56 protein-coding genes and 1 other annotated feature (1 of these 57 running past the window's edge) are annotated in these 57,671 nt (G+C 40.7%); of the genes, 43 read left to right on the top strand and 13 right to left on the bottom strand.

All coding sequences use genetic code 11. The annotated features are described in order from the left end of the window. Positions 1-79: 79 nt before the first annotated feature. A complete protein-coding gene (pepV, locus tag WD019_RS03770) occupies positions 80-1,483 on the top strand; it encodes a dipeptidase PepV (protein ID WP_425710702.1) in 1,404 nt (467 codons plus the stop codon). Positions 1,484-1,527: 44 nt separating this feature from the next. Here pepV and coaA read toward each other — a convergent pair whose 3' ends face one another. Then, the gene (gene coaA, locus WD019_RS03775; protein ID WP_026676635.1) at positions 1,528-2,490 is read right to left on the bottom strand and encodes a type I pantothenate kinase; all 963 of its coding nucleotides are present in this window, start codon (positions 2,488-2,490) and stop codon (positions 1,528-1,530) included. A 157-nt stretch (positions 2,491-2,647) separates the two neighbouring features. On the opposite strand from coaA, the gene thpR reads away from it, so the two are divergent. The 4 genes from thpR (at position 2,648) to WD019_RS03795 (ending at position 7,277) form a co-directional block, all read left to right on the top strand. Beyond that, positions 2,648-3,214 (top strand): RNA 2',3'-cyclic phosphodiesterase, encoded by a 567-nt coding sequence (gene thpR, locus WD019_RS03780; RefSeq protein ID WP_026676634.1) that lies wholly within the window; start codon positions 2,648-2,650, stop codon positions 3,212-3,214. 28 nt (positions 3,215-3,242) lie between these two features. Beyond that, a complete protein-coding gene (locus WD019_RS03785) occupies positions 3,243-3,980 on the top strand; it encodes a hypothetical protein (RefSeq protein ID WP_425710703.1) in 738 nt (245 codons plus the stop codon). A 210-nt stretch (positions 3,981-4,190) separates the two neighbouring features. Beyond that, positions 4,191-6,338 carry a type I pullulanase gene (pulA, locus tag WD019_RS03790; RefSeq protein ID WP_425710704.1) on the top strand — a complete coding sequence of 716 codons (2,148 nt, stop codon included), beginning with the start codon at positions 4,191-4,193 and terminating at the stop codon, positions 6,336-6,338. A gap of 120 nt (positions 6,339-6,458) precedes the next feature. Continuing rightward, positions 6,459-7,277: a phosphotransferase family protein gene (locus WD019_RS03795; protein WP_026676631.1), complete on the top strand. Its 819-nt coding sequence runs from the start codon at positions 6,459-6,461 to the stop codon at positions 7,275-7,277. Positions 7,278-7,287: 10 nt separating this feature from the next. Here WD019_RS03795 and WD019_RS03800 read toward each other — a convergent pair whose 3' ends face one another. Further along, a complete protein-coding gene (locus WD019_RS03800; RefSeq protein ID WP_425710705.1) occupies positions 7,288-7,572 on the bottom strand; it encodes a YtzH-like family protein in 285 nt (94 codons plus the stop codon). A 153-nt stretch (positions 7,573-7,725) separates the two neighbouring features. On the opposite strand from WD019_RS03800, the gene trmB reads away from it, so the two are divergent. The 3 genes from trmB (at position 7,726) to WD019_RS03815 (ending at position 10,010) form a co-directional block, all read left to right on the top strand. Then, positions 7,726-8,373 (top strand): tRNA (guanosine(46)-N7)-methyltransferase TrmB, encoded by a 648-nt coding sequence (gene trmB / locus WD019_RS03805; protein ID WP_026676629.1) that lies wholly within the window; start codon positions 7,726-7,728, stop codon positions 8,371-8,373. A gap of 110 nt (positions 8,374-8,483) precedes the next feature. Next, on the top strand, positions 8,484-9,314 hold the full coding sequence (locus WD019_RS03810; protein WP_425710800.1) for a YtnP family quorum-quenching lactonase: 831 nt from the start codon (positions 8,484-8,486) through the stop codon (positions 9,312-9,314). Between the two features lie 159 nt (positions 9,315-9,473). Continuing rightward, complete coding sequence (locus tag WD019_RS03815; RefSeq protein ID WP_026676627.1) at positions 9,474-10,010, top strand: hypothetical protein; 537 nt, start codon at positions 9,474-9,476, stop codon at positions 10,008-10,010. A 39-nt stretch (positions 10,011-10,049) separates the two neighbouring features. Here the strand turns inward: WD019_RS03815 and WD019_RS03820 are convergent, their stop codons facing one another. Next, positions 10,050-10,358: a PepSY domain-containing protein gene (locus WD019_RS03820; RefSeq protein WP_026676626.1), complete on the bottom strand. Its 309-nt coding sequence runs from the start codon at positions 10,356-10,358 to the stop codon at positions 10,050-10,052. Positions 10,359-10,504: 146 nt separating this feature from the next. On the opposite strand from WD019_RS03820, the gene WD019_RS03825 reads away from it, so the two are divergent. Both WD019_RS03825 and WD019_RS03830 read left to right on the top strand, forming a co-directional pair. Further along, on the top strand, positions 10,505-11,569 hold the full coding sequence (locus WD019_RS03825) for a M42 family metallopeptidase (protein WP_425710706.1): 1,065 nt from the start codon (positions 10,505-10,507) through the stop codon (positions 11,567-11,569). 45 nt (positions 11,570-11,614) lie between these two features. Continuing rightward, a complete protein-coding gene (locus tag WD019_RS03830; RefSeq protein ID WP_425710707.1) occupies positions 11,615-12,109 on the top strand; it encodes a DUF84 family protein in 495 nt (164 codons plus the stop codon). A 25-nt stretch (positions 12,110-12,134) separates the two neighbouring features. On the opposite strand, the gene WD019_RS03835 is transcribed toward WD019_RS03830, so the two are convergent. Beyond that, on the bottom strand, positions 12,135-14,228 hold the full coding sequence (locus WD019_RS03835) for a methyl-accepting chemotaxis protein (RefSeq protein ID WP_425710708.1): 2,094 nt from the start codon (positions 14,226-14,228) through the stop codon (positions 12,135-12,137). 145 nt (positions 14,229-14,373) lie between these two features. Between WD019_RS03835 and WD019_RS03840 the strand changes: the two genes are divergently transcribed. The 6 genes from WD019_RS03840 (at position 14,374) to murC (ending at position 21,593) form a co-directional block, all read left to right on the top strand. Next, the gene (locus WD019_RS03840) at positions 14,374-14,703 is read left to right on the top strand and encodes a thioredoxin family protein (RefSeq protein WP_026676622.1); all 330 of its coding nucleotides are present in this window, start codon (positions 14,374-14,376) and stop codon (positions 14,701-14,703) included. Positions 14,704-14,797: 94 nt separating this feature from the next. Continuing rightward, positions 14,798-15,616 carry a DUF1444 domain-containing protein gene (locus WD019_RS03845; protein ID WP_026676621.1) on the top strand — a complete coding sequence of 273 codons (819 nt, stop codon included), beginning with the start codon at positions 14,798-14,800 and terminating at the stop codon, positions 15,614-15,616. Then, a complete protein-coding gene (ytpR, locus tag WD019_RS03850) occupies positions 15,613-16,230 on the top strand; it encodes a YtpR family tRNA-binding protein (RefSeq protein ID WP_026676620.1) in 618 nt (205 codons plus the stop codon). The genes WD019_RS03845 and ytpR overlap by 4 nt, the downstream gene beginning before the upstream one ends. 73 nt (positions 16,231-16,303) lie before the next feature. After that, positions 16,304-18,808: a DNA translocase FtsK gene (locus WD019_RS03855; protein WP_425710709.1), complete on the top strand. Its 2,505-nt coding sequence runs from the start codon at positions 16,304-16,306 to the stop codon at positions 18,806-18,808. A 127-nt stretch (positions 18,809-18,935) separates the two neighbouring features. Further along, the gene (locus WD019_RS03860) at positions 18,936-20,033 is read left to right on the top strand and encodes a nicotinate phosphoribosyltransferase (RefSeq protein WP_026676618.1); all 1,098 of its coding nucleotides are present in this window, start codon (positions 18,936-18,938) and stop codon (positions 20,031-20,033) included. A 261-nt stretch (positions 20,034-20,294) separates the two neighbouring features. Beyond that, positions 20,295-21,593: a UDP-N-acetylmuramate--L-alanine ligase gene (gene murC / locus WD019_RS03865; RefSeq protein ID WP_425710710.1), complete on the top strand. Its 1,299-nt coding sequence runs from the start codon at positions 20,295-20,297 to the stop codon at positions 21,591-21,593. Positions 21,594-21,642: 49 nt separating this feature from the next. Here murC and WD019_RS03870 read toward each other — a convergent pair whose 3' ends face one another. Then, positions 21,643-22,758 carry an aminopeptidase gene (locus tag WD019_RS03870; RefSeq protein ID WP_425710711.1) on the bottom strand — a complete coding sequence of 372 codons (1,116 nt, stop codon included), beginning with the start codon at positions 22,756-22,758 and terminating at the stop codon, positions 21,643-21,645. Between the two features lie 241 nt (positions 22,759-22,999). Between WD019_RS03870 and WD019_RS03875 the strand changes: the two genes are divergently transcribed. The 5 genes from WD019_RS03875 to WD019_RS03895 all read left to right on the top strand — a co-directional run bounded on the left by WD019_RS03875 (position 23,000) and on the right by WD019_RS03895 (position 26,188). Next, positions 23,000-23,422, top strand: a complete 423-nt coding sequence (locus WD019_RS03875; protein WP_026676615.1) for a DUF948 domain-containing protein — start codon at positions 23,000-23,002, stop codon at positions 23,420-23,422. Between the two features lie 13 nt (positions 23,423-23,435). Then, positions 23,436-23,846, top strand: a complete 411-nt coding sequence (locus WD019_RS03880; protein WP_425710712.1) for a YtxH domain-containing protein — start codon at positions 23,436-23,438, stop codon at positions 23,844-23,846. A 95-nt stretch (positions 23,847-23,941) separates the two neighbouring features. Next, positions 23,942-24,280, top strand: a complete 339-nt coding sequence (gene ytxJ, locus WD019_RS03885; protein WP_425710713.1) for a bacillithiol system redox-active protein YtxJ — start codon at positions 23,942-23,944, stop codon at positions 24,278-24,280. A 172-nt stretch (positions 24,281-24,452) separates the two neighbouring features. Next, entirely contained in the window at positions 24,453-25,466 is a 1,014-nt protein-coding gene (ccpA, locus tag WD019_RS03890; protein ID WP_425710714.1) for a catabolite control protein A, read from the top strand. Positions 25,467-25,486: 20 nt separating this feature from the next. Further along, positions 25,487-26,188, top strand: coding sequence for a 5'-methylthioadenosine/adenosylhomocysteine nucleosidase (locus tag WD019_RS03895; protein ID WP_425710715.1), 702 nt, complete (start codon positions 25,487-25,489; stop codon positions 26,186-26,188). Between the two features lie 16 nt (positions 26,189-26,204). Here the strand turns inward: WD019_RS03895 and WD019_RS03900 are convergent, their stop codons facing one another. The 3 genes from WD019_RS03900 to WD019_RS03910 are packed head-to-tail and all read right to left on the bottom strand — an operon-like array spanning position 26,205 to position 28,668. Next, the gene (locus WD019_RS03900) at positions 26,205-27,362 is read right to left on the bottom strand and encodes an acetoin utilization protein AcuC (protein WP_425710716.1); all 1,158 of its coding nucleotides are present in this window, start codon (positions 27,360-27,362) and stop codon (positions 26,205-26,207) included. Further along, positions 27,359-28,003 (bottom strand): acetoin utilization AcuB family protein, encoded by a 645-nt coding sequence (locus tag WD019_RS03905; protein ID WP_026676609.1) that lies wholly within the window; start codon positions 28,001-28,003, stop codon positions 27,359-27,361. Before WD019_RS03905 ends, WD019_RS03900 begins: the two co-directional genes overlap by 4 nt. A 32-nt stretch (positions 28,004-28,035) precedes the next feature. After that, the gene (locus tag WD019_RS03910; RefSeq protein WP_026676608.1) at positions 28,036-28,668 is read right to left on the bottom strand and encodes a GNAT family N-acetyltransferase; all 633 of its coding nucleotides are present in this window, start codon (positions 28,666-28,668) and stop codon (positions 28,036-28,038) included. A 165-nt stretch (positions 28,669-28,833) separates the two neighbouring features. On the opposite strand from WD019_RS03910, the gene acsA reads away from it, so the two are divergent. Further along, positions 28,834-30,549 carry an acetate--CoA ligase gene (gene acsA / locus WD019_RS03915; protein WP_026676607.1) on the top strand — a complete coding sequence of 572 codons (1,716 nt, stop codon included), beginning with the start codon at positions 28,834-28,836 and terminating at the stop codon, positions 30,547-30,549. Between the two features lie 45 nt (positions 30,550-30,594). Here the strand turns inward: acsA and WD019_RS03920 are convergent, their stop codons facing one another. After that, positions 30,595-33,150 carry a transglycosylase domain-containing protein gene (locus tag WD019_RS03920; protein WP_425710717.1) on the bottom strand — a complete coding sequence of 852 codons (2,556 nt, stop codon included), beginning with the start codon at positions 33,148-33,150 and terminating at the stop codon, positions 30,595-30,597. A 122-nt stretch (positions 33,151-33,272) separates the two neighbouring features. Next, positions 33,273-33,514, top strand: a binding site (T-box leader). Between the two features lie 52 nt (positions 33,515-33,566). Between WD019_RS03920 and tyrS the strand changes: the two genes are divergently transcribed. Then, the gene (gene tyrS / locus WD019_RS03925) at positions 33,567-34,826 is read left to right on the top strand and encodes a tyrosine--tRNA ligase (protein ID WP_425710718.1); all 1,260 of its coding nucleotides are present in this window, start codon (positions 33,567-33,569) and stop codon (positions 34,824-34,826) included. Positions 34,827-34,905: 79 nt separating this feature from the next. Here tyrS and rpsD read toward each other — a convergent pair whose 3' ends face one another. Then, on the bottom strand, positions 34,906-35,508 hold the full coding sequence (gene rpsD, locus WD019_RS03930; RefSeq protein WP_026676605.1) for a 30S ribosomal protein S4: 603 nt from the start codon (positions 35,506-35,508) through the stop codon (positions 34,906-34,908). Between the two features lie 352 nt (positions 35,509-35,860). Here rpsD and megL point away from each other — a divergent pair, with 352 nt between their 5' ends. Next, the gene (gene megL / locus WD019_RS03935; protein WP_425710719.1) at positions 35,861-37,057 is read left to right on the top strand and encodes a methionine gamma-lyase; all 1,197 of its coding nucleotides are present in this window, start codon (positions 35,861-35,863) and stop codon (positions 37,055-37,057) included. Positions 37,058-37,098: 41 nt separating this feature from the next. On the opposite strand, the gene WD019_RS03940 is transcribed toward megL, so the two are convergent. Next, positions 37,099-37,584, bottom strand: a complete 486-nt coding sequence (locus WD019_RS03940; RefSeq protein WP_425710720.1) for a GAF domain-containing protein — start codon at positions 37,582-37,584, stop codon at positions 37,099-37,101. 158 nt (positions 37,585-37,742) lie between these two features. On the opposite strand from WD019_RS03940, the gene refZ reads away from it, so the two are divergent. Next, positions 37,743-38,429: a forespore capture DNA-binding protein RefZ gene (gene refZ / locus WD019_RS03945; protein ID WP_081412573.1), complete on the top strand. Its 687-nt coding sequence runs from the start codon at positions 37,743-37,745 to the stop codon at positions 38,427-38,429. On the opposite strand, the gene hisJ is transcribed toward refZ, so the two are convergent. Continuing rightward, the gene (gene hisJ / locus WD019_RS03950) at positions 38,397-39,230 is read right to left on the bottom strand and encodes a histidinol-phosphatase HisJ (protein ID WP_425710721.1); all 834 of its coding nucleotides are present in this window, start codon (positions 39,228-39,230) and stop codon (positions 38,397-38,399) included. The genes refZ and hisJ overlap by 33 nt on opposite strands. Before the next feature lie 230 nt (positions 39,231-39,460). On the opposite strand from hisJ, the gene ezrA reads away from it, so the two are divergent. The 16 genes from ezrA to WD019_RS04030 all read left to right on the top strand — a co-directional run bounded on the left by ezrA (position 39,461) and on the right by WD019_RS04030 (position 54,882). Continuing rightward, entirely contained in the window at positions 39,461-41,158 is a 1,698-nt protein-coding gene (ezrA, locus tag WD019_RS03955) for a septation ring formation regulator EzrA (RefSeq protein WP_026676601.1), read from the top strand. 103 nt (positions 41,159-41,261) lie between these two features. Continuing rightward, the gene (locus tag WD019_RS03960) at positions 41,262-42,404 is read left to right on the top strand and encodes a cysteine desulfurase family protein (protein ID WP_425710722.1); all 1,143 of its coding nucleotides are present in this window, start codon (positions 41,262-41,264) and stop codon (positions 42,402-42,404) included. A 5-nt stretch (positions 42,405-42,409) separates the two neighbouring features. After that, positions 42,410-43,621 carry a tRNA uracil 4-sulfurtransferase ThiI gene (gene thiI / locus WD019_RS03965; RefSeq protein ID WP_425710723.1) on the top strand — a complete coding sequence of 404 codons (1,212 nt, stop codon included), beginning with the start codon at positions 42,410-42,412 and terminating at the stop codon, positions 43,619-43,621. Between the two features lie 104 nt (positions 43,622-43,725). Next, on the top strand, positions 43,726-43,929 hold the full coding sequence (locus WD019_RS03970; RefSeq protein ID WP_425710724.1) for a small, acid-soluble spore protein, alpha/beta type: 204 nt from the start codon (positions 43,726-43,728) through the stop codon (positions 43,927-43,929). A 122-nt stretch (positions 43,930-44,051) separates the two neighbouring features. Further along, the gene (gene mbcS / locus WD019_RS03975) at positions 44,052-45,638 is read left to right on the top strand and encodes an acyl-CoA synthetase MbcS (RefSeq protein ID WP_425710725.1); all 1,587 of its coding nucleotides are present in this window, start codon (positions 44,052-44,054) and stop codon (positions 45,636-45,638) included. Between the two features lie 65 nt (positions 45,639-45,703). Continuing rightward, positions 45,704-47,299: an amidohydrolase gene (locus tag WD019_RS03980; RefSeq protein WP_425710726.1), complete on the top strand. Its 1,596-nt coding sequence runs from the start codon at positions 45,704-45,706 to the stop codon at positions 47,297-47,299. Positions 47,300-47,389: 90 nt separating this feature from the next. Beyond that, positions 47,390-48,394 (top strand): signal peptide peptidase SppA, encoded by a 1,005-nt coding sequence (gene sppA / locus WD019_RS03985; protein ID WP_425710727.1) that lies wholly within the window; start codon positions 47,390-47,392, stop codon positions 48,392-48,394. A gap of 10 nt (positions 48,395-48,404) precedes the next feature. Beyond that, positions 48,405-48,887, top strand: a complete 483-nt coding sequence (locus tag WD019_RS03990; RefSeq protein WP_035350054.1) for an RDD family protein — start codon at positions 48,405-48,407, stop codon at positions 48,885-48,887. A 179-nt stretch (positions 48,888-49,066) separates the two neighbouring features. Continuing rightward, the gene (locus WD019_RS03995; RefSeq protein WP_026676594.1) at positions 49,067-49,741 is read left to right on the top strand and encodes a DUF2953 domain-containing protein; all 675 of its coding nucleotides are present in this window, start codon (positions 49,067-49,069) and stop codon (positions 49,739-49,741) included. 1 nt (position 49,742) lies between these two features. Beyond that, positions 49,743-50,213: a GerW family sporulation protein gene (gene ytfJ, locus WD019_RS04000; protein ID WP_026676593.1), complete on the top strand. Its 471-nt coding sequence runs from the start codon at positions 49,743-49,745 to the stop codon at positions 50,211-50,213. A gap of 106 nt (positions 50,214-50,319) precedes the next feature. Next, positions 50,320-50,817, top strand: coding sequence for a thiol peroxidase (gene tpx / locus WD019_RS04005; protein WP_026676592.1), 498 nt, complete (start codon positions 50,320-50,322; stop codon positions 50,815-50,817). 80 nt (positions 50,818-50,897) lie between these two features. Further along, positions 50,898-51,893 carry a class I SAM-dependent methyltransferase gene (locus WD019_RS04010; protein ID WP_026676591.1) on the top strand — a complete coding sequence of 332 codons (996 nt, stop codon included), beginning with the start codon at positions 50,898-50,900 and terminating at the stop codon, positions 51,891-51,893. A 145-nt stretch (positions 51,894-52,038) separates the two neighbouring features. Then, positions 52,039-53,232, top strand: a complete 1,194-nt coding sequence (locus tag WD019_RS04015; protein WP_026676590.1) for an acetate kinase — start codon at positions 52,039-52,041, stop codon at positions 53,230-53,232. Positions 53,233-53,320: 88 nt separating this feature from the next. After that, a complete protein-coding gene (locus tag WD019_RS04020) occupies positions 53,321-54,154 on the top strand; it encodes an EcsC family protein (protein WP_425710728.1) in 834 nt (277 codons plus the stop codon). Between the two features lie 4 nt (positions 54,155-54,158). After that, positions 54,159-54,665 (top strand): MogA/MoaB family molybdenum cofactor biosynthesis protein, encoded by a 507-nt coding sequence (locus WD019_RS04025; RefSeq protein ID WP_026676588.1) that lies wholly within the window; start codon positions 54,159-54,161, stop codon positions 54,663-54,665. A gap of 28 nt (positions 54,666-54,693) precedes the next feature. After that, entirely contained in the window at positions 54,694-54,882 is a 189-nt protein-coding gene (locus tag WD019_RS04030) for a hypothetical protein (protein ID WP_425710729.1), read from the top strand. Positions 54,883-54,904: 22 nt separating this feature from the next. Here WD019_RS04030 and WD019_RS04035 read toward each other — a convergent pair whose 3' ends face one another. Then, positions 54,905-55,219: a hypothetical protein gene (locus WD019_RS04035; protein WP_026676586.1), complete on the bottom strand. Its 315-nt coding sequence runs from the start codon at positions 55,217-55,219 to the stop codon at positions 54,905-54,907. Positions 55,220-55,459: 240 nt separating this feature from the next. Between WD019_RS04035 and WD019_RS04040 the strand changes: the two genes are divergently transcribed. Beyond that, the gene (locus tag WD019_RS04040; protein WP_026676585.1) at positions 55,460-56,665 is read left to right on the top strand and encodes an argininosuccinate synthase; all 1,206 of its coding nucleotides are present in this window, start codon (positions 55,460-55,462) and stop codon (positions 56,663-56,665) included. After that, positions 56,662-57,671, top strand: partial view of an argininosuccinate lyase gene (argH, locus tag WD019_RS04045; RefSeq protein WP_425710730.1) — the 5' portion only. Its footprint extends 361 nt past the window's final position; 1,010 of the gene's 1,371 nt are visible here — the first part of the coding sequence; the start codon lies at positions 56,662-56,664; its stop codon lies off the right edge, out of view. Before WD019_RS04040 ends, argH begins: the two co-directional genes overlap by 4 nt.

Genomic DNA, 57,671 nt, shown 5'->3' on the forward strand with positions numbered 1-57,671 from the left:
CAAAAACATTTGAAATGAGGTAAAATAAACTAGAAATTGATGATTTTCGTTACAACACTATAAAGAAAGGAAGAGATCAATGGGGAAAATCAACTGGCGCGATGAAGTCGAGCAACGAAAAGGACAATTATTAAAAGATTTGCAGGGGCTTCTTCAAATTAAAAGTGTGCTGGATGAGGAAAATGCAAGTGAAGGAGCACCGTTTGGACCAGATATTAAAAAAGCGATGGATTATCTTTTATCCCTTGGTGAACGAGCGGGAATGGGTTCCAAAAATGTAGATGGGTATGCCGCACATTTAGAAATCGGACAAGGTGAAGACTTAATAGGCATCCTTTGTCACCTTGATGTCGTTCCAGAAGGGGATGGCTGGTCTGTTGACCCTTATAAGGGAGTAATAAAAGACGGGAAGATCATCGCACGGGGAGCAAGTGATGATAAAGGTCCAACAATGGCCGCCTTCTATGGAATGAAAATTATTCAAGAGCTTAATCTTCCATTATCCAAGCGGGTTCGCATGATTATTGGCGGCGATGAAGAAAGTAAATGGCGCTGTGTTGATCATTATTTTAAACATGAAGAAATGCCGTCTATGGGTTTTGCCCCTGATGCCGATTTCCCAATTATTCATGCGGAAAAAGGAATATGCAATGCTCAAATTACATTAAAAGCCACTAAAGAAATTCAATCGGAAACACCTGCATTATTATCATTTTTATCCGGCCGCCGCTTAAACATGGTACCGGATTTAGCGAAAGCCGTACTTTCCGACATTTCAGGAATCGAAGAAAAGTATCAAGAATTTCTTACTCAAGAAAACGTAAAAGGAACCGCCTTTCGTGAGAACGGAAACCTCGTCCTTCACCTTGAAGGAACTTCCGCCCACGGTAGCACGCCGGAATGTGGTGTCAATGCAGGTGTTATGCTAGCAAAATTTTTATCTAATATTACGCTTGATCAAACGGGAACAGCCTATTTGAAATTTATAACAGATTCCTTTTTAGATGACCATTACGGAAAAAAGTTAAATGTAGCAGCTGAGGATGAGGTAAGCGGCAAGTTGACTGTCAATCCGGGTGTATTTTCGTATACGCGGGGAGATGGCGGGCATGTTTCGATTAATATTCGCTATCCTGTCAAGCATCGCAGTGATGTCTTGATTAGCCAATTGGACAAGGCGGCGAAAGAAAAAGGATGGAGCTGTGAGATCTTGAGTAACAGCAAGCCACATTATGTAAGTGAGGATCATGTTCTTGTACAAACGTTGAAACGGGTTTATGAAGAACAAACAGGTGAGGATGGCAAGCCTATCGCCATCGGTGGTGGTACATATGCACGGTCACTTGATGCGGGAGTGGCGTTTGGCGCATTATTTCCAGGGCGGGAAGATGTCGCCCACCAGAAAGATGAATATATGTATGTGGAAGATTTAATCAAGGCTGCAGCGATTTATGCCCAGGCCATTTATGAGCTTGCTAAATAAAGGGAGGAGAAAACAGCCACTTTCCAGTTGGCTGTTTTCTCGTTTTACATTTTTCTTAACTTTACGCCGGTTACGGAATGGTCAAACCCTTTTTCTAAAATCAGTTGCGCGCGGAATTTCGTAGGCAAAATATTTTTTTGCAAGTTTACTTCATTGATGTCTTTCCAAATTTGCCGGGCTACTTTTAATGCTTCTTCATTTGATAATTGGGCATAGCGGTGAAAATAAGAAGCTGGATTTTGAAAGGCTGTTTCTCTTAAAAGTTTGAAACGCTCCGTATACCAGTGCTCTAAATCCTCTTCTTTTGCATCAACATAAATCGAAAAATCAAAGAAATCCGAAACGAAGACTTGCGGAATAGAAGCAGATTCCCCCCCTTTGGATACTTGGAGGACATTGATTCCTTCGACAATTAAAATATCGGGTTGATTGATGACTTGCATTTCATCTTGTAAAATATCGTACGCCAAATGGGAATAAATAGGAACTTCTAAATGGGAACATCCCGATTTTACATCGGATAGAAATTTTACAAGACGGCGAATATCATAACTTTCGGGAAACCCTTTACGGTTTAAAATGCCTCTTTCCTCTAAAATTCGGTTCGGATAAAGAAACCCATCTGTCGTTACAAGTTCAACTTTTGGATGATCCGGCCAGCGGGAAAGGAGAGCCTGGATGATTCTTGACGTTGTGCTTTTTCCTGCCGCAACACTGCCGGCAATCCCAATAATATATGGCACTTTTTCCGTTTTCCGCGAAAGAAACGTATTAGATACTTGATGAAGCCGCTGCGAGGCTGTTGTATAAAGATTTAAGAGCCTTGACAGCGGCAAATAAATATTTTTAACCTCTTCTACCGAGACTTGTTCATTTAATCCTTGAAGTTTTTTGATCTCCTCTTCAGTTAATGGCATCGGCGTTACATCGCGCAAACTTGCCCATTCTTCCCGTGAGAAAGAGAGATAAGGAGAGAACTGGTCTTTTGTTAAAAGTTTTTTATTCATCGTTTCACCTATATGATTAACCTAAATGTTTGATTTTTTTTTCACGCTCATAAAGTATATCAAATAGGAAACGTTATTGAAAAGAATGTCGTTTTAATCAAGTGTGTTTTCGCCGCTTTTTTTTGCTAAAATTTAAATGAGGGAAAGAGGGATTACAGTGAATCGGCATATATTTGTAGCAATTGAACTTCCATTACTAATAAAAGAAAAAATATCATTGCAATTAGAAAAAGCAAAAAGGGAGTTGCCATTTAAACAATGGGTTCATTCAAGCGATTTACATATTACGCTATCTTTTTTAGGAAAGACAGAACCGGACCGTATTCATTCTCTTTGCCAAAACTTGCGCAGGGCGGTTATTGATCAGGAACCATTTTCTCTCCAACTTTCAGGAATCGGAACGTTTGGAAGAGAAAGGGCACCGAGGATTTTTTGGGGAAGCGTGGAACATGAACCTTATTTATACTCATTACAGGAAAGAGTCCGCCAGGCTTGTAAGCAATCCGGATTTGTGCTTGAGGAAAGAGCGTACAGACCGCATATTACCTTTGCTAAGCGGTGGAATAGCGAAAAGGCAACGTTTGATGTGAAATGGATTGAAAATCAGCTGCTCCCCCTTAAAGGGTTAAGCTTTGAAGTCCGACATATCGTTTTATATGAAACTCACCTTAACCGAACGCCGAAATATGAAATCCTCGAAAAAATTTGCTTCAAAGGAAATTAAAAGTTCAAGAAAGGAAAGGGTTTTATAGATGGCGCAGCTCGTTAAACTTGAAGATTATGTATCTCGCTATGAATTAGATCTTTATCGCTATCAAGGGCAGTTTATTCGTCTAAAGAAAAAAAGGCTGCAACAGCTCGAGAACAAAAATGAAAAAACAATCGAGCAATTTAAAAATCAACTATATCATTTTCAATTAAATTGGGCGAGTTCAACCGTTCGGGAAATTTCGAAAGTCGATCCCCGATATGCACATAATAGGCTGTTGAAGTGGCTTACGACCGAACTGCCCGACAACTATTTTTTATTTTTTAATCCTGTATTTCTAGTAAAAAATGCTCCAGTTCAGCTCGATATAATCGTAGTAGGTCCTCGTTTGATCTGGATGATTGTTTTTCTCGAGGGGAATGATGCCATATTCCAGGAGCAATCGAAACGCTTTTGGGTCAAGCTAGATAAAGACCGAAAGTTAAAAATCGTTAATCCGCATCTTTCTCTTCAGCGAATGCACTATTGCACAAATGAATGGATCGCAGCGTTTAAAGAACAACTTCGAGTAAAAAAGGCAATTGTTGCGAAAGATGGATTTATCGATAAGCCATCAGGCTGGGAAGGGACTGAATATGTGGATAAGCGGACGTTTTTCGATTGGCTCGTTTCGGTAAAAAAAGAACCAAGCCCGATAAAAAGCCATCAGTTGAAGCTTGTCGACAGAATGTTAAAGCACTGTGTAACAAATGCACTCCTTCGTCCGGAGTGGTTGGAATAAAAAAAGATTGCCGTTGGCACGCGTCATTGTTTAAAATGAAATAAATTTAAAATGGATTAAAGTCTTTAGTATGAGTGTATCATGTAAATAGATACACTTTTTTTACTTTTGGGCAAAAAATAGATTTTATATATGGGGCAATAACCATTCTAATAAGCAAGCAATATATTAAAAGTAAAGGTCATACATGGGGAGGGACCCTCTGTTGCTATGCAAAATGTTAAGAAACCAATACAACTTGAAGCCTATTTAGATACGTTTTCAAAAGTGACGTTAGTCATTCATGCAGATGATATAGGTGAATCCTCCTTTTTTGTAAAAGATGATACAAAGGTTTATCCTCTTCTAAAATTAGCGGAGGAAAGGGGAGATGGACGTCTTTTGCTTCATATGTATGTTCAGGAAGAACTTCCATTAGGCAAAGATTATTTTATTGTAGGATCACATGGTGAAACGTACCCGCTAAATACAGGAGCGATAGTCAGGACAGAAGAATTTGACATGAGGTTTGCTTATGACGGAGCTGATTTAGGAGCGGTTTATACGCCCGAATGGACACAATTTAAAGTATGGGCGCCGACGGCAACGAATCTCCGTTTAAAAGTTTGGGAGTCGCCCGGGGCGGTAAAGGAATATCCAATGGAACGAGGGATTCGTGGGGAGTGGTATATTAAACTGCCTGGTGATTTCCATTTAAAAGAATATTGTTATATCGTCCGGGTTAATCATCAGACGAATGAAGCTGTTGACCCTTATGCTAAAGCGGTTACCGCTAATGGAAGAAGGGGAGTTGTAATGAACCTGGCGAAAACGGATCCGGAAAATTGGAAGCGCGCTCATCGCCTTCCCTCTATTTCAAAAACCGACAGCATTATTTATGAAGTCCATGTCCGTGATTTTTCAATCCATCCTGAGAGCGGCATTCAGTCGAAAGGGAAGTTTCTCGGGTTTACGGAAGGAGGGACGACCGGGCCAAATGGAACGGTTACAGGGCTGGATTATTTAACTTCCCTCGGGATTACACACGTAGAATTATTGCCTGTCAATGATTTTGGAAGCGTAGATGAATTGGGCAAGTACCCGAATTATAATTGGGGATATGATCCCGTTCATTACAATGCCCCAGAAGGCTCGTATTCTACTGATCCGATTGATCCGGCTTGCCGCATTAAGGAATTGAAACAATTAATTTTAGCCCTTCACGAAAGAGGCTTACGCGTCATTTTCGATGTTGTTTATAACCATACGTATATCCGCGAGGCATCTTCTTTTGAAAAAATTGTTCCGGGTTACTATTTTCGGTACGATCGTGGAGGAAATCCGATCAATGGGACCGGTGTTGGAAATGATACAGCGTCGGAACGGGCTATGATGAGAAAATTTATGATCGATTCCGTCAAATATTGGGCGACGGAATACAAAGTTGATGGTTTCCGCTTTGATTTGATGGGGATTCATGATATTGAAACGATGAATCTCATTCAAAAAGAGCTGTCAAACATTAATCCTTCGATTTTTCTTCTTGGTGAAGGATGGAATATGAATACCCTTTTGGATGAAAATAAAAAAGCGAAAATCGATTTAGCAAAAAACTTGCCTGGCATTTCCTTTTTTAATGACCGGTTTAGGGATACAGTAAAAGGAAATGTTTTCACGACTTCACGAGAAGGATGGATTGATGGGAATCCCGCTCAAACGATCGACCTTAAAGAATGCATGACAGGAAACTGCAACTCCTTATTCCTTGACCCGGGACAGAGCATCAATTATATTGAATGTCACGATAATCATACATTATGGGATCGACTATCCATCATTCATCCGCATGAAGAGGAACAAATAAGAAGGAGGCGCCAGCGGCTCGGAATGGCTTTTGTCCTTCTTTCACAGGGGGTTCCTTTTATCCATGCCGGACAGGAATTTTTCAGAACGAAATTCGGCGATCCGAACAGTTATCAATCGGGGGATACAGTCAATCGGTTGGATTGGATGCGAAAAGCGCACTATGAAAATGATGTGCACTTCTTCAGGAAACTTATCCAGCTCAGAAAAAATCACGCCGCTTTTCGGATACGTTTCTCTGAACAAATCAAAAAGCATGTCTCTTTTTTAGAAAACGAGCAGGACGGAGTCATTGCGTATTGGATTCGGTCTGTCCAATCCATTGACAGTTGGAAAGAGATTATCGTTCTTTTTAATCAAACGCTGGAAGAAAGGACGGTCAAGTTGCCGGGGGAGACAAAGTGGATCATTGCAGTTGAAGGAGACCGGATAAATGAGGCGGGTTTATATAAACTGGATGAACCACTTATTACCGTATCCCCATTAAGCTTTACGATTGTCTTTCTGCCTTCTTAACAGCATAGATTTCGCTATTGATAAGAAAAGTGTACGATTTTGCATCGATTTATGATAAAATAATGAATTTGTAGAGGAATCTTGCTGTTAAGTAATTGGATAGAAATTTTCCGCAAAAGATTGAAGGTGAACGGGTTGGAATATATATTAGGTGAAGATTGGGAAGTTGTATCTGCAGGTGGGGCAACAGGAGAAGCTTATTTGGCACAGCAAGGAGAACAGAAATTATTTCTTAAGCGTAATTCGTCACCTTTTCTCGCTGTATTGTCTGCGGAAGGCATTGTTCCAAAGCTATTATGGACGAAACGTTTGGCCAATGGGGATGTCATTACAGCACAAGTATGGTTGGATGGAAGAGAGCTAAAGGCATCTGAAATGTTGAAAAAGCCTGTTGCGGAATTATTAGGAAAAATTCATCGTTCAACTGAGTTGTTAGGAATGTTAAAAAGACTTGGCAAAACACCGCTAAGTCCCGATCTTATTCTTAAAGACATTCAAGCGAGAATGTCGGGAATTGAGAAATTGCCGGAAGATATTCATAGCGCTTTCGATTTTTTAGCACGTGAAAAAGATCATATCGAATATGAACATAAAGTCGTTTGCCACTGCGACATTAACCATAATAATTGGTTAATTAGCGAACAGGAAGAGCTGTTTTTAATCGATTGGGATGGGGCGATGATTGCCGATCCCGCTCTTGATCTTGGAATGTTATTGTATTGGTACGTTCCGGAAGTTGAATGGAAAGCATGGCTTCATAATTATGGATTAGAGCTGACGGAAAATTTACAAAAACGCATGTTCTGGTATGTTATTGTCCAGACGATTCAATCTATTTTTTGGCATACAGAACGGGAAAAAAGTGCCGAAAAACAGTACTGGATGAATTTTTTACGTCAGCTTATGTCCTCAAAAATGATGGCGAACCATAAAAGCTGACGTACGCTTGTTAAAATGCATGGTGGGAATCAATGGTGTCTACCCAATTTTTAAGATGGGTCTGATGTTGATAAATATGGTCATCTAACTTTTGGTGAGTTGCGCCCACATAACTGTAATCATGGACGGATTGCAGTGTTTCTTTAATTTTTTCATGAACATCGCTATGGTTCATTAACTGTCTGGCTAATCGTTGCAACTGGGCGCATTCGGCTGCCGTTCCGTTGCAATCGGTTTGATGATCTTGTAATAAGTCTCGAAGTAAATTTAGTTGATGTTGGTAGTCAAGAGGCATTGTATACACCACCTTTTAATTATTGATAATAGATTATGGAATATGCAAATGTTTATTCAAAAAAGGGCCGGTAAAGATTTACCGGTTCTTTTGTTTCTCTTTTTTTCATGTTAAAATGCGAAGGGAACTGTAATGTAAAAGGAGATATGATGAATGCGTCAGCGTTTTAAGCCATGGGCGAAAGATAAATTAAGACAACATCCTGAAATTGTTGCACAACACCTTGAAGAGAGAAGAGGGAAATGGAAGGAATTTTTCTCTAATCAACATCCGATTCACCTTGAAGTCGGAACGGGAAAAGGCCAGTTTATTACTGGTATGGGCAAGTTGCATCCGGAAATTAATTATATTGGAATGGAAATTTATGATAGTATCCTCGTTTCAGCTTTAGATAACATTTTAAATGCCGGTATTCCGAATGTGAAGCTTATTCGTGAAAATGCATTGAAATTGCCGGATATATTTGAGGCTTCTGAAGTGGATCGAATTTATTTGAATTTTTCTGATCCATGGCCAAAAAATAAACATGAAAAGCGGAGGCTTACTTCAGAAAATTTCTTGAAAATTTATGAACACATTTTAAAGGAAAATGGAGAAATTCATTTTAAAACCGACAATCAAGGTTTATTTGAATATTCATTGCACAGCTTTTCAAAATACGGAATGATTTTAAATAATATAAGCCTCGATCTTCATAAAAGTGATTTTGAAGGTAATGTCATGACCGAATATGAAGAAAAATTTTCACAAAAAGGCTTTCGCATTTATCGAGTGGAAGCTGTCTTCCGTTCAAAAAAATAATCCGGCATTCCGGATTATTTTTTTTATCGTAAAACTGTGATACACTTAATTCAGAATTTTCTATAGAGAAAACGGCTTATTTTGAAGCCGGTGAGCCGGAGGGAAGAATGATGGATCAGTGGACGATAGGGAAAATGACGGTAACTTGGTTAAATGGAGGCGTCACTTTTATGGATGGCGGTGCCATGTTTGGTGTCGTTCCGAAGCCGTTATGGAGCAAAAAATATACGGTGAATGAATTAAACCAGATCGAACTTCGTACAGACCCTTTTTTACTTCAAGGGTTCGGAAAGACGATTTTGGTTGAATCGGGTATTGGCAAAGGAAAATTAAACGATAAGCAAAAGCGGAACTATGGGGTCATCGAAGAATCGTCGATTGAAGGAAGTCTCGCAAAGCTTGGCTTAACGCCAAAAGATATCGATATTATTTTGATGACACATATGCATTTTGACCATGCGTGCGGCCTTACGAAATGGGAAGATGGAAAGCTAGTTCCTGTTTTTGAGAACGCTGTCATTTACACTTCCAAGACCGAATGGGATGAAATGAGAGAGCCTAATATCCGTTCGAGAAATACATATTGGGAAGAAAACTGGAAGCCGATTCAGCATCAAGTAGAACCGTTTACGGGTGAACTGGAAGTGGCCGATGGATTAAAGATGATTCATACCGGCGGTCATAGTAATGGGCACAGTATTATTTCAATTGATACGGGTGGTGAGAAAGTGATGCATATGGCCGATTTAATGCCGACTCATGCTCATTATAACCCGCTCTGGGTACTAGCCTATGATGACTATCCGATGGATTCCATCTTCGCAAAGCAAAAATGGATCAAGCCAAACGTTTGGTATATGTTTTACCACGATGCGATTTATCGGGCGGTCAAATGGGACGAGGATGGAACGATCATTGATCAAGTAACCCGATCACGGTAAAGAAGGCTTTATTTTATCATATTTTAATGAATGGTTTATAAAACTGTCACATTTTTTCCAGAAAACTGTTAGTTAGAAAATGATAAATTTGTGGTATGATGGAGAAGTACAAAGAATGGTAGTATTTTGATTTTATATATATATTTGAGGGGGATATGTATGAAAAAGAAATTATTTGCAGCTCTTTCTGCATTTGTATTTATTTTTTCATTTGTATCAGTAGCATCAGCAGCTTCAGTACCTGCCGGTATGGAAAAAGCGATTGAAAAAGGACTTAAAGCAGAACACTATGATTTAAAAAAAGGCTCCATTACGTTTGACAACGTACAAACCGTTTCCAACGAAGATAAAGAGCTAAAAACTGATCAAGTCGTTGTTGCGGTTGCTCATTATAAAACGGTTCGTGACAACATTTTTGTAACATCACATACTGATATTGTTGCGTATAATCCGGCTAAAAAATTAATGTTAACCGATCAAGAAACAGCGAAAATCGGTTCTGAATTTAAAAGCTATGTAAAAGCGCATGAAGACCAAAAAGGGGAGCACCGTGATTCCGTTGTCATCTGCTTATTGTTAGCTCTTATTCTTATCGTGCCGATTCTTTTAATGACAGTATGGGAAAAACGTCAATATCTTTCAACGGAATGGAAGATTAAAAACAACGTCTATAACCAATCTAAATCGTTTAATTAACAGGAAAAAGCACCGTTTCACGCTAAACGGTGCTTTTTTCTAATTGATAGCTGAAAGTTCCAGGATGGATCCGCTTTTTGCATCAATAAGGAATTCATATTGGTTTAACCGGTTATTTTCCAAAGTGGAAATTCCGCCGCGATAAACGGTATAAGGGAGTTTGAAGCGCTCAATCGACTCCGGCTTAACATGAATCCATGAACCAGTTACTGTGAATTTCTTCTGGGCGGATTCTTTTAATCGTTTTAATGCACGTTCTGGAGAAATAAGCTCCCGATTTTTTTGAGCGATTGTATAGCCAATTGCGAACCCCAGTGCTCCGGCTATAAGCCATTTTTTAGTGTTCATCCCATGTTCACTCCTTTTTAAGCAAGTAGCCTGCTTTTTTTCAGTATACCAAAGTCGAAGATTCTCCTGTAGCAAATCAATAGTAAAAACTTTATAAGGAAGTTAAAATAAGTGTATACATACTTCCGTAAGGGAAAGGAGTCACTATGAATAGCGATACTTTACAATTATTTAAAACGTTAACTGAACTGCCGGGTGCACCAGGTTTCGAACATGAAGTTCGGAAGTTTGTCCGCACAGAATTGGAAGCGGTTGCGGATGAGGTCATTCAGGACGGACTTGGCAGTATTTTCGGTGTGAGGCGCGGGAAGGGTCCGAAAGTAATGGTGGCAGGCCATATGGATGAAGTCGGGTTTATGGTTACGAATATAACGAAAAATGGAATGCTTCGCTTTCAAACGCTTGGTGGATGGTGGAGCCAGGTATTGTTAGCCCAGCGGGTTCAAATCATTACAGATAACGGCCCTGTCATCGGTGTGATTGGTTCGACGCCGCCTCATTTACTGCAGGAAAGCCAGCGGAAAAAACCGATGGATATTAAAAATATGTATATTGATGTGGGAGCCGATGACAGGGAAGATGCAAAAAAATTAGGCATTAAACCAGGTCAAATGATTGTCCCGATATGTCCATTCACACCAATGGCCAATCCGAAAAAAATAATGGCAAAAGCCTGGGATAACCGTTACGGTGTAGGACTTGCTATTGAGCTTTTAAAAGAATTGAAAGGAATAGACCTTCCGAATAAACTGTATTCGGGTGCAACCGTGCAGGAAGAGGTAGGCTTGCGCGGGGCACAGACGGCAAGCACAATGATTGAGCCGGACATTTTTTATGCGCTTGATGCGAGTCCTGCTAACGATATGACGGGGGATAAAGATGAGTTTGGCCAACTTGGCAAAGGAGTATTATTGCGAATTCTTGACCGTTCGATGGTGACCCATCAAGGAATGAAAGATTTTGTATTGGATACGGCCGAAACGCATCATATCCCTTACCAATACTTTGTTTCCCAGGGCGGAACGGATGCAGGGCGCGTCCATTTGACTGGCAGGGGAGTTCCTTCAGCTGTTATAGGAATTTGCTCGCGTTACGTTCATACGCATGCGTCTATCATTCATGTTGACGATTATGCGGCAGCAAAAGAATTATTGATACAACTAGTAAAATCAACAGACAAGGCGACGGTCGACTCCATCCGAAGCAGATAAAGGGAGCGGCCACTGGTTATCTTTTCTAGAAGGAGCTCGAAATCGATGATTGCAATAGGATCAAAAAATCCCGCAAAAGTAAAGGCAGTCAAGCAGGTCTTGAATCAAGAGGTAGTTTCCTTTGAAGTTCCATCAGGCGTTTCCGCTCAGCCGTTTTCCGACGAAGAAACGAAACGTGGTGCTGTAAACAGGGCGAAGAAGTGTGTAGAAAAGGGTGCCGAAATAGGGATTGGCCTGGAAGGCGGGGTTACCAGAATGGGGGACGTGCTTTATCTGTGCAATTGGGGAGCGCTTGTCGACAGTTATAGCAATACCTTTGTTGCAAGCGGTGCAAAAATACCTTTACCTGAATCCATTGCGGCTGCACTTTATAATGGGAGCGAACTAGGAGATGTTATGGCCGAGCTCACTTCTGATCAAAATGTGAGTAAAAAAGAAGGGGCAATCGGCATTTTTACAAACGGAATCATCTCTCGTGATGAAATGTTTGTTCATATTGTAAAAATGCTATACGGGCAATATTTATGCAAAATGGGCTGACCATTCAATCAGCCCGTTTTTTACTTTATTCATTGGAAGGATTTACGGAAGCTACAGCCTCTTCTTCCCTCTGCCTGGCATCAAGAAGCAATTCGTTAGAAGCCGCCGCCTCATTCATACTATCCTCTTCTTTTTGCAGGCTGGAATCTTCAAGATTCTCGCCGAGATAAAATTGTTCTACTTCCTGTTGAAGGACGGAAGCAATTTGTTGTAATCGATTCGCGGATTGGCTAACTTCATTAATCGCTTCTTTTTGATAAATGCTTGAAGTTGTGACATGTTCACTTGTCGCTGCCGATTCTTGTGAAATCGCACTTACTTCATGAAGCTTATTTGTTAAATCGTTATTCGCATGTTGTACCTTCGATTGAGCAAGTTGCACTTCTTGAATTCGTTTATTGATCGCTGTTACGTTCGTTAATATAGTTTCGAACGCATTTTTTGTTTTCTTTACGGCTGTTAACTGAGCAGAACGTAATTGTTCGAAATGATCCGTTTCTTTTGCGAGATTGTCCATCTGCTGCCCGATTGATTGAACAAGCTGCTGAATGCGGCGTGCTTCGTTTTTTGACCGTTCCGCAAGGTTTCGAACTTCGGTTGCAACAACAGCAAATCCCCTTCCGGCTTCCCCTGCTCTTGCAGATTCAATCGCCGCATTGAGGGCAAGTAAATGGGTGCTATCAGCGATTTCCTGAATGGTGGAAACAATCGTGTGAATTTGCTTCGATTGTTTACTTGCCCTTTGAACTTCGGCAATAATCGTATTCGCAAGTGATAGAAACTGCTCGGAATGTTCATTCAGCTGCTCGACGATTTCCATAGCGGCTCTGCCTTTTTCCTTTGCCTGATTTGAATCGTTAGCAATTTGTTCACTAACTTTAGCCGTTTCATAAATGGCTTCGGTTACTCCATTTAAAAGAATCGTGCTTTCATGCAAATGTTCAGCTTGAGTTTGGGCACCTGCAGCTACTTGCTCCACTGATGCGGAAACCTCTTCGCTTTGTGCGGTCGTTTCTTCAGAAATGGCTGCCAGGTGGTGGGAACTTGCTGCAAGTTGTTTGGCCGCAAGTTGAACCTCACGCATGGAACGTTGCATTTTTTTCGCCATGATATTAAAGGTTTCTGCCAGCTCTCCCATCTCGTCTTTTGTCTTTGTTTCGACCCGAAAGGCAAGATTCCCTCCGCCTATAACCATTGCCCCTTTTTTTAAGGCCGCAATTGAAGAAGTGATAGAGCGGCTAAGTTTAAAGCCGACAAAGAATAAACCAGCAATCATTAAAACGCTTAAACTAATGAGAATAATAACTAACACCATTTTTGTAATGTTCTGTTTGTTGATCAATTGAGCATAACGTTTCTCATTGCTTTTGTGAATCGCGGCGACCATTTTTTCAACATTTTTCGCGGTTGCTTCAAATCGGGTTTCCATCGTTTTTATCGTTTTTGAAGACGTTTGAATGGTATCAGCTGCCATTGTATACTTTAACATTTTCGTTTTAAATTCCGATAATTGTTTTTGTGGAACCGATTGAATCGTATCGACTTTACGATCAAACTTGCGAGCTGTCTTTTTAAATTGCCCGATCGCCTGATCATCAACCGTTAACAAAAAATCTTTCTCATCATTTTGCAACATTAAATAGAGGGTTAACAATTCTTTATTTTTGATCGTGTGAACAGCCTTTTCAAAATCAGTTGAAATTTGCTTCATGGCTGCCTTAAGGCGGTCGATTTGTTTCGACATTGATGCGGTTGAGTTAAACGATTGTTCATATTGATTTAGTTCGTCTACTACCTTTTTAAAGTTTTTCTGATCCTCACGATTAGAAGTGTTTGCATAGTTTTGCACGTTTTTTTGCAAAGTAAGAAGAGCATCTTTCACCTTTTTTTGTTGCTCTTGTGAAGGGTGGTTCAAAAATTCTTGTTCCATTTTTCTTATCTTCGAAAGTTGAAGGTCTATATTTTTGCTATTTGCGTTAGCCTTTTGAAATGATGCTTTTTCCTGTTCCATTTTTGTGCTGAAAAGAACATAAATACCGATAAATAAAAGCAATACAAGCATTCCGCCGAGCCCCATAAGCAGCATCATGCGAACGCGTTTTTTTATCGTCTTGTCCATGATGATCCCTCCCTTTAATAATATCGGTATTTTTGAAATCTTCTTGATAACAATTTCGGAATTTCGTTGCAAATGAGTGGATTATTCCCGGTTGTTTTGGTACTGTCAAAGTATAGGATAAGGAATTTTGAGAGGAGTAAATAATATGAAAACGATTGAATCCAGAGAGGAATTGCAATCTTACTTAAATAGCGATAACGTGACGGTCATCTTATTTTCGGCTGATTGGTGTCCGGATTGTGTTTTTATAAAACCTTTTTTGCCTGAAATTGAAGAACAATTTTCAGACTTTACGTTCGTTTATGTCAATCGGGATGAACATATCGAACTTTGCCAGGAAATGGACATTTTTGGCATTCCAAGCTTTGTCGCATTTAAAAGCGGAAAAGAAGTTGGCCGCTATGTGAATAAAGAACGAAAAACAAAGGAACAAATCACTTCATTTTTGGAAGGATTATCAATTCCCGCTGAATAAGCCCGCAAAAGAATGGTATAATGAAGGTATTTAAGATCCGAATAAAACCTCCTTATAGGGGGTTTTATTCGTTTAAAAAAGGGAGGTTTTAGTAATGAGTTCTCCAATCCAGTTGAAAAAGGCGTTAGAGGAAAGACTTTGCCGTCCGGAATGGACGATAACATATGACCGGGAATCGGAAAAGCTTCGAGTTGAAAATAAAGAAACGAAAACAGGAATCACCCTTTCACTTTCAGGGCTTGTCGTTAAATGGGAACGACAAAAAGACCGTTTTATCGACGAAATGGTATACACAGTAGAAGAGGCGTTAAATGCAAGCAAACAGCAAATGACAAACGTTAGCCGAAAGAATATTTATCCTGTTATTCGATCGACTTCGTTTCCAACAGAAACAACCGAAGGAAAAGTTTTGCTTTATGAAGATCATACGGCAGAAACCCGCATCTTTTTTGCTCTTGATCTCGGGAAGAGCTATCGTCTTTTAACAAAGGAAATGGCAGATCAAGAAGGTTTAACATTAAAACAGCTGAAAGAAATGGCGTTATTCAACATCCGCTCACTCGAAAATGAAATGAAAGAAGACGTTGTCGCCGGGAACACCTTTTATTTTATTAACTATAACGACGGCTATGATGCAAGCAGGATCATTAATTCTTCCTTGCTTGAGAAAATGGAACAGAAGGTCTCGGGTACGCTTGCGGTCAGCATCCCACATCAGGACGTGTTAATTTTTGCTGACATTCAAAATGATCAAGGGTATGATATTTTAGGGCAGATGGCGATGCAATTTTTCATGAATGGACGCGTGCCAATTACTGCATTGCCGTTCATCTATGAAAAAGGCGAGTTAGAGCCGATATTTATACTTGCAAAAAATAGACCTGTTGATGAAATGGAAGGAGATCGTAAATGAACATTTACTATAACAAAGATGGTATAGGAGACACGTTACTCATTCAATTAAAAGCTATCGAACTTGACGACCGTGCGACAGAACAAAAAGGCGATGTCGTCCGCATATTCCATAAGGAAACCAATGAAACGGTGGGCTACAATATTTTTCACGTATCCAATTATGGTCATGTGGAAGGAAACGGTCCCGTTGAGCGGATGGAAGATGTAGTTCAGTTATCCAATCGTATTTTGTCTGAAAATGGATTTGATGACCAATTGAAAGCCGACTTACGTCCGAAATTTATTGTCGGGTTAGTAAAAGAAAAAGAAAAACATCCGAATGCCGATAAATTAAGCATTTGTAAAGTTGATATCGGTGAGGAAACGCTGCAAATTGTTTGCGGGGCACCTAATGTGGAGCAAGGGCAGAAAGTTGTCGTTGCCCGGGTCGGAGCGATTATGCCGAGCGGCTTAGTAATTAAAGAAGCTTCTTTAAGAGGAGTCGATTCATCTGGTATGATTTGTTCGGCAAAAGAACTAGATTTACCAAATGCTCCTCAAGAAAAAGGGATTCTCGTGCTTCCAGAGGATGCTCAAGTAGGAACCGATTTTTTTCAATCGAAAAACCGCTAGAGAAATCTAGTGGTTTTTCTTAAAATTAACATTCAGTAAACAAAAATAAACGGTACGAAAAGAAGGTGAAAAAATGCCCTGGTATAAAAAATTAATGAATCTGCTATTTGGTGACGAGCCTTCAGAGCCGGATGAACGAGATCAAGCGATACATAAAGTAATGAAAGTGAAGCCGAATCAGCCCCGGGTTACCCGGAGTATTGGAAGGATTCAAAATCAAGAAAAACAAGCAAAGGCAAAGATGGTCCATCATTACCCAAACGGAAATTTCCGGTTTCCGTTAATTCCTGATGAAAAAAGAATTCCGTATCGTCCAGAGCCATTAGAAAAAAAGTATGAGGCGCCGGAAAAAAAAGAAAGTAAAATCGAACATAAGGAGACTAAAAAATACTCCGGTACGAATTTTAAGCCGACAGAAATTCCGTCTCCGGTATATGGATTCGGCAACCGTAACTTAAAAAGAGTCGAAGACAGCAAAGAACTAGCCAATGATTTATCCAGTGAAACTAAAAAACGAAGGGCTTTATCTCCCGTCTATGGATTTCGCCCAAGGGAGAACGGAATCCAATCAACAAATGATGTAAAAACTAGTTTGGAAGAAACTACCCTGGACGAGTTAAATAAAGATAGAGAGCAATTCGAAGGTTTGCTCTTTGAAGCCGTACCCGCCGATGAACGTAACGTCTTTGATGAAACGACCGGGGGAGATGAAGAGCGGGTTGAGGAAATTAATAACAAAAAAGAGGATGGAATTTCTGTTACAAAAGACGAGATCCCCGAAGCAGTGAAGATGGCTCGTGTTGAAAGTGAACCACACGCAGAAGAAATTCAACAGGATATATCCATGAAAGAAAAAGTGGAATCCGGGCAGAACATACTTCCATTGGCTAAAAGGATGGAAGAAGAGAATAATGGCGCCAATGTCATGCATTCCGGAGAAATGAAGAAATCTGCCGTGAATAATGAAACGAAAGAAGAATCCTCTTTAATTGCCAAAAAAGAAGAGAAACGGGACCAGCCGAAGCGCGGTGGAACCAACATTCCATTTAATGTGATGATGTTAAAAAAAGACCGGCAAATCCAAAAACAAAAACAAACAGGTGAGGAAATAACCGTTCCATTTAAAAAAATGAGTGAAAGAGAAGTCCCGAAAGGCCATTTTCCTTCACTTGAACTGTTAAATGTTCCTCCAAAGCAGGCGGAAGATGACGCCATTTGGCTTGAAGAACAAAGGGAATTGTTGCAATTGACGCTTGATAATTTCAATGTTAATGCAAAAGTCGTTCATTTAACGAAAGGTCCATCAGTAACAAGAATGGAAGTTCAGCCGGCCCCGGGGGTGAAAGTGAACAAAATTACGAACTTAAGCGATGATATTAAATTAAGTCTCTCAGCCAAAGACATCCGGATAGAAGCGCCGATTCCGGGGAAAAACACGATAGGGATCGAGGTGCCAAACCGGATCAGCCAGCCGGTGTTTTTACGAGAAATTATCCAGAGTGAAGAATTTCGCCGGAGCGATTCGCCTTTAACGGTAGCTCTAGGGCTTGATATTTCTGGCAAGCCGATTGTGACCGATTTGCAAAAAATGCCGCACGGTTTAATTGCCGGGGCGACCGGGTCCGGAAAGAGCGTTTGCATTAATTCCATTCTTGTGTCACTGATGTATAAGGCGTCTCCGGATGATGTTCGCCTTCTCCTTATCGATCCGAAAATCGTAGAGCTCGCGCCTTATAACCAAATTCCGCATCTCGTTACACCAGTCATTACAGATGCAAAAGAAGCGACAATGGCACTCAAATGGGCCGTGGAAGAAATGGAACGCCGTTACGAGGAATTCGCAAAGACAGGGGTTCGAGATATTAAGCGGTACAATGAAAAAATGAAAGCCGAGAAGCACGAGGCCAATAAAATGCCATTTATCGTAGTTGTTATCGATGAGCTGGCGGATTTAATGATGGTTTCACCTCATGATGTAGAGGAGGCGATTTGCCGGATTGCGCAAAAAGCAAGGGCCTGCGGCATTCATTTGCTTCTTGCAACTCAGCGTCCATCCGTAGATGTCATTACCGGGCTCATAAAAGCGAACATTCCTACACGTGTCGCCTTTGCCGTTTCATCAGCCGTCGATTCGCGTACGATCATTGACATGAGCGGAGCGGAACGTCTCCTTGGCCGCGGGGATATGTTGTTTATGGAAAACGGCTCAAACAAAGCCGTTCGCATTCAAGGGAATTTTGTTTCGGACGAGGAAATTGAGCGCGTCACTGAGTATGTAAAAAAGCAAACGCATGTAGAATACTTATTTAGCAGGGAAGAATTAATCCAAACCAATCAAACGGTTGACCAGGAGGACGATTTATTTGAAGAAGCTTGTTATTATGTCCTTGAAATGGGGACAGCTTCTTCCTCCAGTTTACAACGAAGATTCCGAATCGGGTACAACCGGGCGGCCAGGCTAATTGATATGATGGAGGCGTTTGGCCTCGTTTCAGAAGCGATGGGAAGCAAGCCGAGGAATGTCCTCATTAGCCAGGAAGAATTTGAAAACAAATTGTACAGTGAAATGGAAGTGTAAAAAGCTGGTTGTATTTACAATCAGCTTTTTCTTGTTTTCTTCCCGCCAGTTATATATCATAAGAAGGATGAAAGTTTTTAAGAAAAAATAAATGCGTTACGTTGCGATAGATAATGAGGAGTTTATGATGAAAGAAATAGAAATGAAGCTTCAAGGGAAGATAAAGCGGCTTACCAATCGAACATTTAAGTTTGATGAGCGTGTAGGTGATGGCTGGTTTTCCGCGGTATATTTTTTGAAAACGTGTGAGATTGTAAAAAAGTTTAAACCGGGCAATGTTGTGACCATGCAATTTTTTCAAAAAAACGATGCTGTTCTTTGCGGAACAGATGAAGCGATTGCTCTTGTTAAAACATTTGCCAAAAATCCAGAAGAGCTAGAAATTTATTCTTTAAAGGATGGGGACAAAATTTCACCGTTTGAGACGGTGATGACGATTACCGGCCCATATGAATATTTCGGTTTCCTTGAAGGAATGATTGACGGGATTCTTGCCCGCAGAACTTCGGTGGCGACGAACGTGTATAATGTTGTAAAGGCGGCAAGTATTTCGGGGGTACAAAAGCCGGTCATTTTTATGGGTGATCGGGATGACCATTTTTCGCAACAGGCTGGCGATGGTTATGCCGCATATATTGGCGGTTCGACGGCCCAGGCAACACATGCGATGAACGAATGGTGGGGCAAACAAGGGATGGGAACGATGCCCCATGCTTTAATTCAGCTTTTTGAAGGGGATATCGTTGCAGCGACAAAAGCCTACCATGAAATGTATCCAGAAGATGAGCTTATTTCACTCGTCGATTATAACAATGATGTCATTACAGATAGCTTAAATCTTGCTAGAGAGTTCGGGGATACGCTTAAAGGAGTCAGGGTCGATACATCAAGGACAATGGTCGATCAATATTTTTTCCGAAACCAGCATGTTCTTGGTGACTTCGATCCGCGCGGCGTCAATCCACAGCTTATTTTCGCTCTTCGAAAAGCACTGGACGACGAAGGATATCACCATGTGAAAATTGTAGTGAGCGGAGGATTTACAAAAGATCGAATTACTCAATTTGAAAAACTAAATGTTCCCGTTGATATTTACGGCGTTGGCAGTAGTTTGCTTAAAATCAACATCGCCTTTACAGGGGATAATGTATTGTTAAACGGGATTCATCAAGCGAAATCGGGGAGATTTTACCGGCCGAATCCTCGGCTTGAGAAAGTCGAATAGCATCTTTAGCTGGATGCGTTCCATCATCGTATGGTGATGGACTTTATTTTTTGCTATAATGATAAATAGTGAGTTGTTCACTACATATCGAATATCATTATACTTTTGACAGTCATATACTAAAGAAAAAGTAAACGGTTTTATATAACGTAATGCTGCCATTACTGACGCGTGAGTCCTTTTATCAAAACGGGCCGCGTCTTATTTAACACATATAAATTAGACCTTTTGAGAAGGTGTGTAACTGCGGAGGTCCTTTAAATGACACAATACCATTTTGTTGGAATCAAAGGTACAGGAATGAGTGCACTGGCACAAATTCTGCACGATATGAAACATGATGTTCAAGGTTCGGATGTTGAAAAAGTATTTTTCACACAACAAGCCCTGGAAGAGAGAAAGATAAAGATACTTCCATTTCAGAAAGAAAATATAAAAGAAGGGCAGACGATTATCGCGGGAAATGCGTTTAGCGACGATCACGAAGAATTGATTGCCGCAAGAGAGCTTGGTTTACCGATTTACCGTTATCACCATTTCCTCGGGGACTTTATGAAAAAGTTCACAAGTATAGGTGTTGCCGGTTCTCACGGAAAGACGTCTACAACCGGGCTATTGGCCCATGTGCTGGAATGTGCAAAACCGACATCTTTTTTGATCGGCGATGGTACCGGTAAAGGGGTAAAAGACAGTGACTTTTTTGTGTATGAAGCCTGTGAATATCGTCGGCATTTTCTAGCGTATGAGCCATCGTACTGCATTATGACGAACATTGATTTCGACCATCCCGATTATTTTAAAGATATTGACGACGTGTTTGATGCGTTTCAGCAGATGGCGATGCAAGTGAAGAAAGGAATTATCGCTTATGGGGATGACCCATATTTGCAAAAACTTCACGCACAGGTCCCTATTCTTTTTTACGGTCTTGAGGACGATAACGATGTTCAAGGGAAGAATATTCGCCGCGGGGAAGAAGGTACGACATTTGATGTGTACATTCGCAATTCGTTTTTCCATACATTTACGATTCAAGGATATGGTACCCATAATGTGCTGAATGCTCTTTCAGTCATTGCGCTTTGCCACTATGAACATATACCGGTTGAAGCTATTAAAGATGGGCTCTATACGTTCCAGGGAGTCAAACGGCGTTTTTCCGAGAAGCCAGTGGGGGCTCAAGTAGTGATCGACGATTATGCCCACCATCCAACGGAAATTAAGGCGACGATTGAAGCGGCCAAATATAAATATTCCGGCCGTCCGGTAGTGGCTATTTTTCAGCCGCATACCTTTACAAGAACGAAAACGTTCCTTGATGAATTTGCAGAGAGTTTAAAACAGGCGGATGCTGTTTATTTGTGCGATATTTTTGGCTCCGCCAGGGAAAACGCTGGTGCTTTAACGATTTACGATCTACAAAAGAAAATTCCGAATGCTGAAGTGATAACAGAAGAAGGAATTGATATTTTGAAAAAATATGATGCTGGTGTCCTTTTATTTATGGGCGCGGGAGATATTCAAAAGTTCCAAAAAGCTTATGAAAAAGCATTAGCATAATCCAAAGGGAAGAAGGACCTATGTGCATTGTCTTTCTTCCCTTTTATTGTTATTTTAGATTTTCCGGGTTGAGCCCCTCAAGTTCTGGGATGACAAAGCGGCCATCTTTACGGATGAGACGGTCATCAAAATAAATTTCACCGCCACCATATTCCGGACGTTGTATCATGACCATATCCCAGTGGATGTTTGAATCATTTCCGTTGTAGGCTTCGTCATATGCCTGGCCAGGTGTGAAATGGAAGCTGCCATCGATTTTTTCATCGAATAAAATATCTTTCATCGGATGTAAAATGTAAGGGTTTACACCGATCGCAAACTCACCAATGTAACGGGCACCTTCGTCTGTATCAAAGATTTTGTTAATTCGTTCCGTATCATTTGCGGTCGCCTTAACAATTTTTCCATTTTCAAAGGTTAATTGAACGCTTTCAAAGGTAAATCCATGATAAGGTGAAGGCGTATTATATGAAATCGTTCCATTGACAGAATCTTTGACCGGAGCTGTGTATACTTCGCCGTCCGGGATATTCGCATGTCCAGCACACTTAATGGCAGGGATGCCCTTGATCGAGAATATTAAATCTGTTCCAGGCCCTTTTATGTGGACGCGATCCGTTTTTTCCATTAATTCAACAAGTGCATCCATTGCCTTATTCATTTTGCTGTAGTCAAGATTGCAAACATCGAAATAGAAGTCTTCAAAAGCCTCGGTACTCATACCTGCAAGCTGGGCCATTGACGCGGAAGGATAACGAAGAACACACCATTTCGTTTTCGGAACGCGAATTTTGCGGTGGACCTTTTCGCCAACCGTTTGTTCATAAATTTTCATTCGTTCTGGCGGAACATCGGACAATTCTGCGATGTTGTCTCCGGAGCGCAATCCGATATACGCATCCATTTGCGCCATTAAATCCGCTTCTTGCTTCGCAATCAATTCAAATTGTTCTTCATTTGCGCCAAGAAGCTGTTCGCGCAATACGGAGTTATCTTTTAAAAGAACGAATGGATGGCCGCCGGCCGCATATGCTTCTTTAACAAGGGCATTAACAAGTTCCTTTTGCAGGCCGAAGTTCTCAATTAAAATCTTTTCCCCTTTTTGCAGACGTACGGAATATGTAATTAAATTTTTGGCTAATTGCCCAATGCGTGGATCTTTCATTCTATTGCCTCCCCATAGTGAAATAAACATACATTTCTATTTTATCTTAATTTAATAAATTTGTAATGTTTATTACGAATAGTTGGCAGGATTTTAAATTTATCGATAGAATAATAATGAATAAGGTTTATCGGACTGCATATGGGGTAATAGTTGAATATACTGTTGCTTTCTATTGTTCACCCAGGAAGCCTTTTTATTTTAATGTCATTGAAAAGAAGTATGGAGGTGTCTCGTTAGAATGATCATTTTATACGTAAGTGTCGCAGTTATCGCCTTAGCTTTTGCCGTACTAGTATACTTTATAGCTAAAACATTAAAATCATTGACAGGCACATTAAACAATGTTGCAAAAACAGTCGAAAGATTAGAATCGCATTTGGAAGATGTAACAAGCGAGACGGCTCAATTGCTGAACAAAACAAACAAATTAGCGGAAGACATTCAGCAAAAATCAGAAGCTGTAAATTCAGTCTTTTTGGCGGTAAAGGATTTTGGGAATTCATTGAATCGAGTGAACCAATCTGTCCGCAGGGTCTCTGATCAAATTTCAATAGGGGCCGAGCGGCAGTCAAATCAAGTTACCCAGGTGGTTCAATGGGGCAACGCAGCTATAGAGTTATGGGAAAATTGGAGAAAGAAAAAGAAATCCGATCAAATTTAAAAGGAGGAGTTTGATGAGCGACAATCAAAACAATCAAAAAATTGACAGCAAAGATTTTTTAATTGGTGCACTGGTAGGTGGAATTGTAGGAGCAACAACTGCATTGCTCTTGGCTCCAAAATCCGGAAAAGAGCTGCGCACTAACATAGGTGAACAAGCGACTCAAATTAAAGATAAAGGCAGTGAAATTACTTCACGAGTTCGCGAAAAGTCATCTGCAATTGTTAATACCGTTTCCGAGCAATCGAACCAGGTAGCCGGAAAGGTGAAAGAATTAACTTCAAACATTCGCCGCGACATCAGCAATTGGCGGTCAAAAGGCGAAGAAGTGAAAGAGAAAGCAAGTGACGCTTATATTGAAGTAGAGAATAAGGTTGAAGATGAGGTCTCTCGTGAGAAAGATCTTGTTGAGCAAAAGTATTGATTTATCCTGAATAAATGTGGAATGATAGGTGAGGGAGATTAATTTCTTCCTCACCTATTTGTATTTATAAAGTCTATGGAGGGAACTAAATAGGAATGGCTTTACAAAAATTACTTTCATCTGAGGAATTTAATCAAGCAGTAAACGAAAAAGACGTTGTATTCGTGCTTAAAAATAGTACAACTTGCCCAATTAGCCAGGCAGCTTTTGATGAGTATGAAAAATTTGCAAACGATCATGAAGGTATTCCGTTTTACTACCTAAATGTCCAGGATGCAAGACCGCTTTCTAATGAAATTGCCGAAACATACAAGGTAAAACATGAATCGCCTCAAGTGCTCTTGTTTAAAAACAATCAAGTGATATGGCATGATTCTCATTGGAATATTACATATTCGAAGCTTGGCAAAGCAAAAGAAGAGAAAATAGGTTAAAAAGGGGATATATTCCTCTTTTTTTCGTTTAGACTATAAATTAAAGGAATAAAAATATGGAGAAATCGTTAAAAGTGTTGGCTTTACGTTGCTACCACTACTACTTTACTGTATGATATCAATAATATTACATACGGTTGATTGGACCTGAATGCTTAAAGGAGGATTATTTTTGAATACAACGATTTATGATGTAGCGCGTGAAGCAGGTGTATCAATGGCAACTGTTTCTCGTGTTGTTAATGGAAACCCAAATGTAAAACCTTCAACAAGAAAGAAAGTGATGGAAGCTATTGAACGGCTTGGTTATCGTCCTAATGCGGTGGCAAGAGGGCTTGCCAGCAAAAAAACGACAACAGTCGGTGTCATCATCCCCGATATATCAAGCATTTTCTTTGCAGAATTAGCACGGGGGATTGAAGACATAGCGACAATGTACAAATACAATATTATATTATGTAATTCGGACCAGAACAAAGAGAAAGAAATTCATTTACTTAATACGCTGCTTGGTAAGCAAGTGGATGGAATCGTCTTTATGGGCGGGAAAATTATGTCTGAACATGTAAATGAATTTAAGAAATCTCCGGTTCCGATTGTATTAGCGGCAACAGTTGATATGAATGAAGAAATTCCATCAGTGAATATCGACTATGAACAGGCGGCATATGATGCAGTGAAATCATTATTGGATGCCGGCCACGAAACGGTGCATCTCGTCGCGGGACCTCTTGATGACCCAATTAACGGGCATTATAAAATGATGGGCTACCGCAGAGCACATGAAGATGCCGGAAAACCTGTTGACGAAAAACATATCTTTGTTGGTGACTATACGTACGATTCAGGTATTGAAGCGATCGAAACATTTTTACAAAGTGATGATAAGCCGACTGCTGTCTTCGTTGGTACCGACGAAATGGCTCTTGGTGTAATTCATGGTGCACAGGATAAAGGATTGACCATTCCTGGTGACCTTGAAGTGATTGGATTTGACAATACAAGGCTTGCAACGATGGTCCGCCCTACTTTGACAACGGTCGTTCAGCCTATGTACGATATCGGAGCAGTCGCCATGCGTCTCTTAACAAAATTTATGAACAAAGAACATGTGGATAATGCAACGGTCGTTCTGCCTCACCGCATTTTGTTTAGAGGTTCAACTAAAAGGCAAAGTGAAGAATAAGGAACATGGAGGATCGACGATTGAAAATTGGCATCATTGGCGCAATGGATGAAGAAATCGTATTTATGCAAGAATCCATTGATTGTTATGGGGAAAGTACGTACGCAAAAATTAAGTTTTATGAAGGAACGTTTGAAAATAAAGAAGTTGTTTTATGTAAATCAGGGGTAGGAAAAGTAAACGCTGCGATCACGACACAGCTATTAATTGATCGGTTTCAAGTCACACATATCGTATTTACGGGAGTGGCGGGAGCCCTTCATCCGAATCTTGAAATAGGCGATATTGTCATTTCAACTAGCTCCATGCAGCATGATATGGATGCCTCACACTTGAGTCCCGAATTCCCGCAAGGAACCATTCCGATGTTTGCTTATGATTCCGACTTTAAAGCGGATCCACGCTTAATCGAACTTGCTGAACAGGCAACCGCCATTTTTCCAGATATTAAAGTGTTAAAAGGGCGGGTATTAAGCGGTGATCAATTTATCGCCAACCGGGAATTGGTGCAAAAGTACCATGCTCAATTTGATGGAGTTTGCATTGAAATGGAAGGCTCAGCGGTAGCACAAACGTGCTTTTTAAATGATATCCCATTTGTCATTATCCGTTCGATTTCGGATAAAGCGAATGGAGAAGCCAATGTGAATTTTGTTGAATTTACAAAGCTTGCCGCACAAAGATCATCAACCCTTGTGGAACAAATCATTAAAAGAATGTAAGAAAAAAGAACCTAAATCAGGTTCTTTTTTCATTTCTAATTAGATAGAGTGCTTTTGACAAGGTTAGTGCGTTTTTTTCTGTAATTTCCTGTTTGCGCGGAATCGGTTTATAGGCGTTTTCCCTGTCCTCCCAGGTTTCTGGAAGTGTGACGGGGGACTTTTTCTGCCATTTGTTAAGCCATGTTGACGGAAGGGGACCACTGGCTTCTATGCCATTCATGACAAGCCATATTCGCGCCCATGCCCGCGGGACGGCCCGCCAAATATCATAGCCTCCTCCGCCGACGGCAATCCATCTACCCCCGCAATATGCATCCGCAATCGTTTTGGCAAGGCGAGGAATAGTATCATACGTTTTCATCGTTGAACAAAGGTGGGTAAGCGGATCAAGGAAATGGGCATCGGCTCCATTTTGGGTAAAAATGACGTCAGGTTTAAAATAATCGGCGATCTCCAAAAGGCTTGTTTTATAAAGCTCAATCCACGATTCATCCTCAGTAAAAGCATCAATCGGGAGATTAAAGGAGAAGCCATACCCCTTCCCCTGTCCTTTTTCGGTAATTTGGCCGGTCCCGGGAAATAAATACCGCCCGGTTTCATGAATGGATACTGTACAAACATCGGCATCATCGTAAAACGCCCATTGGACACCGTCACCATGATGAGCGTCCGTATCGACGTATAGAACTTTAACTCCATACTTCCGTCTCATATATTCAATGGCGATTGAACAGTCGTTGTAAATGCAAAAGCCAGATGCTTTTCCGCGAAATCCGTGATGCAATCCACCGCTTAAATTTAACGCGTGGGTTGCTTTGCCCTCCATAACCATGTCAACTGCCTGCAATGTCGCTCCGACAATAAGTGCGCTTGCTTCATGCATATGCGGGAAAATCGGAGTATCTTCCGTTCCGAGTCCAAACGTTAAAGAAGCACTTTCATCATAATCCCCTTCTCCGGCTTTTTTCACCGCTTCAATATATGCTCTATCATGAATGAGGGCGAGTTGCTCATCGCATGCCTCAAGCGGGGGAATCACCTGCTCTTCGGTTAAAGCACCCATGCTGTTTAATAAGTCGTACGTCAGCTTTACTCGAAAATGATTGAACGGATGATCGTCATTAAATTTATAGTTCAATAACTGCTCAGAATAAATAAAGACCGGTTTTTTCATTGCTGCACTTCCGCTTCTTTTGGCCAGAGGACGTCATAGCCGGCGTTCTTTAATTCAGTTACAATTTTTTGCGGGTTGATCGTGTTGATTCGCAAGACAAGAATTTTATAATTTTCTTGTTTGGAAGGATACACTAGAACACTATTAATATTCGTTTTATGATGTTTAATGAGCGAAGCAACTTCCGCAAGCTGGCCGGCAATATTTTTGACCTTTACTTCAAGGTGAGAACTTGGTTGAAGCGCTCCTGTCAGCTGGATTAATGTATAAAGCATGTCCCGCTCTGTAATTATTCCGACTAGTTTTTTCTTTTCTAGAATAGGAATGCAAGCAATTTCATGTTCATAGAAAACGGTCGAAAGCTCCTCAACAAAATCTAGCGGGTGGGCAGTTATAACGTCCGTTACCATAATTTCAGATACAGGTTTTTGAAGTTCTTCCAAATTCCGATTTTCGTGAAAAATCGATGGGGTAGCATCTCTTAAATCGCGGTCGGAAATAATCCCGATTAACGTCCGATCTTCTTCAATAATCGGAATATGGCGAATCCGATGTTTTCGAATAAGCTTCCAGGCCGTTTCAATGGTTGCCTCTTTATGAAGGGTTACGACATCTGTTTTCATCATCTCCTGAACAATCATAGCGATTCTCTCCTCTCTATATACTTTAATAGCTAATACATCAACCGATTTTGAAACCGGAGACGATCAAATTGCTGTATGGAGTCATTATCAACACGGCTTCCAATCCGCACCATTAAACAATTGGCCGGATGAGAACTGATTTCCGGATCATCTGTTGCCATATACTGAAGGCCGCCTGCATTCATCATCTTCTCCATCATTTTTCGATAGTCCCAGACGGACAATCCGGTTCCTTTTAAATCCCAATGCCAGTAATATTCCGTCGTAATGATAATATAATCTTCCATCGCATCATCCATCATGGCTACCTTTAATAGATTTTTCCCGATGGAGCAGTTTCGATAGTTTGAAATGACTTCAATTGCTCCAAGTTCTAATAGATTTTCCAGCTTTCCCTCCGACCATCTTTCCATCGGATCAGGATAAACAAAGGTGACATAACCGATAATCGTGTCTTTGTTTCTTGCAACAATAATTCGGCCTTCATCCAAACCGGCGATTTCAATAAGTGCCTTCTTTTGAAAGGCAGGAGGTCTGAAGGCTTCAAGACCGATGTCAAAATCGTAACATGCAAGTGTTTCAGGGGAGATTGGGCCTTCAATAATGACTTTTCCTTTAACCGTGTTTAATGCAAGGCAATTGTATGTTTTAACATGAATCATCAATTCACCACCTATATAGAGTTCATTTTCTATTATTGCATAAAGTAATCCAATTGTAAGTGCTTTCAATACAGATTTTCGCGACTTTTTCTATTTCTTTAAAAATTTTGAACTGTTATGGTATAATAGACTCGAGATAGATGTACTTAGGAGGGGATTTGGCTCATGAAAGTGGAAACGCTTCCGGTAATTAAAGATGATTTTAACTTACAAGACTATGCTTCAACCTATGAAACATTTGATTGGAAAGAGGTTGAAAAAGAATTCTCCTGGTATGAAACGGGACGTGTAAATATGGCGTATGAGGCCATTGACCGCCACGCCCAATCCGAAAGAAAAAACAAAGTCGCATTATATTTCTCAGATCAAACGAGGGACGAGAAATACACGTTTAAAGAAATGATGGAACTATCGAATAAAGCGGGGAACATGTTCAAACAAATCGGGGTGGAAAAAGGAGATCGCGTCTTTATTTTTATGCCTCGATCACCAGAGCTTTATTTTTCTGTATTGGGAGCAATTAAAATCGGAGCGATTGTCGGCCCGTTGTTTGAGGCGTTTATGGAAGGGGCCGTGCGCGACCGTCTTCAAGATAGCGAAGCGAAAGTGCTAGTTACAACTTCAAATTTACTAGAACGGGTACCTGTAAATGAACTTCCACATCTTAAGAAGGTCGTTATAGTCGATGAAAAAGCGAGTGAAGAAGGACCTTACGTCAATTTCTATAAACGAATGGAACAGGCGGATAAGGAACTGGAGATCGAATGGGTAGATCGGGAAGATGGATTAATTCTTCATTATACTTCCGGTTCCACAGGGAAACCTAAGGGCGTTTTGCATGCGCACAATGCCATGATTCAACATTATCAAACAGGGAAATGGGTATTGGATTTAAAAGAGACGGATGTATATTGGTGCACGGCTGACCCTGGATGGGTAACGGGGACAAGCTACGGAATTTTTGCTCCATGGTTAAATGGCGCATCCAATGTGATTCGCGGCGGCCGGTTCAGTCCGGAAGATTGGTATTCTACCATTGAAAAATATGGCGTTACTGTCTGGTACAGCGCTCCGACTGCATTCCGCATGCTCATGGGCGCCGGTGATGAAGTCGTGAAACGCTTTGATCTATCTTCGCTGCGTCACGTATTAAGTGTTGGAGAACCGCTGAATCCGGAAGTCGTACGCTGGGGAATGAAAGTCTTTCATTTGCGTATTCATGATAACTGGTGGATGACGGAAACCGGGGGACAGTTAATCAGCAATTATCCTTGCATGGAAGTCAAACCAGGCTCCATGGGTAAGCCGTTCCCAGGCATCGTCGCTGCCATTATTGACGATCAGGATAATGTCCTTCCTCCGAATCGAATGGGGAACCTTGCTATTAAAAAAGGCTGGCCGTCCATGATGCGCGCGATTTGGAACAATCCGGAAAAATATGAATCATACTTCACTCCAGGCGGATGGTACGTTTCCGGCGACTCGGCGTACATGGATGAAGACGGCTACTTCTGGTTCCAGGGCCGCATTGATGATGTCATTATGACTTCCGGTGAGCGTGTCGGACCGTTTGAAGTCGAAAGCAAGCTGGTCGAACATCCGGCAGTAGCAGAAGCCGGGGTAATCGGTAAGCCAGACCCTGTACGCGGTGAAATTATTAAAGCGTTTATTGCGTTACGAGATGGATATGAACCAGGTGACGAATTGATTGAAGACATTCGCTCCTTTGTCAAGCAAGGACTGGCGGCTCATGCAGCTCCAAGAGAAATTGAATTCCGCGACAAGCTGCCGAAAACAAGAAGCGGTAAAATCATGAGACGTGTGCTGAAAGCGTGGGAATTGGATTTACCTACCGGTGATTTATCAACGATGGAAGATTAAAGAAAAACCCCTCTCGTAAAGTTTTCGAGAGGGGTTTTCATGATTCTATTGACCCGGTTTATCTTTCGGCTTTTCTTTAGGATGGCCGTTTCCCTGGCCATGGTCTTTATTTTCATTGCCGCTACCGTTACCGCCATTATTGCTGTTATTATTCCCGCCGTCATTACCACCATTATTATTTCCATTGTTATTTCCGTTGTTATTTCTATCGTTATTGCCATTATTGTTATTGTCGTTCTGACCCGGATCTTTTTTATGGTCGTTGTTTTTACCATGGTCATTCGAATTATTGTTCTCTTTTTTCTTTTTATTATTCTCGTTTTGTTTCTTTTCGTTTTCTTTCTGTTTAGCAGTTTCTTCTTTCTTTTTCTTTTGCTCCTCAACGATTTTTGCCCTGGCAATTTCACCTGCAAATGGATTCAAGTGAGCAGGGAATTTAAGATTATATAAGTCTCCGCTTCTTCCGATACCTGCAGGCATTTTAAAGCGTTCATTCGGCGCCATTAAATTCGGCGCGTATTTATAAGCATCGTTCGCAAAAGCGGCCCAAAGAGCAAGATGAAGATGGCGATCCGGAACAGGGGCTGGTGTATCATAACCATGCCATACACCAAGTGTTACTTTTGGGTTCGATGCGACAAACCACTCATCTTTATACTCCTGAGATGATCCTGTCTTACCGGCCCAATCGGCGGAGAAATTTAACTTTCCTGGGACGATGGATGCCGTGCCCCCTGGTTTTAATACATCTCGCATCATATCAATCAACAAGTATGAAGTTTGCGGCGAGTACACTTGGACTGGCTTCGCTTTATGTTTATAAATCACTTTGCCATTTCTGTCCGTAATTTTATCGATCATATAGGCGTCGACAAATTTGCCATCATTCGCAAACGTCGTAAAGGCATTTGTATTTTCCTCAACAGTGACACCTTTATAAAGTCCTCCGATGGCAGGAGAAGCAAGAGCTGAACGATCAGTATCGGTTATAGAAGTGATGCCCATCTTCTCTAAATTATTAAATGCTTGTTGATGATTAACTTTCAAAAAGAGTCGAATGGCCGGTATATTATATGAATGCGCCAGCGCAGACCGGGCTGTTTGAATTCCGTGGAATCGGTTATCGAAGTTATTCGGTCCGCCATTTTGGTAACCTGGTAATTCTAACTTTGTATCAGGAATTTGAGTCCCGGGCTGAATAATTCCTTGTTCCAAGGCAGGTGCATAATCAAGAAGCGGTTTCATTGTCGATCCATTTTGTCTATATGCTTGTGTCGCATGATTAAGCTGTTCTCGATGATAATCGCGTCCGCCGACAAAGCTTAAAATCGCCCCTGTCTTATTTTCGATTAAAATCGATCCAACTTCTTGCGGCTCACTCACCGTAACATTTTTACCTTTGGAATTTTTTACAGTAACGTAATGATTTGGACCGAAGTTGTAATCATTTTGCGCCGTCTTTTGCATCTCGTCATAGATTTTTTTGTTGATCGTCGTGTGAATTTTCAAGCCGCCGCGCCTGATTTGCTCACGGGCATTATCTCTATATTCCTGTCTTTCACTCTTTTTAAGCTTTTTATAGGTTTTGCCGTCCTTTTTCGCATTTAACTGCGCGAGCAAGTCGATCGTTCGATCTTCAACTTCCATCACTAAATAAGGATAGCGTTCATAAGTCGTCTTTTTCCGTTTCGTTAAATGCTTTTTAATGTCATATTTCAATGCGCTGTCATATTGTTTTTTCGTAATTTGCCCGTTCGTCAGCATTCGGTTTAAAACCGTTTTCATTCTCCGGAGGCCCGGGCTTATGTCTTTTTTGACCGTTCCCTGGCTCGTAAATGGGGTATAAACGAACGGATTTTGCGGCATACCTGCTAAATAGGCGGCCTGCGGCAAATTCAGTTTATCCGCATCAACGCCAAAAACGCCCTGGGCCGCTGCCTGGATTCCGGCAATATTTCGTCCGGATGAATTTTTTCCAAACGGAACGACATTCAAATATGCTTGAAGAATTTCATCTTTCGTGAAAAACCGTTCAAGCCTGAGTGCAAGCAAAATTTCTTTCGCTTTTCGCTCAAAAGAGACTTCGTTTGTTAACAGCTGGTTTTTAATTAATTGTTGGGTCAGCGTACTTCCGCCTGTTCGTACGTCCGCCCCTGTAGCTTCTTGAAGCATCGCACGCAAGACCGCTTTTGGTACAACACCGTGGTGTTCATAAAAGTATTCATCCTCAGTTGAGATAATCGCCTTTTGAACATATGGCGAAATATCTTTCAATTTGACTTTTTCCCGGTCAAGGTCTGAGCGTAATTTGCCGAGAAATTGATTGCCGGCAAAATAAACCGTACTTGTTTCTTCATAGTTGTAAATATCATTTTTCATTGACGCATATGTACGGACCGGTTCATCCTTTACAAGCGAAGCAAAGTATCCTGCCCCTATACCGGCGCCAAAGAACCCGACCAGTATGCCGAGGACGAGCAGAACTAGAAAGGTGTTCCATGCAATCGTATATGTAAGGCGTGCTGTATGAATGATTTTTTTCTCATGCAATAGCTCGATCAATTTCTTCCATTTTTCTATAAGAGCTTCTCGTTGAGACATAAACTCCCCCCTTATTTTAATCATTATAGCATAATCGCCATTTATCGTAGAAAAAGAATTTGTGAGCGAACGGTTGACATTATTTGTTTCTATATGGTAAAAAAGAATTTAAGTAAAGATGAACGCAAACGATGATAGGAATAAGTAGTAACTGTCTCCCTGTTTTAGAAAGCTGGTGGGTGATGCAAACCAGTACAAAGGCCAGTTATGAATTACCTCCTGGAGTTTTCTTTGTGAAGAAAAAGACTGCTTCAAAAACAGTCTCTTTAGTAGCAAAGAACGGCTAAGACCGTTATTCTTTTGAGCGGAAGGCGAATCATGCCTTCAATTAGGGTGGTACCGCGGAATCAATCACGTCCCTTCTTAACGGAAGGGGCGTTTTTTATTTTTTATACGAGTGGAAGGAGAATGGATGAATGAGTATTTTACAAGAATTAGAATCAAGAGGCTTAATTAACCAGATAACGGATCGTGAAGGGCTTGAGAAACAGCTAAACGAAGGGAAAGTTACATTTTATTGCGGTTTTGATCCAACGGCGGACAGCCTGCATATCGGCCATTTGTTGGTTATTACGACGATGCGCCGCATGCAGCAGGCCGGGCACCAGCCAATCGCGCTAGTCGGCGGGGGGACAGGATTAATCGGTGACCCGAGCGGAAAGAAAAGTGAACGCACGTTAAATGAACAACATGTTGTCGAACAATGGAGTGACCGAATTAAAGACCAGCTTTCTCGTTTTCTCGATTTTGAAGCGAAAGACAATCCGGCAGTCATTGCAAACAACTATGATTGGATTGGAAAGCTAAACGTCATTTCTTTCTTGCGCGATATTGGCAAAAACTTTCCGTTAAACTACATGCTTGCGAAAGAATCAGTTGAATCGCGTTTGGAAGCGGGAATTTCATTTACAGAGTTTTCTTACATGATTCTGCAATCATATGATTTCCTCCAATTGTATCAGCAAAAGGGCTGCAAGCTTCAAATTGGCGGCAGCGACCAATGGGGTAACATTACAGCGGGTATGGAATTAATCCGTAAAACGGGAGAAGAAGAAAAAGCGTTTGGGCTGACGATTCCGCTTGTTACAAAAAGCGATGGGACAAAATTTGGAAAAACAGAAGGCGGCACGATCTGGCTTGATGCCGAGAAGACAACGCCTTATGAGTTTTATCAATTCTGGATTAACACAGATGATCGCGATGTCGTCAAATTTTTGAAATACTTTACATTCTTAAGTGATGAAAAAATCTCCGAATTGGAAGAAAAGGTGAAATCCGAACCGGAAAACCGCGCCGCGCAAAAAATGTTAGCGGAAGAAGTAACAAAGCTAGTGCACGGGGAAGAAGCGCTGAAACAGGCATTGAAAATTACAGAAGCGTTGTTTAGCGGCCAACTGTCCGATTTAACAGCGGCTGAAATTGAGCAAGGCTTTAAAGATGTCCCTTCATTTACAATGGAGACAAAAGAAGAAATCGGGCTTGTCGATTTGCTCGTAGCAAGCAAAGTATCGCCATCAAAACGCCAAGCGCGTGAAGATATTTCAAATGGAGCGATTTATATCAATGGTGAGAGGTGCCAGGATCTGAATAAAGCGATAGGTGCCGAGGACCGCATTGAAGATCGGTTTGTCATTATCCGCCGCGGGAAGAAAAAATATTTCTTAATCAAATATTAGCAAAAATCCGTTCCATTATATGGAACGGATTTTTGCTCGTAAAGAAGCCCGAAACGGAAAACCGTTTCGGGCTGTTTGCTTAACGGGAATAGAATTCAACGATAAGCTGTTCAGTGATTTCAGCAGGCAATTCAGAACGTTCTGGTAAACGAGTGAAAGTACCTTCTAATTTGTTTTCATCAAAAGTCAAGTATTCAGGAACAAAGTTATTTGCTTCAACAGCTTCTTTGATCACTTCAAGATTACGTGACTTTTCGCGAACACCAATCACTGATCCAGGTGCTACGCGGTAAGATGCGATATCAACGCGTTTTCCGTTAACAGTGATATGGCCGTGGTTGACTAATTGGCGAGCAGCACGGCGTGTGCGGGCTAAGCCAAGACGGTATACAAGGTTATCTAAACGAGTTTCAAGAAGAATCATGAAGTTTTCACCATGAATTCCAGGCATTTTACCAGCATCGTTGAAAATGCGGCGGAATTGGCGCTCGTTTACACCATACATGTGGCGAAGCTTTTGCTTCTCTTGTAATTGCAAACCGTATTCGGATAATTTTTTGCGTTGATTAGGACCATGTTGTCCTGGAGCGTAAGGACGCTTTTGTAATTCCTTACCTGTACCACTTAAAGAAATGCCCAGACGACGTGAAAGTTTCCACGTAGGACCAGTATATCGAGCCATGAATGACTCCTCCTTTTCACTTTGTTTTAGTTTGTAAACATAAGTGACTCTAACCTTTTCATAAGATTATTTTGCATTTATACACCTTCACTCTAGCAGCCATAGAGCTACGCGGTATACCTTTATTTTATAAAGGAACAAAATAAGAACTTATGACGGTTACAGTGCTGCCTTATTTTACACAAAGTACAGTATATGTTTTTTATTCATGAAAGTCAAGCCGGTAAATGAAGAACACGGTGGGAGATCGACATGAATATAATGGTAGCAGGAATTGTGAAAGGAATCGAGAAGTAATAAATGTAAATAGTAAGCGCTTACATTAAAGGCGAGAAAGGAGTCGGATGAGAATATGAAGTCGAAGGAATTTGAAACAGAAGTGATTCACGGTGGATTTGATAGTCTGAGGCATAAAGGGAGTCTTGCGCCGCCTCTTTATCAATCATCAACATTCGTGTTTGAAAATGCTTCTACAGGCGAGAAACGCTTTAGCGGCGAAATGGAAGGGTATGTCTATTCGAGATTGGCAAATCCAACAGTAAGCATTCTTGAAGAACGGATCGCCACTTTGGAAAACGGAGAAAAAGGGCTGGCCTTCGGCTCGGGGATGGCAGCAGTTTCAGCTGTTTTATTAGGCATGACAAAAACAGGGGAACATATTTTATGCTCGGAAGGGGTTTACGGTTGTACATTCGGATTATTAAACTTGATGAAAGAACGGTTTCAAATTGACCATGACTTTATTTCAATGGATTCAGCAGTTTCGATTCGTTCTGCGATCAAGCCAAATACAACATTAATCTATATTGAATCACCGATTAATCCGACGATGAAGCTCGTGGATTTAGAAATGGTGGCAACGGTTGCAAAGGAAAAAAATATTCCGGTTGTCGTTGACAATACTTTCTGTTCGCCATATATTCAACGTCCGCTTGACTTTGGGTGTGATATCGTCGTTCATAGCGCGACGAAATATTTGTGCGGCCATGGGGATGTGATTGGCGGCCTCGTTGTCGGAAAAGAAGAACAAATGAAAATGATCGCGAGGACGACCCAAAAAGATATCGGCGGAATTATGTCGCCCTTTGATGCATGGCTCCTTCTCCGCGGATTAAAAACATTGCCGATACGGATGGACCGGCATTGCGAAAATGCGGACAAAATCGCACAATTATTAAAAGTTCACCCGGCAGTTGAACGGATCTATTATCCAAATGATTCGGATTTTGAACAATACACAATCGGCAAAAAGCAAATGAAAAAAGCTGGAGGAATGATTAGTTTTGAAGTGAAAGGCGGAAAAGATACTGCCCAAAAATTGATGGATTCTTTGCATTTAATAAAAATCGCCGTCAGTCTTGGAGATGCTGAAACGTTAATCCAGCATCCGGCAACGATGACCCATTCAGTTGTTCCGGAAGAAGAACGGGCGAAGATGGGAATTGGCCCAAATCTTTTAAGGCTGTCCGTTGGCCTGGAATCCTGGAAAGATATTTGGGAAGATCTCGAGAAGGCTTTAAATAAGATATTAATTTCGGTTAAACAATGAGCAAAAGCGTTGCGGCTTTATCTGCAACGCTTTTGCTGCTCTTAAAGATATGAAATAAGTTCGGCGACAAACTGCTCTAAATATTGTTTGTCTTTTTCATCAAAGCGGTTCGTTATCGGACTGTCAATATCGAGAACACCGATTAATTTTCCTTCTTTAATGATTGGGACAACAATTTCAGAGCGGGAGGCGCTATCACATGCAATATGTCCCGGAAATTGATGGACATCAGCCACTACGTACGTTTTTTGGTCTCTGGCGGCTGAACCGCACACACCTTTGCCTAGTGGGATCCTGACACATGCAGGAAGGCCCTGAAATGGTCCAAGGACAAGTTCATCCACTGCATCTTCATATAAATAAAAGCCTACCCAATTTGTATTTTCCAAAAATTGATTCAACAAGGAAGAGGCATTTGCTAAATTTGCGGTCACGTTCCGCTCCCCTTCAAGAAGTGAATGAAGCTGCTTAATTAGGAATAAATACGCCTCATCTTTATTTTGACTATACTTTTCGACTGTAAACATTGAAATCTCCCCTTAACTGTCAATTTAAAATATAATGATAAGCAAAATTTGTAGAAAGAACTAGGAATAAAGACCTATTTGTCGAGCGATTATTAAAGGAAAAGACAAAGAGAAGAAGAAGTCTTTTACTTGAAGCAGACAAAAAGGCGGTGCGAAATATGAAAATCGAATCTTCCGAAACGAAGAAAAAAATTGAAGAGGCGGCCATTGAGCTATTTACAACAAAAGGTTACCAGGGTACAGCGGTTCGCGATATTGCCAAAAAGGCTGGGGTAAATGTATCCCTTGTCTCCTATTATTTTGGCGGAAAAAATGGCCTTTTGGAAGAATTAATTACGTCCTTTTATGAAGGATACTTGCGTGAAATTGAAATTATTTATCATACGTATGAGGGGCTATCGGTTAAAAAAATGCTGCTTGAAATGATTGATAATGTTCTTACGTATCAACAAAAGCAACCACTTTTATCCCGGTTTGCCCATCGTGAAATGACGCTGGATTCGACTCTCGTTCGGGAAGTGATGACCACCTACTTAGCAAAAGAAAAATTTATCTATGACAGCATCTTTGAAAAGGGCATAAAAACGAAAGAATTTCAAAAACAACCCGTTATGCTATTAACTATGCAATTAAGGGATCTTCTTATTATGCCGTTTTTACATCCGCTCTATATCTCGGAAGTATATTACAGCACGCCGCATGAAACCTATTTTATTGATAAGTACCGAAAAACGATGCGCAAATGGGTCGAGCAGTTTGTTTGCATTCCGTCAAAAAAAACGCCTTTTCTATCTACTGTCCAAACTCCATTATTAGCGACTGTGCATAGTAAATGGAGCAGTTAATGATTCTTTATACAAAAGCCGCTCAAATCCTTGACCTAATCCCTTAGTGGTATGGGCATCTGACCCATAAACGAGAGGGATTTTTCGTTTGTGCGCTTCATTTATGACCCAATCAGGAGGATAAGGTTCCTTGCAGTTTGGTTTTATAACGCCAGCTCCATTATAATCAAGCGCCATGTTTTTCTCCTTAACCATATCAAGAATAGTTAAGATTTCAGGTTCAAACGCATTTTCACAGGGGAAAACACGCTGGAATTTTTTCACTAACGTTAAGTGGCCGACCCGTTTCGGCTTATATTTTCCTAGATCCGTTTCAATTGAGAGAAGAACAGTTTTATAGTAATGCTCGTAAACGTTCTCGACGGAACCAAATAAGTGAACAAGTTCGCCAAACACTTCTTCATTAAAATCAATACAGGTGAAGTTTCCTGAATGTTGCAGAAAATGAACGGATAAAATGGCATCATCAAGCTCCGGTCCTACTTCATTTAAAAATTGTTTCGTTTCCGCTTCATAGCCCTCAATAAAATCGACTTCTAAGCCGATATTAATAGTAATGCTTTTTTTATAATATTGCTTAAGCTGTTTGATGTCGTTCAAGTAGGAAGATAAATCTGAATAGGACATGGCGCTGTCTTTTTCCGGAGAAGGATCCGTAAACCCTTTAGGCAGCGGCGCATGTTCAGTAAATGTCATTCCTTTATAGCCTGATTTCAAGGCTGCCTCGACGTAAGATTCAAGCGTGTCATCGGAGCCGTGAGGACAGTATGCTGTATGAATATGGCCATCATAAACAATCATTTAAATACTCCTCTCTTGCCAAAGAAAATGGTTAGTTACTTCTTTATGGTAAAATCTTATTTAATTTTGCATTTTTTTTAGTCAAAATTCGTGTTTACATGTTATCATAAATACATTAAGTTTTAGTGGTTAGATGCTGATTATTTAACGATACGTTTAAAATTGTATCATAAATTCAAATTTTTTTTACATAGATCGCGATAGAAAGAAAGGAAGAAGGGGTGCTTCCTATGACATATGCCATCATAATAAGCTGTATTTGTATTTTGTTTGTACTTATTGTAGTTGGATCGGTGCTCAGAAAACGAATTTATAACGAGATTGACGAATTGGAAACTTGGAAAATTGAAATAATGAACCGTCCGCTGACCGAAGAAATTTCAAAAGTAAAAGGATTAAGCATGGTTGGTGAAACCGAAGAAAAGTTCGAAGCGTGGCGGAACGAATGGGATGAAATTGTCACGGTTTCTCTTCCGAATGTCGAGGAACTTTTATTAGATGCAGATGATACTGTAGACCGCTATCGTTTTACTAAAGCAAAAGGGATATTAAAAAAGGTCTCAGATGAACTCGATCGGATTGAAAACCGAATCAAGACGATTGCAGAGGAGATCGATGAATTCATTACGAGCGAAGAGTTAAATCGCGGTGAAATCGTTGAGGCAAAAGAACAATACAATGAGGCGAAAAAGTATTTTCTAAAACATATACGTTCATTAGGAAAAACAACGGATCTCTTTGAAAAAGAATTTAACGAGATTTATGAAACCTTTACTGAATTTGATCAACAAACAGAGCAAGGTAATCATTTAGAAGCCCGTCATATTTTAGTGAGTGGGATGGAAAGGTTGAAAGCGGTTCGTGAAAAAATGGAAGTCATTCCTGAGTTGCTCGTTATGCTGCTCTCAGACCTCCCCGCCAATCTGAAGGATTTGCGTGACGGTTTTGAAGAAATGGAAGAACAGGGATATGTGTTAAACCACATTGTTATTGAAAAAGAAATTGAAGCGATGCAGGAAAAAATAAAAACATTGTTGGACAGCGTCTATCAATTGCAGACGGATGAAGCCCAGCAAGGAATTGACGCTTTAAATAGTGAAATCGATCAATTATATGACATGCTTGAAAACGAGGTTGTTTCCAAAAAGTATGTGCTCAATGAAAAAGAATTATTGGCTGCTTCCTTAGCCGATATTCGAAAAGATTTAGGCATGCTAAGAGAAGAAACGGAAATGGTATCGCTTAGCTATCAAATTGATGAATCCGATCTTGAAATGCAAAAACGATTGGAAAAAATGTATAGTAAATTGCAAAAACGTTTTATGATTATAGAACAATCCATTGAAGACAAAAAGGATTCGTTTTCCGTCATTCGTGAAATGATGGAGGAGCTGGCCGTCCAACTTGAAAGTCTAAAAAAATCAAACGTAGAATATAAGGAAATTCTTATTAACCTTCGTAAAGATGAATTGCATGCAAAAGAGAAGCTAAAAGAGCTTCGCGCTAAATTACATAAAGCGAGAAGAATGGTGCAAGAGAGCAATTTGCCAGGGTTGCCTGATCACTATTTGAATACGTTAAGTAAAGCGGAAGGCTATATTCATGAAGTATCGAAACAGCTTGACGAAAAACCATTAGATATGGGAAAAGTAACGCATGTTCTTGAAAAAGCGCTGGAGGCTGTTGAAGAAGGTTATGACGAAACGAAAGAAATAATTGAAAATGCCTTGCTGGCTGAAAAACTGATTCAGTATGGAAATCGTTATAGAAGCTCAAATCAAACCGTATCGATCCGATTGATCGAAGCGGAAATTGCTTTCCGAAATTACCGCTATGAAGAGGCACTCGAAATTGCAGCAAGTGCTGTTGAAAGTGTTCAGCCCGGCATTACAAAAGAATTAAATATTAAGTTGAAGCAAGGAATATAATCAATCCTCCAGTTGAACGCTACAACTGGAGGATTATTTTCTTTCAGGTAATTAGCCATTATGATATGATTGAGTATTGTAGACTGCCATTCGAGGTGTAGTGATGATTTACTTTGATAATAGTGCAACGACGAAACCATTTAAAGAAGTTCTTGATACATATGTCACCGTTTCTGAAAATTATTTTGCCAATCCGTCTTCTATTCATTGTAAAGGGGGGGAGACTGAACGTCTTATCCATCAAGCAAGGAAAATGACAGCCTCGCTTTTGCATGTGAAACCGTCGGAAATTATTTTTACTTCGGGAGGAACGGAAGGGAATAATCTCGCGATAAAGGGCATTGCGTTAAAACATAGCGAGAGAGGGAAGCATTTAATTACGACAATGACAGAGCATGCAGCTACATTTGAGTCATTTAAATATTTAGAATCAATCGGATTTGATGTCACCTATTTACCTGTCGATGAAAAGGGCCGCATTTCTCTTGAAAAGTTGGAAAAAAGCATGAGAAAAGATACGATCCTTGTGTCCATCATGCATGTAAATAATGAAGTGGGTACGATTCAGCCCATTTTGGAAGCGGGAAATATTATCCGGAAGTATCCAAAAGCCTTTTTTCATGTCGACAATGTCCAGGGAATTACTAAAGTTCCTCTTTCCCTTAAAGAAGCTCACATTGATTTATGCACAATGTCCGGCCATAAATTTCATGGGCTGAAAGGAACCGGCATTTTATACGTAAGGGAAGGAGTGACACTTTCTCCGTTATTTACTGGCGGTTCGCAAGAAGGAAAATTGCGGGCCGGAACGGAAAATGTGGCTGGCATCGTTGCTACCGTTAAGGCGTTGCGTATGTCATTCGATCAAATGAAGCCCGGAGTAAAAAAAATGGAGCAAATTAAACGGTTTTTAATAAACGAGTTGTCACATATTCCAGGGGTATTGGTCAACACCCCTGAAACGCATTCGGCTCCTCACATTGTCAATTTTTCTGTTGAGAATATGAAGCCTGAAGTACTCATTCACAGCCTTGAAGAAAATAATGTATTTGTTTCGACTAGATCTGCCTGCTCCTCAAAGCAAGGGGGAGCTAGCCGCGTGCTAGTGGCAATGGGCTTTAATGAAACCCGCGCAACAAATGCAATAAGAATCAGCTTGGCTTATCAAAATACGATGGAAGAAGCGGAACGTTTTATAGAGCTACTTAAAGAATCAATTTCGAAATTACAAGAAGTGATGAGGTAAAAACGATGAATTATGATCATATTGTCGTTCGTTACGGCGAACTCGCTTTGAAAGGAAAAAACAGGAAATGCTTTGAAATGCAGTTAAAAGATACAGTGAAAAGGAAACTAAAGCCTTTTCCAAAAGTCACTGTGACGAAAACCCGTGACCGGATTTTAGTGGAGTTAAACGGAGAAGAATATAAGCCAATTATTGAAAAACTTCAAGAAGTATTCGGAATTCATGCCTTAAGCCTTGCCCTTAAAGCGGAAAATGAAATCGAAGCGATTAAAAAAGCGGCATTAAAAGCATTTGAAGAGCTTGAGTCCAATCCAAAAACTTTTAAAGTATCAGCAAAACGCAGCTATAAATCGTTTCCGATTAATTCCCAGGAATTGAACCATCATATCGGCGGCTATATTTTAAGTCATACGGACAACATTACAGTGGATGTCCACCATCCTGATGTAGAAGTGAAAGTAGAGGTCAAAGATGACGGCACGTACATTAGCTGCCTTACGTTTCCTGGCCCGGGGGGCTTGCCGGTAGGTGTTGGAGGCAAAGCAATGCTTATGCTTTCGGGCGGAATCGATAGTCCTGTTGCGGGTTATTTAACGATGAGGCGCGGCGTTCGGATTGAGGCCATTCACTTCCATAGCCCGCCATTTACAAGTGAACGGGCAAAACAAAAAGTTGTTGATTTAATGCAAGAGCTGACTCGTTTTGGAGGCAGAATGAAGCTTCATATCGTTCCATTTACCGCCATTCAAAAAACAATTAAAGACAAAGTTCCAGCGAGTTACTCGATGACCATTATGCGTCGAATGATGCTTAGAATTTCAGAACGTCTTGCCATCAAACAAAATGCATTGGCCATTGCCAATGGCGAAAATCTTGGACAGGTCGCCAGTCAAACGATCCATAGCATGTACACAATAAATGAAGTAACGAATGTCCCTATTATTCGCCCTTTAATTACAATGGATAAAATTGAAATTATGGAAATTGCAAGAAATATCGGGACGTACGATATTTCGATCAGGCCTTACGAAGATTGCTGCACAATCTTTTTGCCGTCAGCGCCAAAAACAAAACCAAAGCGGGATCGGGCCAACTACTATGAACAGTTAATTGAGGATATCGATGAGCTTATTGACGAAGCCATTGAAAATATCGAAGTCCTTTATTTTGATGAAGCTAAGAAAGAACAAGATCAAGCATTCAATGACCTTTTTTAAAGGTCAAAAAGCCGAAGTGGGAGTTTCCACTTCGGCTTAATTTTACCACGGATGACTTCGCTCTAATGGAAGCAATCTATAAGTACAGAGGGGGTGAAACAATCATGGCAGATAGAAATTCTAATCAATTATTAGTTCCTGGTGTCGAACGAGTGATTGATCAAATGAAAAACGAAATTGCTTCTGAATTTGGTGTTCAGTTAAGCGCTGATAACACATCTCGTTCAAATGGATCTGTTGGCGGTGAAATTACAAAACGTCTTGTTGCATTAGCTCAACAACAAATCGGCGGCGTTCAAAATAAATAATATGGCTTAAAGAGCGGTGAATCACCGCTCTTTTATTTATCTCTTTTTAAAGCTGACTATTAAAAATTTTCAAAAATTAGTTTATAATAGATCATAGACCATCTGTAAAAGGAGGAACAATTATGGCTCAGCTGCTGAATTTACAAGCACCGAACATGTATAATGCGACAGAAGAGATGGAGAAGTTTGCTGAAAATCCTACGGCAAAAGCTCTTGTCTGGAAAAATGAAAAGGGAGTTACAAAAGAACTTACCTATCGAGAACTTTTCGACGCATGCAACAAAACGGCAAATGCCTTGACGAAAATCGGATTAAAGAAAGGCGAAAAAGTTCTTGTACTTATGCCGCGAAAAATTGAAACGTATTACGTTTATCTTGCTTGCTTAAAAGCGGGCTTAGTTGTGATCCCAAGTTCGGAAATGCTCAGGCCGAAGGACTTAAGCTATCGAATTAACCATAGCGAGGCAAAAGCAGTTATTGTGGACGCTGCCTTTACCTCGAGCATCGACCAAATAAAAGAAGCTGTGCCAACGTTGCAATTTAAGTTAATCGTTGGGGGAACGAAGGAGAAATGGATCTCCCTTGATGAACTCATCCAAAGTGAAAGCGCTTTATTTGAACGTGTGTTAACGAATAAGGATGATATGGCATTTTTATCATATACTTCGGGTACGACAGGGCAGCCAAAAGGAGTTGTACATACACATGGATGGGCATATGCTCATTTACGGACGGCTGCAAAAAGCTGGTTAAATATTAAAGAAGGCGATAAAGTGTGGGCTACTGCCGGGCCAGGCTGGCAAAAATGGATTTGGAGCCCGTTCGTCTCCGTGCTTGGGTGCGGGGCGACCGGTTTTGTTTACGCGGGAAAATTTGATCCGAATGCGTACTTGTCACTTTTAGAAGAACAAGAAATTAATGTTTTATGCTGTACGCCTACGGAATACCGATTAATGGCGAAAGTGGACAACCTTTCAGAATACAAGCTCCCACATTTACGAAGCGCCGTTTCAGCGGGTGAGCCGCTTAATCGAGAAGTCATTGATACGTTTAAACAGCATTTTAACATTCTTGTAAGAGACGGTTATGGCCAAACGGAAAATACCCTTTTAGTTGGAACCATGGAGGGAATGGAAATAAGGCCCGGCTCGATGGGGAAACCAACACCAGGGAATATGGTTGAAATCGTGAATGAAGAAGGAGAGCCGGCAGGCGTTGGCGAAGTCGGTGATATTGCCGTCCATAAAAGCTCTCCAGCACTTTTTAAAAACTATTATAAAGATAATGAACGGACAAAAATGGCATTCCGTGGAGATTATTATTTAACGGGGGATAAAGCTAAAAAAGATAAAGACGGCTATTTTTGGTTTGAAGGACGTGGCGATGACATTATCATTAGCTCAGGCTATACGATCGGTCCATTTGAAGTTGAGGACGCCCTTGTTAAACATCCTGCCGTAAAAGAATGCGCCGTTGTTGCAAGCCCTGATGAAATTAGAGGGCATGTCGTCAAAGCATTTGTCGTTTTAAAAGGCGCGATACCGGATGACCAGGAACGGTTAATTAAGGATTTACAGAACCATGTGAAAGAATTAACAGCACCTTATAAATACCCGAGAAAAATAGAGTTTGTGAAGGAGCTCCCGAAAACAACTTCAGGAAAAATAAGAAGGGTGGAATTGAGGCAAAAGGAATTGCAATCCAGTTAAACGTAAAGACAGGTATAAAGCCTGTCTTTATCTATGTGATGTAAAGCAGGAAGGAGAGAGTAGAAATGGGTACGCTATATAAAGGCGGAACGATTTATACGATGAAAAACGAAGGGGATACGGTTGGAGCCGTCTATGCAGATCACTCTGGAATTATAGATATTGGCTCCGAAAAGGATCTAGTTTCGAACTATCAAGATGAGATCGAAGAAGTGGTTGATTTAAAAGGAGGAGTCATGTTTCCCGGCTTTGTCGACAGCCACCTTCATTTAATCGGACACGGGGAAAAGCTGATTCGTCTTGATTTATCGAAAGCAACTTCCGCAGCCGAAATGGTCGAATATTTAGAGGAAACGGTTAGCCATACGGGATTAGAAGAGTGGGTAATTGGAGACGGATGGAACGAAAATAATTTTCCCGATCGCAAAATCTTTCATCGCCTGGAATTAGATGAAATAGCGCCAAACCGTCCGATGTTTTTATCGAGAGTATGCCGGCACGCATTTTTAGCAAACACGAAAGCGCTTGAACTCGCAGGGATTACAGCAAAGACACCGGATCCGCCAGGAGGTATTATCGTTCGGGATGAAAAAGGAGAAGCAACAGGTCTGTTGCTCGATAGCGCGGCGGAGCTTGTGAAAAAAGTGATTCCGCCTGTAAGTGATTCGTATTTAAAACGAGCAATAACAACGTCGGTCGATGATCTTCTTTCTGTTGGATTAGTAGGGGGACATACGGAAGATTTAAATTATTATGGAGGGTTTGAACGAACAGTTTCGGCATATAAATCATGCATTGATGGCAGAGCGCGAAAGTTTAAAGCCCATCTTCTCGTTCATCATGAAGTTGCAGATCAATATAAGGGGTCCAATAAAGGCGTTTGCAGCCATTATCTTGAATTTGGCGCCATGAAAATTTTTTCGGATGGGGCTTTTGGAGGTCGTACGGCACTTTTAAGTAAACCATATAATGATTTGCCGGAAACGTCAGGTGTCGCGATACATACGCCCGGGCAATTAAAAAAGCTTGTTCAAAAAGCCAGGGAACATAAAATGGCGGTTGCCGTTCACACAATTGGTGATCTTTCTCTTCAATATACGATTGAAGCGATTACCTCCTGCCCACCGACAACGGATGCCCGTGATCGAATTATTCATGCCGGGCTTGTTCGCGAAGATCTTATCGGGCAGTTAAAAAAGCTTCATATTATCATTGATATACAGCCAGGGTTTGTTGCCTCTGATTTTCCATGGTTAATTGAGAGGTTAGGCGAAGAACGGGTGAAATGGGCCTACCCTTTTAAAACGATGCTAGAAAACGGCTTGCATTGTGCAGGAGGATCGGATGCACCGATTGAGCCTGTTAATCCGCTGTTCGGGATACATGCGGCCATTACTAGAAGAAAACCGTACGAATCGCATGAAGGATACGTAAAGGAACAAAAATTAACACCGTATGAAGCGATCGGGCTGTATACGACTGGAAGTGCCTATGCGATCAACAAAGAAAGCAAACGCGGAATGATTGCTTCGGGGTATGAAGCGGACTTTACCGTTTTTGACCGTGATTTATTAACCATTAGCCCGGATGACCTTTTAGAAGCAAACGTATTATATACGATTGTAGACAACACAATAGTTTATAAAAAAACGAATGTTTAACACATTCGTTTTTTTATTTTTGTAGTATGAAAATTGGGTTATATGTTAAACTTTGGAGGGAATATAATGAGGGGGCTAAAGGAGGATTTCATGAGCACAAAACGTTGGGTAGCATTATTGATCGCAGCGGCCTTATTTTTCACTTCGATTCTTTTTAAAATAGCTGTATCCATTACAACAGGGACGTTCAATAATTGGGAAAATGTAGTAATGCCTGAAGATGAATTTGAAGAAAAAGTAATGGAAAAAGGAAATGCGGATAAAAAAATCGTAGTACTGGACATTTCCGGTGTCATTCAAGATACGGGCGAAGTATCAGGCCTCCTGCAAAGTTCTGAATACAATCACCGCGAATTTCTAAAAATGTTGAAAAATGCCGGAAGTGATCATGATGTTGCGGGAATCATTTTACGGGTCAACTCACCGGGCGGCGGTGTCGTCGAAAGTGAAGAAATTCATTCGAAAATCGAAGAAGTGAAAAAGAAATATAAAAAGCCAATCTATGTTTCTATGGGCAGTATGGCAGCATCTGGAGGATATTACATATCGACGCCGGCAACTAAAATTTTCGCCAGTCCTGCGACAATGACCGGCTCGCTCGGTGTCATCATTCAATCAATGAATTACGGTGAACTGGCGAAAAAGTTTGGCGTCAAATGGAATACCATTAAAAGCGGCCCATATAAAGATATCATGTCTCCTGCACGGGAGATGACGAAGAAAGAGAAAGACATCATGCAAAGCATGGTTAACAATGCTTATGATCAATTTGTCCATGTCATTTCAAAAGGAAGACATATACCGGAAGAAGAAGTAAGGAAAATCGCCGATGGTAGGATTTATGATGGTCTTCAAGCGAAAAAATTGCATCTCGTAGATGAGATTGGATCGTTTGACGATTGTCTTCAAGCGATGAAAAAGGCAACAGGCAAAAGAGATGCCAGGGTTGTAAGCTATGAACAGTCTATTGGATTGAATTCCTTACTTTCAATGGGAATGCAGAAAATGATTTCGCCAAATAAAGATTTGCTTGGTATCAAGGAACTGTTAAGCAAACCACAGGCTCCGACGATTAAATATTTGTATACGGAATAGAGGTGATAAGATGAATAAAATCACGTTAGATGAAGAGCCAAAAGACGGGTATACGATTTTTCTCCCATTAAAATATGCCGGTTTTTGGATGAGGTTTTGGGCATTTCTCATTGACTTGATTGTGGTAGCAAGTTTAAATCGATTCGTATTGGCGCCATTTTTTAAAGTGGAAAACATTACGTTTGGGCCGTACGATATTTTTTCAGTGGAAGGGCTTGTTACAACCATTGTTCTTTATCTCTATTATGTCATTATGACAAAACTGACGGGCCAAACGCTTGGGAAAATGATTATGAATATCAAAGTGTTAAGTACGACAGGTGAGCCACTTACATGGGGAACGGTATTTTTTCGTGAAGTGATCGGAAAAATGATCAGCAAGTTCCTTTTTATCGGATATATCTTCGCCGCTTTTTCAAAACGAAAGCAAGGATTTCATGATTATTTTGCGGATACATATGTTGTCCATAAAGATGTGGCAGCGAATGAATAGAAAAAATAAAAAAGCTTACATTACTAGAAAAGGGTCATTTTTCTTTTGAAAAATGACCCCTCCTTTTTGCACCAGGAAGCGGCTATACGCCCCCTTTCGCAAATTGAACTTCGCGCTTTTAGATTGATGTTTATTTCTTTTCAATGACGTTCATAATGGGTATGAAAGGAAGATTTTGTATGAACGTCCTATTCATTATAATTAGTGCCATCATTGTTTTTTTCTTTGTTTTGTTATTTTCAAAATTAACCGTTCAAGTTTATTTTTCACGAGAAAAAAACAACGATCATCTCCGTATAAAATTAAGATTATGGGGAATTCTTTCCTATACGCAAGAAATTCCTATTATAAAATTCGATCCAAAAGATAAGGCGGTTGTATTGAAACAAGAGAAACATGCCGGCCAAAAAACAATTGCCGAGAATAAAAAGAAAATTACGATTGCGGAGATTATTGATGGAATAGAACAATTTAAACGATTTCTCACACATATTGCCGGATTTTATACGATTATAAAACGATTTTTACAAAAGGTCACTGTGAAAAATATTGAATGGCATAGCCGGATAGGGTTAGGCGATGCTGCCAGTACGGCTATTGCAGCTGGAGCGATGTGGGGAGTGAAAGGGAATGCACTCGGAATGCTTTACCGACTTGTAAAGGTAAAGGGAAGACCCAATCTTTCTGTTCATCCCCTTTTTCAAGGCACGACCGTCCAAACAAGAATGTCTTGTATGATTTCCTTTAGAATCGGGCAAGCTATTGTCGTTATGATTCAATTGTTAAAACATTGGAGAGCAAGTGGAGCTCCTATACGTTCAAGTAACTCAAAATACATGACAGGAGGTACATAACATGTCCGAACATCCAATTCAAGGGTTAATGAAAACAGCGATGGAAAATTTAAAAGAAATGATTGATGTCAATACTATTGTTGGTGATCCTGTTGAAACGCCCGACGGAAGTGTCATTTTAACCGTTTCAAAAGTAGGCTTTGGATTTGCGGCAGGCGGAAGTGAATTCCAAAATCAACAGCAACACTCTTCCAATCATGGCGATCAAAGCCATCAAGGACAAGGAGAAGAACTTCCTTTTGGCGGCGGTAGCGGCGGAGGCGTATCCATTACGCCAATCGCATTCCTCATTGTAAGCAACAATGGCATCAAAACGATTCATTTAGACAACAGTACACATCTTTATGAACGTTTATTGGATCTCGCTCCAAGTGTTGTCGAAAAAATCCAACAGATGATGGGCTCAAAGAATAACAATAAAGGAAATCAAAACACTACGACCTTTATGAAGAAGGATAATGTTGATTTTTAGTTAACTGCTTTTCGCAGTTAACTTTTTTATGTGCGTTTAAGTTGCAAGATCCGCTAAAATAGAGATATGATGAACATGTACATATATCTTAAAGGGAGGCTTTTACATGGGAGTAACGTTTAAAGAAAAACCAGTTACATTGTTAGGAAGCCAGGTTAAGGTAGGGGATAAGGCGCCGGATTTCAAAGTGCTTGCCAATGATCTTTCAGAAGTGACGTTAGCTGACACAAAGGGAACTGTCCGTATTATTTCTGTCGTTCCTTCCCTTGATACGGGTGTTTGTGATGCACAAACTAGACGGTTTAACGAGGAAGCTGCCAGGCTTGATAATGTCAAGGTGTTAACGATTTCCGTTGATCTTCCATTTGCGCAAAAACGCTGGTGTGGTGCAGCAGGCGTTGAAAATGTGCAAACTCTTTCCGACCATCGTGACCTTTCGTTTGGCAGGGCATATGGTGTTGCGATTGAAGAATTACGTCTTCTTGCACGGGCGGTATTTGTCATTGACAGTTCAGATACGGTAACATACGTAGAATATGTCGATGAAGTGACAAACCACCCGGATTACGAAGCGGCGATTGAAGCGGCTAAACAGGCAAAATAAGAAAATGCCCCGGATTTCTTCTCCGGGGCATTTTTATTTGATACAATGGATCCGTAATGTTATGAGCGGAGGAAAAAAGTATGAATTCATTTTCGAAAGTGGAACAGCTCTTTACAGTCCTTGACAAGACGACAGAAAAAATAAAAAACGACTTAGATCTTACCTATTTAGATGCGCTTGCCGAAAGCGGGGAAAATCTTGTATGTAACGAAATATCTGAGCGGCTATCTCCCCTTGTTAAACAATATGTGGAGCAAAAATATCATTCGGTTCAACTCGATCAACTGTCCAGAGAAGAAATCAGGAAGGCTTTTCAACTAGCCGTTTTAAAAGGAATGAAAGAAGCGATTCAGCCACATCACGCGATGACACCGGATTCAGTCGGAATCTTTGCAAGTTATCTCGCCGGTAAGCTTGTAGAAGAAAGAAGCGAACTAACCGTGCTTGATCCGGCTGTCGGATCGGGGAACTTGCTTACAACGGTTTTAAATCAGCTGCCAATGAAAAAGCAACAAAGCTATGGTGTGGAAATTGATGATACATTACTTCGGTTAGCATCGGTCATTTGCAATTTGCAAAAGCATTACGTCGAATTTTACCATCAAGATAGCATAAGGCCATTGTATGTGGATCCGGTTGATCTCGTTGTGTCGGATTTGCCGGTCGGCTATTATCCTGATGATGATGTCGCGAAAAGTTTTGCCGTTCATTCGGAGAAAGGGCATACGTTTGCCCACCATCTGTTGATTGAACAAAGTATTAACTATTTGAAAGAATCCGGTTTTGGGGTTTTATTAATTCCTAATTCTCTATTTACAAGCGAACAGGCGCCTCTTCTGCAAGCATTTCTAAAAGAAAATGCGGTGATTTTAGGAGTTGTGCAGCTTCCTTTAAGTCTGTTTAAACAAGAAAGCCAGGCAAAAAGTATTTTATTGTTGCAGAAAAACGGCCCTAAAACAAAAAAACCAAAACAAGCGCTGCTCGTAGAACTCCCGTCATTTTCAAAAAAAGACGCACTTAGAGGTGTGATGAAGCAGATGGATGAATGGTTTCAAAATGATTGGAGAAACTCTTAATACAAACATTTAATTATTACAAATCTGTTAAAATGCTTTAAAGTCTCGAAAAATGATGGTATAAGTATGAAGTTAAGATTTTAGCGAAAAAGAAGCACTTGCTCTTTAGTAAGTACTTCTTTTTCTAATGTTAGGAGTGTCAAGTATGTCTAAAATAATGGCAATTAATGCAGGAAGTTCCTCATTAAAATTTCAATTGCTTGAAATGCCTGAAGAAAAAGTATTGACAAAGGGCATTGTTGAGAGAATTGGACTGCAAGATTCCATTTTTACGATAGAAGTAAATGGAGAAAAAATAAAAGAAATCACCACAATTAAAGATCATTCTATTGCGGTTCAAATGCTCCTGGATAAATTACTTAAACATCATATTATTTCATCTTATGATGAGATTGAAGGACTCGGCCATCGGGTCGTCCATGGTGGAGAACGATTTAGCGATTCAGTTCTCATTACTGATGAAGTAATAAAGGAAATAGAAGATTTATCCGATTTAGCGCCGCTTCATAATCCGGCCAACGTGACGGGGATCAAAGCATTTAAAACCATCCTTCCTAACGTCCCGGCTGTAGCTGTATTCGATACGGCATTTCACCAAACGATGCCGGAACAATCGTTTTTATATAGTTTGCCTTATGAGTATTATGAAAAGTACGGCATTCGAAAATATGGGTTCCACGGCACTTCTCATAAATATGTTTCAGAACGTGCGGCTGAACTTCTGGGCCGTCCAATTGAACATTTGCGGCTTATTTCTTGCCACCTTGGCAATGGAGCAAGTATTGCCGCGATTGAAGGCGGCAAATCGATTGATACATCTATGGGATTCACGCCTCTTGCAGGGGTAATGATGGGAACTCGTTCCGGAAATATTGATCCAGCCTTAATTCCATATATTATGGAGAAAACAGGGCAATCTGCTGAGGAAGTAATTGATGTTTTAAATAAACGAAGCGGAATGCTCGGTATATCAGGATTCTCTTCAGACTTGCGCGATATTGAAGATAAGGCATCCGAAGGTAATGAGCGTGCCGAATTAGCGCTAGAACTATTTGCATCAAGAATCCATAAATATATTGGGTCGTATGCGGCACGGATGGCTGGCATTGATGCGATTATTTTTACGGCAGGAATTGGCGAAAACAGTGATGTAGTCCGCGCGCGAGTTCTTCGCGGCCTGGAATTTATGGGAGTTTACTGGGACCCTAGCCTTAACAAAGTACGCGGCAAAGAGGCATTTTTGAACTACCCTCATTCGCCTGTAAAAGTCCTTGTCATCCCAACGAACGAGGAAGTTATGATCGCAAGAGACACGGTGCGGCTATCAAAAGAAAGTTAAAAATGGGAGCGGAATATACCGCTTTCATTTTTTTTATGCATATAAAAAGGTATAATAGAAACAAAACGGTTGTACTTGGAGGAATGTTATGAGCTGGACACCGCGAGAAGAAAAAGTTTGGCAAGACATAGAGAATTGGGAAGCGCGCTATTTTACATATGAACCGACAGATTTTGAAATGACATATGAACGATGGATTAACGGACAATTAGAAAGAATGAATCCTGGAGTAATCGAAAAATTAAATCAAGCGATTGATACATCGTTATTTCATATCCATTCTTTCATTCAAAACTCAAGACAACAAATGGATTTGCGCCAGCGGCTGCTGACAGGGGCGCGCACGTTCCGGGAAGATATAGAAACGATTGAAGATATGAAACGATGTACAGTTGACCAGCTTGCCTTTATCGCAGAACAACAAATCGCAAGAAACCGTCTTCTCTCATTGGCGCAAGGAGGACTGTCGGGAACGGGAGGACTGCTTTTTCTAGGCGTCGACATTCCCGCTCTTATAACGATTCAAGTTCGTTCGGTGCAATATATTGCGATGAACTATGGCTATGATATTGACCGCCCGTCAGAAATGATGATGTCATTAAAAGTGTTTCACGCAGCGACTCAGCCGAAACGATATCAGGCAGAAAGCTGGCGGCAATTGCTGGAAGAAATTCAAAGAGAACGCGACCCTCTCTTTTATGAGGGGGATGATACGGTAGCCGATCTTTCCTGGATGTCGTATCCTTTAAAGCAAGGGATAAAAGGGATGGCAATTATGCTATTGCGCAAAAAAATCGTTCAGGGTATTCCGCTCTTTGGCATTGCTTTTGGGGCGGGGATGAACTACCAGCAAACGCGAACAATTACGGAATTTGCCCATAAATTTTATCAAAAACGTTTTTTACTAGAGAAGCGAGGATAGATCAATGAGTGTTCAAGAACATAAGGCACTTGCTCCTACGTCCGTTGGCTGCAAGGTCATTACCGTTAGTGATACAAGGACTGAAAAAACGGATAAAAGCGGGAATTACATAGTAGATAAACTTAAAAGCGAAAATCATTCAGTCATCAACTATTGCATTGTAAAAGATGATCGGGTTGAAATTATGAAAGCCATTCAAGAGGGAGCGAGACATCCAGAGATTCAAGTGATCTTATTGAACGGAGGAACAGGGATCTCAAAACGGGATGTCACGTATGAGACAGTTCAAAGTCTTCTCGAAAAAGAAATCGTAGGCTTCGGCGAATTGTTTCGGATGTTAAGCTATACAGAAGATATCGGGGCAAGCGCTATGTTAAGCCGGGCCATTGCCGGTGTTTACGAGAATACCGCCATTTTTTCGATGCCGGGGTCGACAGGCGCGGTCAGGTTAGCAATGGAAAAATTAATTTTAAACGAAATCGGTCATGTTGTTCGAGAATTAAGTAAATAACCGGGTATTTCTTTCGAGGAGGTAGTTGATGAACAAACAACGAAACTTCCATTGCTGTGCTTCATGCATTCATTATCGCATCGAAAAGATGAATAGTGGGGGTACTATTTACATGTGCGCAAGGCTCGGATATGAGACGAAGCCGACGTACAAGTTTAATTGCTGGACACCGAAAGAAAACGTTAAAAAGTTAATCGCAAAATATGAAAAATCCTAAACGGCACTTCGTTTAGGATTTTTCACTGATGAAATTTCAATGAAAGATTCTGGTCGATTCGATACCAGAGCCATAAATCATTGATGATGGAAGCAAGCTCCGCGATCTCTGTATTTAGCAGGCACGAACGGTCGAAGTCTTCCTCACATGCGAGTTCTTCCTGTTTTTGATTAATCACTTTTTCGATGGAAAAAATTCGATCCGGTATCGTTCCCCTGATCGTTTCCCAGCGGGCGAGAATCATCTCCTGGACATTTTTCGGGTACTCTTCCCATAAAGACTCAAGTGAGGGCAATTCAATGCCAAGCCGTTCATTGTACAAAAAAGAAAAAGTCACTCCTACCACCTCTAACTTATTGTATAACAAATGATTAAAGAGGAGCCAGCAATAATTAAGCTAAGCCTGTTTTTATTAATTTTTATACAAATTTACTCATAAATATTGAAATTCAATTCAATTCTTGTTATAGTGTGCATAGAATAATTTGAAGAGGCCATTGGATGCTTCTTTTTATTTAAACATAAATGTATAAAAATACATTAATAAGAATGTATATTCATAAAGGAGATGGGAGAAATGGCGAAGAAAAAAGTGGTCCTTGCATATTCCGGAGGATTAGATACATCAGTTGCCATCAAATGGTTGCAAGAGAGAGGCTATGATGTTGTTGCATTGGGATTGGACGTCGGGGAAGGAAAAGACCTTGAGTTTGTCAAACAAAAGGCCCTCCAGGTAGGCGCTGTTCAGTCATATATTTTAGATGTAAAAAAAGAGTTTGCAGAAGAGTATGTTCTACCAGCATTACAAAGCCATGCACTATACGAAGAGAAATACCCTCTCGTATCGGCGCTGTCAAGACCGCTTATTGCGAAAAAATTAGTTGAGATTGCAGAAGAATGCGGGGCACAGGCAGTAGCTCATGGCTGCACAGGGAAAGGAAATGACCAGGTACGTTTTGAAGTATCGATTGCAGCGTTAAATCCAAACCTTGAAATCATTGCACCTGTCAGAGAATGGGCATGGTCCCGCGAGGAAGAGATTGAATATGCGAAAAAGAATAATATTCCGATTCCAATTGATCTTGATAGCCCGTATTCGATCGATCAAAACCTCTGGGGAAGAAGCAATGAATGTGGGATTTTGGAAGATCCATGGGCAGCGCCTCCTGAAGATGCGTATGAACTGACTTCTTCTATTGAAAAAGCGCCGGATACCCCGGAAATTATTGAAATTGAATTTGAAAGCGGAGTGCCTGTTGCCTTAAATGGCGTGAAATATGAGCTTGACCAATTGATTTTAGAGCTGAATAAAATCGCCGGGCTTCACGGAGTCGGACGCATTGACCATGTCGAAAACCGATTAGTCGGCATAAAGTCGCGTGAGGTGTATGAATGTCCTGGCGCAATCACACTCTTAAAAGCCCATAAAGAATTAGAAGATATTACATTAGTAAAGGAACTTGCCCACTTTAAACCGGTAATCGGGAAAAAGTTGACTGAGCTTATTTATGAAGGATTATGGTATTCCCCGCTTCGCAACGCGCTTGAAGCGTTTTTGAAAGAAACGCAAAAAAACGTTACCGGCGTTGTGAGAGTAAAATTATTTAAAGGCCATGCCATTGTTGAAGGGCGAAAATCACCTTTCTCATTATATAATGAAAAATTGGCGACATACACGACGGAAGATGAGTTTGACCATCAAGCAGCGGTAGGATTTATTTCCTTATGGGGACTGCCGACAAAAGTAAATAGCATGGTTCAGAAAAATGAGGTGAAAGCATGAGCAAATTATGGGGCGGCCGTTTTACACAAACAGCAGAACAATGGGTAGATGAATTCGGCGCTTCCATTTCTTTTGATCAGCAATTAGTAAAGGAAGATATTACTGGAAGTATCGCTCATGTTACGATGCTCTCTAAATGCGGTATTCTTGCGGAAGAAGAGGCTGAAACGATCAAAAAAGGTTTAGAGACACTTCTTGCAAAAGCGGAAAATAATGAGCTTGATTTTAAGGTTGAATACGAAGATATTCATTTAAACATTGAAAAAATGCTGACCGACGAGGTAGGCGCTGTCGGCGGCAAGCTCCATACAGCAAGAAGCCGAAACGATCAGGTTGCGACTGACATTCATTTATACATGAAAAAAGAAGTAACATCTATTATTGAGCAGCTAAACCGATTGCAATCTGTTCTCGTACAACTCGCTGAAAAGCATGTCGAGACGATCTTTCCGGGATACACTCATCTTCAGCGGGCCCAGCCGATTTCATTCGGCCACCATCTGCTTGCTTACTTCTGGATGTTCGAGCGCGATAAAGAACGATTAAGCGAAAGTTTAAAACGGATTAACGTTTCTCCTCTTGGCGCAGGAGCGCTTTCAGGTACAACGTTCCCGATTGATCGTGAGTTGACAGCAAAGCTTCTCGATTTTGGTGCGGTTTATAAGAACAGTTTGGATGCGGTTAGCGATCGCGATTTTCTTATCGAATTTTGCAGCAATGCTTCTATGATTATGATGCATTTGTCCCGTTTTTGTGAAGAGCTTATTTTATGGTCGTCACAAGAATTTCAATTCGTTGAAATAAGCGATAAATATGCGACAGGCTCGAGCATGATGCCGCAAAAGAAAAATCCGGACATGGCTGAATTAATCAGGGGGAAAACGGGCCGGGTCTATGGTAGCTTAATGACATTGTTAACAGTCATGAAAGGATTGCCACTTGCCTATAACAAAGATATGCAAGAAGATAAAGAGCCAGTTTTCGACAGCGTCAAAACGATTAAAGG

It is taken from the genome of Fictibacillus sp. Mic-4 (genome assembly GCF_049843615.1).
Lineage (GTDB): Bacteria > Bacillota > Bacilli > Bacillales > Fictibacillaceae > Fictibacillus_A > Fictibacillus_A gelatini.

Excerpts from the sequence above, each read along its gene's own strand:
- pepV (WP_425710702.1), top strand. The coding sequence starts at position 80 with ATGGGGAAAATCAACTGGCGCGATGAAGTCGAGCAACGAAAAGGACAA.
- coaA (WP_026676635.1), bottom strand. The coding sequence starts at position 2,490 with ATGAATAAAAAACTTTTAACAAAAGACCAGTTCTCTCCTTATCTCTCT.
- WD019_RS03785 (WP_425710703.1), top strand. The coding sequence starts at position 3,243 with ATGGCGCAGCTCGTTAAACTTGAAGATTATGTATCTCGCTATGAATTA.
- pulA (WP_425710704.1), top strand. The coding sequence starts at position 4,191 with ATGCAAAATGTTAAGAAACCAATACAACTTGAAGCCTATTTAGATACG.
- WD019_RS03800 (WP_425710705.1), bottom strand. The coding sequence starts at position 7,572 with ATGCCTCTTGACTACCAACATCAACTAAATTTACTTCGAGACTTATTA.
- trmB (WP_026676629.1), top strand. The coding sequence starts at position 7,726 with ATGCGTCAGCGTTTTAAGCCATGGGCGAAAGATAAATTAAGACAACAT.
- WD019_RS03810 (WP_425710800.1), top strand. The coding sequence starts at position 8,484 with ATGGATCAGTGGACGATAGGGAAAATGACGGTAACTTGGTTAAATGGA.
- WD019_RS03815 (WP_026676627.1), top strand. The coding sequence starts at position 9,474 with ATGAAAAAGAAATTATTTGCAGCTCTTTCTGCATTTGTATTTATTTTT.
- WD019_RS03820 (WP_026676626.1), bottom strand. The coding sequence starts at position 10,358 with ATGAACACTAAAAAATGGCTTATAGCCGGAGCACTGGGGTTCGCAATT.
- WD019_RS03825 (WP_425710706.1), top strand. The coding sequence starts at position 10,505 with ATGAATAGCGATACTTTACAATTATTTAAAACGTTAACTGAACTGCCG.
- WD019_RS03830 (WP_425710707.1), top strand. The coding sequence starts at position 11,615 with ATGATTGCAATAGGATCAAAAAATCCCGCAAAAGTAAAGGCAGTCAAG.
- WD019_RS03835 (WP_425710708.1), bottom strand. The coding sequence starts at position 14,228 with ATGGACAAGACGATAAAAAAACGCGTTCGCATGATGCTGCTTATGGGG.
- WD019_RS03840 (WP_026676622.1), top strand. The coding sequence starts at position 14,374 with ATGAAAACGATTGAATCCAGAGAGGAATTGCAATCTTACTTAAATAGC.
- WD019_RS03845 (WP_026676621.1), top strand. The coding sequence starts at position 14,798 with ATGAGTTCTCCAATCCAGTTGAAAAAGGCGTTAGAGGAAAGACTTTGC.
- ytpR (WP_026676620.1), top strand. The coding sequence starts at position 15,613 with ATGAACATTTACTATAACAAAGATGGTATAGGAGACACGTTACTCATT.
- WD019_RS03855 (WP_425710709.1), top strand. The coding sequence starts at position 16,304 with ATGCCCTGGTATAAAAAATTAATGAATCTGCTATTTGGTGACGAGCCT.
- WD019_RS03860 (WP_026676618.1), top strand. The coding sequence starts at position 18,936 with ATGAAAGAAATAGAAATGAAGCTTCAAGGGAAGATAAAGCGGCTTACC.
- murC (WP_425710710.1), top strand. The coding sequence starts at position 20,295 with ATGACACAATACCATTTTGTTGGAATCAAAGGTACAGGAATGAGTGCA.
- WD019_RS03870 (WP_425710711.1), bottom strand. The coding sequence starts at position 22,758 with ATGAAAGATCCACGCATTGGGCAATTAGCCAAAAATTTAATTACATAT.
- WD019_RS03875 (WP_026676615.1), top strand. The coding sequence starts at position 23,000 with ATGATCATTTTATACGTAAGTGTCGCAGTTATCGCCTTAGCTTTTGCC.
- WD019_RS03880 (WP_425710712.1), top strand. The coding sequence starts at position 23,436 with ATGAGCGACAATCAAAACAATCAAAAAATTGACAGCAAAGATTTTTTA.
- ytxJ (WP_425710713.1), top strand. The coding sequence starts at position 23,942 with ATGGCTTTACAAAAATTACTTTCATCTGAGGAATTTAATCAAGCAGTA.
- WD019_RS03900 (WP_425710716.1), bottom strand. The coding sequence starts at position 27,362 with ATGAAAAAACCGGTCTTTATTTATTCTGAGCAGTTATTGAACTATAAA.
- WD019_RS03905 (WP_026676609.1), bottom strand. The coding sequence starts at position 28,003 with ATGATTGTTCAGGAGATGATGAAAACAGATGTCGTAACCCTTCATAAA.
- WD019_RS03910 (WP_026676608.1), bottom strand. The coding sequence starts at position 28,668 with ATGATTCATGTTAAAACATACAATTGCCTTGCATTAAACACGGTTAAA.
- acsA (WP_026676607.1), top strand. The coding sequence starts at position 28,834 with ATGAAAGTGGAAACGCTTCCGGTAATTAAAGATGATTTTAACTTACAA.
- WD019_RS03920 (WP_425710717.1), bottom strand. The coding sequence starts at position 33,150 with ATGTCTCAACGAGAAGCTCTTATAGAAAAATGGAAGAAATTGATCGAG.
- tyrS (WP_425710718.1), top strand. The coding sequence starts at position 33,567 with ATGAGTATTTTACAAGAATTAGAATCAAGAGGCTTAATTAACCAGATA.
- rpsD (WP_026676605.1), bottom strand. The coding sequence starts at position 35,508 with ATGGCTCGATATACTGGTCCTACGTGGAAACTTTCACGTCGTCTGGGC.
- megL (WP_425710719.1), top strand. The coding sequence starts at position 35,861 with ATGAAGTCGAAGGAATTTGAAACAGAAGTGATTCACGGTGGATTTGAT.
- WD019_RS03940 (WP_425710720.1), bottom strand. The coding sequence starts at position 37,584 with ATGTTTACAGTCGAAAAGTATAGTCAAAATAAAGATGAGGCGTATTTA.
- refZ (WP_081412573.1), top strand. The coding sequence starts at position 37,743 with ATGAAAATCGAATCTTCCGAAACGAAGAAAAAAATTGAAGAGGCGGCC.
- hisJ (WP_425710721.1), bottom strand. The coding sequence starts at position 39,230 with ATGATTGTTTATGATGGCCATATTCATACAGCATACTGTCCTCACGGC.
- ezrA (WP_026676601.1), top strand. The coding sequence starts at position 39,461 with ATGACATATGCCATCATAATAAGCTGTATTTGTATTTTGTTTGTACTT.
- WD019_RS03960 (WP_425710722.1), top strand. The coding sequence starts at position 41,262 with ATGATTTACTTTGATAATAGTGCAACGACGAAACCATTTAAAGAAGTT.
- thiI (WP_425710723.1), top strand. The coding sequence starts at position 42,410 with ATGAATTATGATCATATTGTCGTTCGTTACGGCGAACTCGCTTTGAAA.
- WD019_RS03970 (WP_425710724.1), top strand. The coding sequence starts at position 43,726 with ATGGCAGATAGAAATTCTAATCAATTATTAGTTCCTGGTGTCGAACGA.
- mbcS (WP_425710725.1), top strand. The coding sequence starts at position 44,052 with ATGGCTCAGCTGCTGAATTTACAAGCACCGAACATGTATAATGCGACA.
- WD019_RS03980 (WP_425710726.1), top strand. The coding sequence starts at position 45,704 with ATGGGTACGCTATATAAAGGCGGAACGATTTATACGATGAAAAACGAA.
- sppA (WP_425710727.1), top strand. The coding sequence starts at position 47,390 with ATGAGCACAAAACGTTGGGTAGCATTATTGATCGCAGCGGCCTTATTT.
- WD019_RS03990 (WP_035350054.1), top strand. The coding sequence starts at position 48,405 with ATGAATAAAATCACGTTAGATGAAGAGCCAAAAGACGGGTATACGATT.
- WD019_RS03995 (WP_026676594.1), top strand. The coding sequence starts at position 49,067 with ATGAACGTCCTATTCATTATAATTAGTGCCATCATTGTTTTTTTCTTT.
- ytfJ (WP_026676593.1), top strand. The coding sequence starts at position 49,743 with ATGTCCGAACATCCAATTCAAGGGTTAATGAAAACAGCGATGGAAAAT.
- tpx (WP_026676592.1), top strand. The coding sequence starts at position 50,320 with ATGGGAGTAACGTTTAAAGAAAAACCAGTTACATTGTTAGGAAGCCAG.
- WD019_RS04010 (WP_026676591.1), top strand. The coding sequence starts at position 50,898 with ATGAATTCATTTTCGAAAGTGGAACAGCTCTTTACAGTCCTTGACAAG.
- WD019_RS04015 (WP_026676590.1), top strand. The coding sequence starts at position 52,039 with ATGTCTAAAATAATGGCAATTAATGCAGGAAGTTCCTCATTAAAATTT.
- WD019_RS04020 (WP_425710728.1), top strand. The coding sequence starts at position 53,321 with ATGAGCTGGACACCGCGAGAAGAAAAAGTTTGGCAAGACATAGAGAAT.
- WD019_RS04025 (WP_026676588.1), top strand. The coding sequence starts at position 54,159 with ATGAGTGTTCAAGAACATAAGGCACTTGCTCCTACGTCCGTTGGCTGC.
- WD019_RS04030 (WP_425710729.1), top strand. The coding sequence starts at position 54,694 with ATGAACAAACAACGAAACTTCCATTGCTGTGCTTCATGCATTCATTAT.
- WD019_RS04040 (WP_026676585.1), top strand. The coding sequence starts at position 55,460 with ATGGCGAAGAAAAAAGTGGTCCTTGCATATTCCGGAGGATTAGATACA.